Genomic DNA, 57,671 nt, shown 5'->3' with positions numbered 1-57,671 from the left:
TAAACGGATGGTTTAAGACATACTTACCCACGCGCGTTGTCCCGGTGGTGTCGAACTCCATGGCCGCCAGCGAAGTGGGGTAAGTTGGTAGAACAAACACGCCAGTTACTGCTACGTAGGAAGCCAGAATCGCCCATGTGGGTACGCCGAGCGCGACGGCGAGAGGGATAATCAGCGGCGTGGTAGCTCCCTGCGAATAGAGAAGCGCGCAGGTACCAAACAGCACCAGCGCCAGCAGCATTGGATAAGCCCGTAGAATATCGCCCGCGATATCCTTAATTCCCGTTAAGTGGGCATCAATGAAAGTTGTGCCCAGCGTAACAATCCCCAGAATGACCGCCAGCGAACTCATACCCGCACGGAACGTGGATGTCAGGACAATCGCGTCGGTTGATGTTTTGCACAGCACCACCATCAGGCACGCGTCAGCCAGCATGCAGATAATGATAATATCCCGGGTATTCATTGGGTTACCTGCATCGAATCCGGGGCGTAGTTGAGGACATGCGGCAAGAATAACGATGACGACCGTTGCCAGCATAAACAGGGCGACTGATAATCTGGCTCCCGGCGTGGTGCTGTTCTGCCCTTCATATTTACGCACCAAACCTTTTTGCAAGCGCTCCAGATAGACTTCATCATCCTGTAGTTCGCATCCCTGACGTGAGGCGATAAAAGCGGCGACCATCGCGGCGACAAACGAGGCTGGCAGACATACCGCCATGACCTGAATAAAGCTGACGCCGTTGCCTTCCATAATGGTCAGCATCGCCGCCATTGCGGCACTGATCGGTGAACCGGATATCGCCACCTGAGAGGCGACTACGGATCCTGCGAGCGTACGGGAAGGGCGGATACCTGACTCTTTGGCAACTTCGGCAATTACCGGCAGAGTCGAAAAGACGATAAATCCTGTTCCCGCCATAATGGTCATCGACCAGGTGATGATCGGCGCAATAATGTTGATATACTTAGGATTACGACGCATGAAATTACCGGCAACGCGAACCAGATAATCCATACCTCCGGCGGCCTGTAGCGCTGATGCCGCCACTACCACTGTCATAATAATGAGAATAACGTCAACGGGGGGAGAACCAATTTGCAGCCCAAATCCCAACGTTAATATAGCCAGTCCCAGTCCGCCACATAAACCGATACCAATTCCGCCGAGGCGGATGCCAAAAAATATTGCGCCCAACACTACGATAATTTCCAGCCAAATCATAATGGCCTCCGCCAGAGAATAATTCGTTATTAAAATGGATGTTTATTTAATGCAATAATTAACCATGTGTTGGCTTTCATTGTGCCAAAAGATGATTTTTGCCAACGCGTTTCTCGTACCATTTAATACCGGCACGAACTAACGAACCGGTTGAGTCAATATATTTTTCAGGTGACGTTTTGATTGCTTCAGCAAGTATGACGGGAACTTCAGTACATCCCAGTACGATGACTTGTGCACCGCGTGAGAAGAGTGCTTGAGCTTGTTCATTCATCAATACTTGCGCCCGCTTAGCATCACCGGCCTTTAAGCAATAGATGCTTTCCATCACTTTTTCCTGACTGGCAGAGTCAGGACTGATGCAGGTTAGCCCAAGAGATTCAATGCCTTTTTGATAGAGGCCCATGTACAATGTGGCGTTGGTGGCGAGCAGTCCGATACGCGTTTTTCCACAGTTTTTAACCTCGTTGATGGTCGTTTCAACGATACTGAGCAGTTCTGTATGGCAGCACTCTTTTAATTCATTAAACCAAAAGTGGGCGGTATTACAGGGGATCACAATACACTCGGCGCCAGCATCTTCGAGTTTATGCATATAATCGCGCATGGCCGGAAGTGGGGAATGACCATGATGCATTAACGCATCGGTTCGGTCAGGTATGTCCGGGATAGAGGAAATAATTAACGGGATATGTTCCTGGTCGCGCTGTGCTGCAGTAAAAGTAACGAATTTATTAAATAGATCGACCGTTGCAGCAGGCCCCATACCACCTAATACGCCAATTAAACCTTTCACAATATATACCTCAATTTCACCGATCATTAATATTCAGAGCAGGGGTGTGTCTGTAGATAATGTTTAACAGCAGTGAGACGTGAGGAGAAATGCAATAATGTATGGTTTAATGCAAAAACCGCATAGCTGCGATTTGTTTTGCCACCTCTGCAGGCTGGTTTTGAGCCATAGGCCTGACGTATTGCGGTGGAGAAGCGATTGTGGCCGATTGGGAGAGAAACATGTTAATGTTAAAAACGAAGGTATGATGCAAAAAACGAATCACCAGGTGCTGTTGATGAATGTCATCCGCGCAAATATTCAGGCATGATGCTGAAGACTCATTGGCATATTTAAATATCTGTGTGACAGGCATGAAAAACATTGAGACAAAATGGTTATATGACTTTCTGACGCTGGAAGCGTGTCGTCATTTTTCCCAGGCGGCTGAGGAGCGCAACATATCTCAACCGGCATTTAGCCGGAGGATCAAAGCGCTGGAATCTGCCGTGGGTGTACTGCTTTTTGATCGCACGACGAGCCCACTGCAACTCACGGAGGAGGGCAAGCTATTCCATTCGCAAACCCGTAGCTTGCTGCAACAGCTGGAGTGCAATCTGGATGAGCTAAGCGGCCACAATCTGCTTGGGGTACCCAATATCAAAATAGCGGCAGCACATTCTTTGTCACTGACGATGTTGCCCAGATTAGTGCACTCAATGGCGGCCTGGGGGGAGGAGTTTGTCTGGCACGTCGAAGCTATTGATGTGGTTCAGGCGGTGAATACTCTGCGCGAGGGAAAAAGTGATTTTATTTTCTCCTTTCGGGATGAGGACTTAATGCAGTCACCTTTCTGCGGCTTGAAGGTTTTTGAGTCTGAACTGTATCCCGTATGTGCTGCTGATGCGCAGGGTAAGGCGTTGTTTGATATCTATCAGCCGCAGGCGCCGATTCTGAATTATACCAGCACATCATACATGGGAAGATTGGTAAACCGTCATCTGGCGGAAGTGGGCGGTATCTCAGCTCGTACGCTGTTTATGTCCTCAATGAGTGAGTTATTGAAAAATATGGCATTGGATGGGCATGGTATCGCCTGGCTGCCGGCATGGACTATCGTGAACGAACTGCGTGATAAGCGGCTGGTTTGTCTGCAGACGCCGGAGTTGATGGTGCCTATTCAGGCTTACATTTACCGGATGGATACCCGGTTAAATAAAACCGCAGAGCACTTCTGGCGGATTTTGTACAACCATATGCCGGAAGATTTGGTTTCGCTTACCTGATATGCGCCTGTTCACCGGGCACACCTGAAAAATCTCCGGTTATGCCGGAGTGATACTTTTCATCCTGCTTGATTTGTGTACTACCTCTCATTTTCTCTCCTCCTGACAAACTGTATCTATAAAAAATTGTGATTCTGTTCATATCTATTGGTTTTAGGTCTTGCAGATGGATTTACTTTATCAAAAACACGCTTACTATGAACACATGTTTGATAGTGAACATTTGCTCTAATAACCTGGTGTGTGGCGTTGGTTATTTTTAACGAACTCATTTGTGGCAAGTTAATTGCCAGGGGACGTGCTATGCGTGAAAAGGAATACATAGTAACTATTGGCTCGGCCAATATGGATGTTGCCGGGTGTTCGCATGCTTCTCTAAATTATGCGGATTCAAATCCAGGGAAGATAAAATTCACCCCAGGAGGCGTTGGGCGTAACATTGCACATAATCTCGCGCTATTGGGTAAAAATTCCTGGCTGCTAACGGCGGTTGGTAATGATTTTTACGGGCAATCGTTATTGGCGCAAACCAATCAATCCGGAGTTCATGTTGATAAGTGCCTTATCGTTTCCGGAGAGAATACATCCAGTTATTTATCACTGCTTGATAACACCGGCGAAATGTTGGTGGCCATTAATGATATGAGCATTACCGAACATATTTCAGCAGCGTTTTTATCGCAGCATTATGATTTTATTCGGCAGGCGAAAGTGATCGTCGCCGATTGCAATATCAGCGAAGACGCCATGGCATGGGTACTGGAAAATGCCGGGGATGTTCCGGTGTTTGTTGACCCTGTGTCGGCATGGAAGTGCGTCAAAATTCGCGAGCGTCTGGGACAAATCCACACCCTCAAACCAAACCGCCTTGAAGCCGAAACGCTGAGTGGTATTGCGCTTTCCGGGCGTGATGACGTTGGCAGCGTCGCCGCGTGGTTTCACGATCGCGGCTTAAATCGGCTGGTGCTCAGCATGGGGGGGGACGGCGTTTATTACAGCGATATTACGGGGAATAGTGGTTGGTCGCCGCCGATTAAAACTCACGTCATTAATGTTACCGGGGCAGGCGATGCAATGATGGCTGGACTGGCTTCCTGCTGGCTAGACGGTATGCCTTTTATTGATTCGGTTCGATTTGCTCAGGGTTGTTCATCAATGGCGTTAGCCTGTGAATATACCAATAATCCTGATTTGTCTGTTGCGAATGTTAGCTCAATAGTGGAGAACACAGAATGTCTGAATTAACTCTTTCCTCTGAATTATTACAAATATCTCCAGAAGTACAGGAAGCATTAAACAGTAAAAAACCGATTGTTGCACTTGAATCAACCATTATTTCTCATGGTATGCCATTCCCGCAAAATGCCCAGACAGCGATTGAAGTAGAAGAAACTATTCGTAAGCATGGAGCAGTTCCTGCAACCATTGCCATTATTGGCGGGGTAATGAAAGTTGGTTTAAGCAAAGATGAAATTGAATTGCTTGGAAGAGAAGGTCATAGCGTTACTAAAGTCAGTCGTCGTGATTTACCGTTTGTGGTCGCGGCAGGAAAAAATGGTGCAACGACTGTTGCCTCAACCATGATTATTGCCGCACTGGCTGGAATTAAAGTATTTGCAACGGGAGGCATTGGTGGTGTTCATCGTGGTGCTGAACATACCTTTGATATTTCTGCAGATCTGCAAGAACTGGCGCATACCAATGTCACGGTTATTTGTGCAGGAGCGAAATCTATTCTTGATCTCGGTTTAACGACCGAATATTTAGAAACTTTTGGCGTGCCATTAATTGGATATCAGACCAACGCGTTGCCGGCGTTTTTCTGCCGTACCAGTCCGTTTGAGGTCAGTATCCGTCTGGACAGCGCAAAAGAGATTGCCCGAGCGATGGCGGTGAAATGGCAAACGGGTCTTGACGGCGGTCTGGTTGTTGCGAACCCAATCCCAGAACAGTTTGCGATGGCAGAGGAGAAAATAAATGCGGCAATCGATCGGGCGGTGAAAGAAGCGGAAGAGCAGGGGGTTGTGGGCAAAGAGAGTACGCCGTTCCTGCTGGCGCGAGTTGCGGAGCTGACCGGTGGTGACAGCCTGAAATCAAATATTCAACTGGTGTTCAACAACGCGGTACTGGCCTGTGAAATTGCGAAGGAGTATCAACGTCTCGCCTGACAGAATTTTCCGGGCAGCATGCGGTCGCCCGCGAATATCAAACCTACCAAAACCTGGCGATAACGCCGGGTTTCCTGGCATGAAGGGAATTTCATTATGGATATAATGAGAAGTGTAGTGGGTATGGTGGTATTACTGGCCATCGCGTTTCTGCTGTCAGTAAATAAAAAGCGTATTAGTCTGCGTACGGTCGGAGCAGCACTGGTACTGCAAATTGCAATTGGCGGCATCATGCTGTATTTCCCACCGGGAAAATGGCTGGTTGAACAGGCCGCTCTCGGTGTCCACAAGGTAATGTCATATAGTGATGCGGGTAGCGCATTTATCTTTGGCTCCCTGGTCGGGCCAAAAATGGATGTGTTGTTTGACGGAGCCGGGTTTATCTTCGCCTTTCGTGTGCTCCCGGCCATCATTTTTGTGACTGCATTAATCAGTCTGCTCTACTACATTGGCGTGATGGGGCTGTTGATCCGCATCCTCGGCGGTATTTTCCAGAAAGCCTTGAACATCAGTAAAATCGAGTCATTTGTCGCAGTTACCACGATTTTCCTCGGGCAAAACGAGATCCCGGCAATCGTGAAACCGTTTATTGACCGGCTGAATCGCAATGAGCTGTTTACCGCTATCTGCAGTGGGATGGCCTCGATTGCTGGCTCAATGATGATTGGTTACGCTGGAATGGGCGTTCCGATTGACTACCTGCTGGCGGCATCGTTGATGGCAATCCCGGGCGGTATTTTGTTCGCGCGTATGTTGAGTCCGGCAACTGAAGAATCCCAAGTCACCTTTGAGAATCTGTCATTTACTGAAACGCCGCCGAAAAGCATCATCGAGGCAGCGGCGAGCGGGGCGATGACCGGGCTGAAAATTGCCGCTGGCGTGGCGACGGTAGTGATGGCATTTGTCGCCATTATCGCACTGATTAACGGCATTATCGGCGGGATTGGCGGTTGGTTTGGTTTTGGACACGCCACTCTGGAAGGGATCTTTGGTTATGTATTAGCCCCGTTGGCGTGGATTATGGGGGTGGACTGGAGCGATGCGACGCTGGCAGGTAGCCTGATCGGACAGAAACTGGCAATCAACGAGTTTGTCGCGTATCTCAACTTCTCACCGTATCTGCAAACCGGCGGGACACTGGATGTGAAGACCATTGCGATTATCTCGTTTGCACTGTGCGGTTTCGCTAACTTTGGTTCGATTGGCGTTGTTGTCGGCGCGTTTTCGGCGATAGCACCCCAGCGAGCCCCGGAAATCGCGCAGCTTGGAATGCGGGCGCTGGCAGCAGCAACGTTGTCAAACCTGATGAGCGCCACCATAGCCGGTTTCTTTATCGGTATAGCATAGCGAGAATCATGCCGGATAAGCGTAGCGCCATCCGGCATGACATTTAAGCTGTTTGTAGCAAATACAAGGCGTTATCTGCTGAGAGGGTTGGGTTGTTGATACTGACGCTGGCTCGCGATAGCGCCGCGCAGGCCATGGCAAAGTGAGCGCTTTCACGAAACTCGCTCCCTTCCAGAAAGCTGTACAGTAATCCCGCCATAAATGCGTCATCGGCGCCAAAACTGTCAACAACCGTATGCTCAGGAGGGGTCAGTAAAAATTGTTCCCCGTCCTTTTCGCTGCAAAACACGGATTCATCTTCCAGGCAGACAAAGATCCGTTTTACCCCCTGTTGATGGAGACTATTGACGGCCAGTATGCGATCGGCATCTGAATAGATAGGTTGCCCCCACAGAATCGCCAGCTCTTTTTGCGTGGGTTTCAACGTATGAATGCGCGTAAACCAGGTCTTCATTTTTGCCGCTTTGAACTCTGAAACGGTGTCAATGAATACCGGAATATCATCAGCTATAGTGAAGACCCACTCAATGGCTTCGGCGGTGAGATTGCAATCTGCCAGTACAACACCGGAATGACGAATCAAATCTCGCGAACCGTTCAACAACTGCGGCGTCAATTGTTGCAGGATATGGGTATCATTGATTGCCAGTACGGTCTCTTCCTGCTGATTAGCGATCGACAGGTAAGTTGAGGTGTTATGTCCATGCAGACGTATGCAACTGGAAACGTTAACACCAGCCTGACGCGTTTGTTCCAGCAATGTTTCGCCATAGAAGTCACTGCCAACAGCGGAAATTAAGTGGACATCACGACCCAGCAGCGCAAGGTTGTGGGCGATATTACGTCCTACGCCACCTGCCGAGCAGTGAATGCTGCCAGGGTTAGAGGCGGCCTGAGGATAATGGATGTCTGCCACACCACGAATATCCATATTGATCGCCCCAACAACCACGCAATAATCCTGTTCGGTAAGGATATAACCTTTACCTTTGATCATACCTTTACGCATTAAATCCATAATATGCGCAGCGACGCGTGAACGGCTTATCTGCAGAATATCGGCGATTTCATTCTGCTGAATCAACGGATTGCGACGCAGGATCTTAAGGATCTGCTTTTCCCTGTCGTTCATGATTATGCCACCGCTTTTTCTGTTTGCTGGGCTTTCAGCCAGGCAATCTCTTCTGCCCAGATATCCGGATTAATGGTTTCCAGTACCAGCGGAATGCCGTCAAAACGATTGTCCTGCATGATCCAACGGAAGGCATCGTGGCCAATATTGCCTTCACCTAAGCTGTGGTGACGGTCAACGCGACTGCCAAATGCGCTCTTGGCGTCGTTCAGGTGCATACCGCGCAGATACTTAAAGCCGACAATACGTTCAAATTCCGCAAACGTCTTTTCGCATTCCTCGGCGGAACGCAAATCGTATCCGGCGGCGAAGGCATGGCAGGTATCAATACAAACGCCGACACGGGATTTATCTTCGACGCCGTCGATAATGGCGGCAAGGTGCTCAAACTTAAAGCCAAGATTACTGCCCTGTCCGGCGGTATTTTCGATAACTGCCGTCACCCCCTGAGTCTGAGCGAGGGCGATGTTGATGGATTCGGCAATGCGCGCCAGACATTCATCTTCAGGGATCTGCATCAAATGGCTGCCTGGGTGAAAGTTCAGCAGGGATAAGCCAAGCAGTTCACAGCGCTGCATTTCATCGAGAAACGCATCGCGGGATTTTTCCAGCGCTTCGCTGACCGGGTGACCGAGGTTAATCAGGTAACTATCGTGAGGCAGGATCTGGGCGGAAGTATAGTGGTACTTCTCGCAAGCGGATTTGAAATCATCAATGATGTCGGTGGTCAGCGGCGCGGCACGCCACTGGCGCTGATTTTTGGTGAACAGGGCGAATGCGGTCGCTTCGATTTCTGCGGCTCGAATAGCGGCGTTAGCCAGACCGCCAGCGGCGCTTACGTGCGCTCCGATATATTTCATAAATTTAACCCGCCATACTCAAATACAAAAAGGGAGAGTATAGCGGGTTAATGGAGGTGAGTCGTGATCGTTTATGCCATCAGGGCGTGGACAGCGACGTTAATCGCAGCACCACCCACAATCAGCCAGACAAACAGCAGCAGGGCCATCAGTAACGGTTTGGCACCGGCTTTTTTCAGCGCGCTAACGTGAGTGGTCAACCCCAGGGCAGCCATCGCCATTGCCAGCAAAATAGTGTCCAGCGTTACCAGCATGTTCACTACCGACTGCGGCAGCAGGTGGAACGAGTTAAAAATCGCGACCACAATGAACAGGATGGCAAACCATGGAATGGTGATTTTGCTCTTCTCACCGCCTGTGGCCGGAGACAGTTGTTTTACGCGAGCGGCCAGGAGGATGAGGAACGGTGCCAGCATCATGACGCGCAGCATTTTGGCAATAACCGCGGCGTTTTCCGCATCCGGGTTAATGGCGTGCCCTGCAGCCACTACCTGTGCTACTTCATGCATGGTGGAGCCAATGTAAATGCCGTAGGTTTCTGGACTAAACCAGTGCGCCAACAGCGGATACATCGCCGGATACAGGAAGATAGCGATGGTACCGAAGATCACCACGGTAGCGACAGCGACGGTTACCTTACTGGCTTCCGCTTTCACCACCGGTTCGGTTGCCAGCACGGCGGCGGCACCACAAATGCTGCTCCCCGCGCCAATCAGCCAGCTGGTGTGGCGGTCCAGACCAAACACTTTCTGCCCCAGGAAGCAGGCAATCATAAAGGTACTGCTTAGCGTTAACACATCAATCACGATACCGCTGACGCCGACGTCAGCAATTTGCGCGAAGGTGAGGCGGAAACCGTAGAGGATAATCCCCAGACGTAATAAATGTTGTTTAGCAAACAGCACGCCGCCGTCACAGCTTTTCCAGATGTGCGGATAGACGGTGTTGCCGAGAACCATCCCCAACAAAATAGCTAAGGTGAGGGCGCTGAACCCGGCACCTGCGACGGCGGGAATGGATCCACCCCATAAGGCGACCCCAGTGATAACTGCACTCAGGGCGAGCCCCGGAATAAAATGCCACGCTGTACGACGATGAGTCTGCAAGGTGAGTTCTGTCATATCCTTCTCCTTTATCTGGGTAAAAGAGTACGGCGAAGTGGTTTAAAAATAAAATTGATTATATATTTATAATTAATCTATATAAGTGGTATACCCGTCATACTTCAGGTTGCATGTGCGTTGGCTGCGCTCGTTCACCTCAGTCACGTACTTAAGTACGCTCCCGGGGATGCTCTCTCTGGCCGCCTTCCTGCAACTCGAATTATTTAGGGTATAAGTAACGGATATCCGGTGGAAAACGACTATGCATATCACCCTGCGACAACTTGAAGTGTTTGCTGAGGTACTAAAAAGCGGCTCAACGACCCAGGCGTCTGTCATGTTGGCATTGTCGCAGTCGGCGGTGAGTGCGGCGCTAACCGATCTCGAAGGGCAACTTGGCGTGCAGCTGTTTGACCGTGTGGGCAAACGGCTGGTGGTCAACGAGCACGGGCGCTTGCTTTATCCACGCGCGCTGGCGCTGCTTGAGCAAACGATCGAAATCGAACAGCTTTTTCGCGAAGATAATGGTGCTATTCGGGTCTACGCCAGTAGCACTATTGGCAACTACATTTTGCCCGCCATGATCGCCCGTTATCGCCAGGATTTCCCTGATTTGCCGCTGGAGCTTAGCGTGGGCAACAGCCAGGACGTAATCAATGCGGTGCTGGATTTTCGGGTAGACATTGGGCTGATCGAAGGGCCGTGTCACAACACGGAAATCATCTCTGAACCGTGGCTGGAAGACGAGCTGGTGGTGTTTGCCGCACCCTCGTCACCGCTCACAAAGGGGGCCGTTACGCTGGAACAGCTGGCGGCTTCGCCGTGGATCCTGCGCGAGCGAGGATCGGGTACGCGCGAACTGGTGGATTACCTGCTGCTGTCCCATCTGCCGAGATTTCAGATGGCAATGGAGTTGGGTAACTCGGAGGCCATTAAGCATGCGGTGCGCCATGGTCTCGGGATCAGCTGTTTGTCGCGCCGGGTTATAGCGGAGCAGTTACAGGCGGGTACGTTGAGCGAAGTTCCTGTGCCGCTGCCGCGTTTAGTCCGCACTCTCTGGCGCGTTCATCACCGGCAAAAACATATCTCTAATGCCATTACGCGTTTTTTACATTACAGCGACCAGGTAGAACTGGGCGATTAAAGCGCTGATTGTCGAAAGGTCCCTCTAAGCATGCTGGCGGTTACGTTTTATCCGCCTTGCGTCGCCCATTTTCTGCTTTACTTATAATCCGCGGCCAGTCATGAAGGTCTCTTATAACTGCGTATTTGTGCCGGAAGAATGCCATTTCGTCTGCTACAATCGCGCCTCATTTTTTGGATGGATAGCATTTTCACATGGTTTCCGAAACTAAAACCACAGAAGCGCCCACGCTACGTCGTGAACTGAAGGCGCGTCACCTGACGATGATTGCCATTGGAGGCTCCATCGGTACAGGTCTTTTTGTTGCATCTGGTGCAACTATTTCTGCGGCGGGTCCTGGCGGCGCGTTGTTCTCTTATATATTGATCGGTCTGATGGTGTACTTCCTGATGACCAGCCTCGGTGAACTGGCTGCCTATATGCCGGTTTCCGGCTCGTTTTCCACCTACGGTCAGAACTACGTAGAAGAAGGCTTTGGCTTCGCGCTGGGCTGGAACTACTGGTACAACTGGGCGGTAACGATTGCCGTTGACCTGGTGGCCGCACAGCTGGTGATGAGCTGGTGGTTCCCGGACACGCCAGGCTGGATCTGGAGCGCACTGTTCCTCGGCGTTATCTTCCTGCTGAACTACATTTCCGTTCGCGGATTTGGTGAAGCGGAATACTGGTTCTCACTGATCAAAGTTACCACCGTCATTATCTTCATCGTGGTTGGCGTGATGATGATTTTCGGTATCTTCAAAGGCGCTCAGCCGGTGGGCTGGAGTAACTGGACGACCGGTGATGCACCGTTTGCCGGTGGCTTTGCCGCGATGATTGGCGTGGCGATGATCGTCGGCTTCTCCTTCCAGGGTACGGAGCTTATCGGTATCGCGGCAGGCGAATCTGAAGATCCTGAAAAGAATATTCCACGTGCGGTACGTCAGGTGTTCTGGCGAATCCTGCTGTTCTATGTGTTCGCGATTTTGATTATTAGCCTGATCATTCCGTACACCGATCCGAGCCTGCTGCGCAACGACGTGAAAGACATCAGCGTTAGCCCATTCACGCTGGTATTCCAACATGCGGGTCTGCTGTCTGCGGCGGCGGTGATGAACGCGGTTATCCTGACGGCGGTGTTGTCTGCGGGTAACTCCGGGATGTACGCCTCCACGCGTATGCTTTACACCCTGGCATGCGACGGTAAAGCGCCGCGCATTTTCGGTAAACTGTCTCGTGGCGGCGTTCCGCGTAACGCGCTGTATGCGACCACCGTGGTGGCGGGGCTGTGCTTCCTGACCTCGATGTTTGGCAACCAGACCGTGTACCTGTGGCTGCTGAATACCTCCGGGATGACGGGCTTTATCGCCTGGCTGGGGATCGCCATTAGCCACTATCGCTTCCGTCGTGGTTATGTGCTGCAGGGTCACGATGTGAAGGATTTGCCGTACCGTTCTGGCTTCTTCCCGTTGGGTCCGATCTTCGCCTTTGTGCTGTGTCTGATTATCACTCTCGGCCAGAACTACGAAGCGTTCCTGAAAGACAGCATTGACTGGGGCGGCGTGATGGCAACCTATATCGGTATCCCGCTGTTCCTGATTATTTGGTTTGGCTATAAGCTGACGAAAGGAACCCATTTTGTTCGTTATAGCGAAATGAAATTCCCGGGTCGCGTGAAGAAATAATTCTTAACCAGCTACGGCAGAAAAAACAAAACCCCGGCATGATGAGTGCCGGGGTTTTTTTATTGCGCCAGACTTAGAAGCTGTAAGTCATGCCAACCGTGTAACGACGTCCATCAAGAACGGTGTCGTAGGTATCGTAATCGATTTGTTTATCCAGCACGTTATACACGCCAGCGGTCATCAACAGATCCTTGGTTGCATAGTAACGTAAACCAACATCGACCTGAGTATAGGACGGCGTGCCCTGGGCCATGGAGGTACGGCTCAGGTATTCAGACGTTTTCCCGCGCAGATTAAGACGGCTCCAGAAACCGAGATCCTGGGTGGCCTGCCAGTCCAGCGTAGTGTTGAACATATGCTTCGGCATTTTGTTCAACGGCTGGCCGGAGAACTGACCGCTTTTCTGCTCAGATTCCGTATAGGTATAGTTCGCCGTCCAGTTGACGTCGGAGGTGATTTTCCAGCCGAAGGTGGATTCTACGCCGCGCATATTGGCTTTATCGACGTTAACGCGATCGCTGACGAAGTCATAATGGGTATTGCCGATGGTGCAGGCCGGATCGGAACTGCTGTTGCAACGGCGAACTTCGGTGATTTTGTTTTTGAAGTCGGTATTGAACAGGGTCACGCCCGCATTGAGGTCGTTGCCGTTATCCCACAGTAAACCGATCTCTTCGCTGAGGCTTTTCTCCGGTTTCAGGTCCGGGTTGCCGACAATGATCCCGTTCAGACGACCGCCGCCGGTGACCTGTCCCCAACTGGCAGAAGACTGGCGCAGATCCGGGGCGCGATAGCCCGCAGAAACGCCGCCTTTTAAGGTCCATTGATCGCTCAGATGCCATACGCCATAGCCGCGTGGCGTCCAGTTGTCGCCGTAGTTTTCATCTTTATCCATACGCAGACCGCCGGTCAGCGTGAAGGTATCGGTAACGGCCCATTCATCTTCGGCAAACAGCGCCCAGCTCCAGCGAGTCAGTTTGTTCAGTCCATCAGCCGCTTGTAGCTGGTTGCCATTATCGCGCAGTTTTTCATAACGATATTGCCCGCCCAACGTCAGGGTGTGCGCCCCAAGGAAGACCTGGTTCTGGTTATTGAAAATCGTGTTATAAGACTTCATCTGGCGACCGGGGTTGTCGGTCTCTTCCTGCTGGACATAGCTGGTGGAGTTGAAGTCGTCGTAATAACCGCTGTGGGTCAGGGAATACGTCGTGTGCACATACTTGTTTTCGCTTTTACTGTTGGGCTTACAGCTCCCGTTACGGCAGTTTTCCTCGGCCATGGATTTGCCTGGCGTACTGTCGCGATCCTGCAGTTCACGCGCGTAATCGAAGTCGATGTCATTTTTATCATCTGGCGTAAAGTTCAGGGTTAAACCCCCGTTACGCATACGCTGTTCATTGTAGCCATTAAGGATTTTATCTTCGGCCCGGTGGGAGAATAAGCCAGTCACCTTCGCGCCGAGTAATCCGTCAATCAGTGGCCCAGACGCATAGGCGTTAGTCTGGTAAATATCGCCGGAATCTCTGTCTTCCTGGAAGGTGGCATCGCCGTGCAGAGAGCCGGTCCAGGCTTTGGTATTCGACACTTTCTTGGTGATGACGTTAATGACGCCACCCATCGCATCGGAGCCGTAGAGGGATGACATCGGGCCGCGGATTACCTCGATACGCTCGATGGATTCCAGCGGCGGCAGCCAACCTTGCTCAATACCTGAGTTGTCGCTGTTAGGACGTGTGCCGCGCGTGCTAATGCGTTTGCCGTTGACCAGGAAGAGCGTGTATTGCGAAGCCATACCGCGAATACTAATATCGCTGCTGCTCCCCCCGCCGGTGACGACGACGCCAGGGACATCTTTTAGCGCATCGGTAACATCGCGATAGGCTTTGTCCTCAATCTGCTGCTTGGTAATAACAGATATCGACGCGGGTGCATCCTGAATTTTCTGCTCGAAGCCGGTAGCGGTAACGACTACGGTGTCTTGTTCAGCGGCATGGCCGAGTGATGGGAGACTGGCGACGCATACTGCGGCAGCTACAGCCTTAACGTGAGGTATAGTCATTTGTATCATTCCATTTAAATGAATCAAACTGCGTGTCATATGAAAGGCCATGACAATTGTATGTATTTGTCTTTTAAGGACTCTTTTCAGTAAAGAAGCGAATGGATTGTACAAAAGTATGAATATTTGTAAACACAAATGATAATAGAAATCATTTGTGTTTGATATTTTTTCGATATAAAAGCTTTTTTAATCAACAGGATAATGTGGAAAGAAAAAAGGAGAAAAAGTGAAGGAATGATGGAGGAATGAAGAGGAAGGACACCTTTTTGACGCTGAAAGAGCCTAACTGAAGGACAGCGGCGATGGCGCCACCGTCCTGTTATGGCTGGCTTATAGCCGATGGAATTTGGCGAGTAAGGCCAGTGACAAGGTGGTTAACAGGATTGCGATCACGGCATAGAGATAGACTCCAGACCACTCCCAGTTGTTCTTTACTAATATCACCGGTACGCCTGCTAATGCCGCGCCAACATAGCTAAACAATCCGCGGAAACCGGTTATCGATCCCGCCGCATCTTTGTGAGTGACATCCAGACAACCTACGGCAAAAAGCATATGCGGGCCGTACAGGGCAAAACCCATAATAGTGAAGAGAATGGCCGTAATGGTATATGAAGTATCCTGAACTAGTGGGATTAAGGTAATACACACGCAGAGCATTAATGCGAATATTAATCCTGTCATCCAGCGGTTACTTTTAAACATAAAGTCCGATAAGTAACCCGCCAGTAACCCCCCGGCAAGTCCTCCGGCTTCAAACCACGAGATAATGGAGTTGGCTTTAATCAGGCTCCAGCCATGTACCTGAGAATAGTAAATTTGTGGCCAGTCGTTGAGGATGGTGCGGGCAATATAAACCGACATATCGCCAATGATAATAATCCACACCAGCGGGTTAATCAGGATATATTTAACAAAAATCTGCCAAAAGGAGAGGTTAACCGGACTGGCTTTAACCTGGGCTAACTCTGTTGGATCCTTGCGCCATTCGCCAACGTTGGGCAAACCTAAGGTCCCGGGACGGTCTTTAATTGTAAAGAGCGCAATGACCCCCATCAGCAAGGAGATCGCGCCCGGCACATAAAAACCCATTTTCCAGCTACCGCTCCAGACAATCGCGAAACTTGTCAGCAGTGGGGCGAGACTACCGCCAATATTATGCGCCGCTTCAACGACCGCCCACCAACGTCCGCGTTCATTCTTGGAAAACCAGGATGCCATGATCTTTGCCATGGGCGGAAAACTGGTACCCTGGAGGATAGCATTGAGGCTGTACAACACATAAAACGCGGCAACGCTGTCGGAAAAACCAAACAGAATATTAACGATCCCCACGCCAATGAGCACCGGGCCGGTCATGGCTTTCGGGTTGATTTTATCAACCAGCATGCCGCCAACAAACTTCATTGAGCCATACAGAATGTAAAACAGTGAAGACATGATGGCAAAATCTTCAGCGGTCAGAGCGGTATCTGACAGCATGGCCGGCATGGCGGCTGAGAAGTTTTTACGTGTTAAATAAAAGACGGCGTAAGAGATAAAAACTGAGGTAATAATCTCTATTCTGAATTTTTTGTAAGTATGGTCGATCTCTTTTTTTTCTTTTACAACCGGCTTATCAGCCTGGCTGAATATAAATGATTTCAAGCTCATATGATTTTCCCTTCAGACAGTGCTCGTGGGGTTATAATCCATTTTCGATAAAGAACAAAAGCGACTCGAATCCGTGAAAGTTAATCTGATTGGAAATTAAATTCCTGACGGCTGGTTTTGCTTGCCAGGCAATACCGGTGCCAGCATACGTCAGCATGGGGATATCGTTGGCGCCATCACCGCAGGCGATAATATTATGCTGAGGTATCTGTAGAGAGTCGGCAAGTATGGCCAACGTTTTCTGCTTATTTTCTGCATTCATGATTGGCGTGGAAATATTATCCGTTAGCATGCCATCCCTGATTGCAACGGTATTTGAAAATACATAATCCAGCTGATATTTCTGTTGTAAACGGCGGGTGAAAATATCCAGTCCGCCGGAAATGATCGCTGTTTTAAATCCCTTCTGTTTGAGGAGTGGCAAAATGGTGGTGATGCCGGGAGAGGCCGTCATCCGATCGCATACGGCATTGATGACATCGATGTGCGTTCCTTTTAACATTCCGATGCGCTGAGTGAAACTGCTATTGAAATCCAGTTTTCCTTCCATCGCCTGCTGCGTCAATTCCGTTATCCGATCGGTGATGCCTAGCGCGCGGGCGATTTCATCCACACCTTCTTCCTCGATAAACGTCGAGTCCATGTCAAAGGCGATGATCCCGTTCGTCGGGATGATTTGCGGTTTTAGGAAAAAATCAAATTGCTGAGTGAACGATGTCGCCCTTAGTTTTTTGTATATGTCATCGGTGAATACTTCATCGGGTATTGATAATTTTAAATACGGTTTATTGAATGCGGCTATAGATAACTGTTCCAGTGCGCACGGATATTGTTTGGTCTCGGTATTTAGAAACGTATTGTGCAGCCATGCCTGAAGTTTTTCAGGATCTTTTGCACTAATAAAATAAATAATTGCCATTATCTCACTCCTGTAAATTAAGATTATTGTAATAGTAGGGGGTGACGATTGAATCCTGCTTTATCACAGATGTGAATGTTAAAAAAAAGATAAAATAGTATTGTTTTTTATACCAAAAAATAAACAAAGTCTGAAAGGTATCGTTTTTGATATACACGTCACGGTCTGTTGCTACTGGCGGTATATTCTATTTTGACTAACAGGGATGGGTCTGAAATGGAAAGTTGTATTGATATTTTTAAAGTCGTTATTGGGCCTTCCAGTTCAAGAACAGTAGGGCCAATGCGTGCCGCGTTTAACTTCATTTCACAATTAAAGCTACAGGAGATCTTACCGCTAACGCGAGAAATCGAGGTTGAGCTATATGGCGCGCTCTCATTAAGCCGCAAGTGTCATAACGTTGATATCGCTCTTTATCTGGGGCTGTTGGGCAACCAGCCGGATGATGTTGATTTACGCCAGCAGATGGATCTCATTAAACGTGCTGAACAGGACGGCACCCTGACGCTTTCTCCTTCAGTTACCGTGACGGTCGCGATTAAGCCGAATCAACACCCGCATTCTGGTCATCCCTATGCGATGACGTTTCGCGCCAGGGATGATTATTTTACGTTGTATGAAGAAACATGGTTTTCAACCGGCGCCGGCCAGGTTCGCAAACCCGGCGAGTCGGTGCCCGAGAGAGCCGCGCAAAAAAACGCATTTCCGTTTGCGTTTCAAAATGCCGCGCAGCTGCAGGCGCTGTGCCAGCGTAATGGATTATCCGTTGCGGCATTAATGATGAAAAATGAGTTACAGATGCATTCTCAGGCGGCGTTGCATGACTATTTCGCGCATGTTTGGGCGGTAATGCAGCAGGCAGTCCATCGTGGTCTGCATACTGAAGGCCTACTGCCCGGCTCGTATCAGGTGCCACGCAGGGCTTGCTCGCTCTATAAATTACTGGCAATGAAACCCTCTGCTAACGACTTTCTCACCAACCTCAACTGGGTGAATGCGTTTGCGATTGCCGTCAGCGAGGAAAACGCCGCAGGAGGGCGGGTGGTAACCGCGCCGACCAATGGTGCCAGCGGTATCATCCCAGCGGTCCTCAGTTGGTACGATAAGTTTGTCTGTAAGCTGGATAGCGCATCGGTTATCCGCTTTTTCCTCACCGCTGGCGCCATTGCGCTACTGTTCAAACAAAACGCGTCTATTTTGGGTTCTGAGGTCGGGTGTCAGGGAGAGATCGGTGTGGCCAGTTCGATGGCCGCGGCTGGGTTAGCGGAACTGATGGGGGCGTCAGTTGCTCAGGTGCTGAATGCCGCAGAAATCACCATGGAGCATCATCTCGGGCTGACCTGCGATCCGGTTGGCGGGCAGGTACAAATTCCCTGTGTCGAACGAAATGCGATTTCGTCCGTAAAAGCGATTAACGCCGCAACGATGGCGATGAGCCGCGTCAGTGAGCCATGCGTTTCGCTCGATGAGGTGATTGCAGCCATGTATGAAACGGGTAAAGACATGAGCGCGAAGTACCGCGAAACGTATCACGGCTGCCTTGGGAAAATTCAGCCCAAAAATCGGGGGAGGGCGGCATGAAATATCACACCATGAATAATGATGAAATCATCTTGTCATTATGCGCTCGCATTAGAGAAACGCGGATTTCTCTGGCGCTAACACAGCAGCAGCTTGCTGACAGTGCACAGGTCGGCATTGCGACCATTAAACGCATCGAGAAAGGCGGTGGCCTCAATCTGGACACGCTTATCTCCCTGTTGCGGGCGCTGAAAAAGTTGCACCACCTGGATGCAATCTTATTCGAGTCTGAAGTGCGTAATTTTAACGAAGGTCATGAAGGCGGTGAGAGCGTGGGGCGATTACAGGTACGCCAGCAGGCGGCCGATCTAAATCGTAAAGCGTCCGCGCCGCAGTCAGAAGAGATGAGCTACAGCGCGGCAATAGAAAATACGCTTTACTGGTGATCACTTCAGCAGATACTGGGCATGGAAGCGCAGGTGATCCTCAATAAACGACGCAATAAAGTAATAGCTGTGGTCGTAACCTGGCTGGATGCGCAGCGTCATCGGCCATGCGGTTTGACGGGCCGTTTCGGCCAGTACCGCAGGCTGGAGCTGATCGGCAAGAAACTGGTCGCTGTCGCCTTGATCGATTAGCGTCGGAATCGCATCTGCGGGCTTGCTGGCCAACATTAACGCGCAACTGTCCCACTCGGCCCACTGTGATTTATCTTCACCCAGATAAGCGCTAAACGCCTTCTCGCCCCACGGAACGCGGCAAGGATTGACGATCGGCGCAAAGGCGGAAATGCTGGTGTATTTCCCGGGATTTTTCAGCGCCATAATCAACGCGCCGTGACCGCCCATGGAATGTCCACTAATGGCGCAGCGATCGCTGACGTTAAACTGCGATTGAATCAGTGCCGGCAGCTCATCACGCAGATAGTCATACATGCGAAAATGCGTTGCCCACGGCGGCTGGGTGGCATTGAGGTAAAATCCCGCGCCCTGGCCTAAATCGTAGCCGTCATCGTTGGCAACCTGCTCGCCGCGCGGGCTGGTGTCCGGCATCACCAGAACAATGCCCAGCTCAGCCGCGATGCGCTGCGCACCGGCTTTGGTGGTGAAGTTTTCATCATTGCAGGTCAGGCCCGACAGCCAGTACAGCACCGGAGGCGGGGCGTTATCGCGGGGTGGCGGAAGAAAAATACTGAAGGTCATGGCGCAATTTAACGTGGTAGAGTCGTGACGCCAGCGTTGCTGCCAGCCTTCAAAACAGCGGTGCTCTTCAAGCATTTCCATGCGTGGCTCCTTATTGTGTTGAACCTGAATGTGTTTGCGAACTCACCATAATACAGATTATTCATAGCACTGTGAGTAACTTTCACTTCCGCATTGAGCAAACATACTTCATCATCTATATAACTTTACATTAACACTCGATGTCACCGGGTTGAATGACAAGTGAAATCGCTACGCTGAAAGGCTGCGCCAATTTCAATAATTATCGCGGTGAATACTGGATTATGTGCGCCGCCTCACGCACAATGTTCTGGCTGTGACACAGCCTAAAAACTTTGCCCCATGCAGGGCAGAGGCGCCCCACCTGCAGGAGAAGAAGAAATGTCATCACTCAGTAAAGAAGCGGCCCTGGTTCATGAAGCGCTGGTCGCGCGTGGTCTTGAAACGCCACTACGCCCGCCCGTGCAAGAGATGGATAACGAAACGCGCAAACGTCTTATCTCGGGCCATATGACCGAGATTATGCAGTTGCTCAATCTCGACTTGAGCGATGACAGTTTGATGGAAACTCCGCATCGCATTGCGAAAATGTATGTCGATGAGATTTTCTCCGGCCTCGATTACGCCAACTTCCCGAAAATCACCGTCATTGAAAACAAAATGAAGGTGGACGAGATGGTCACGGTCCGCGATATCACGCTGACCAGCACCTGCGAACACCACTTTGTCACTATCGACGGCAAAGCGACGGTGGCGTATATCCCGAAAGATTCGGTCATTGGTCTGTCGAAGATTAATCGAATTGTGCAGTTCTTTGCACAGCGTCCGCAGGTTCAGGAACGTTTGACCCAGCAAATCCTCACCGCGCTGCAAACGCTGCTCGGAACCAATAATGTGGCGGTGTCGATTGATGCGGTACATTACTGTGTGAAAGCGCGCGGCATTCGTGATGCGACCAGTGCGACCACGACCACGTCTCTTGGCGGATTGTTTAAGTCCAGCCAGAACACGCGTCAGGAATTCCTGCGCGCAGTACGTCATCACAACTGATTAGGGCAGGAACCATGGAGCGTAATGTCACGCTGGATTTTATTCGTGGCGTCGCCATTCTTGGTATCCTGCTTCTCAATATTAGCGCCTTTGGCTTGCCAAAGGCGGCATACCTCAATCCCGCGTGGTATGGCAACATCACCTTATCCGATGCCTGGACCTGGGCGCTGCTCGATCTCTTTGCGCAGGTAAAATTCCTCACGCTGTTTGCATTGCTGTTCGGGGCCGGTCTGCAAATGCTGCTCCCGCGCGGCAAACGCTGGATCCAGTCGCGGCTTACGCTGCTGGTGCTGTTGGGTTTTATACACGGTTTACTTTTCTGGGATGGCGATATCCTGCTGGCATATGGCTTAATTGGCCTGATTTGCTGGCGGTTGATCCGGGATGCGCCGTCGATAAAAAGCTTGTTTAACACCGGCTTACTGCTTTATCTGGTGGGGGTTTGCGTACTGCTGCTGCTGGGGGTTATCTCAGGGAGTGAAACCAGTCGCGCCTGGACGCCGGATGCCTCAGCGTTGCTGTATGAAAAATACTGGAAAGTGAACGGCGGAATGGAAGCGGTCAGCAATCGCGTGGATATGATGTCCAATAGCTTGCTGGCGTTAGGCGCGCAATACGGATGGCAACTGGCGGGGATGATGCTGCTCGGCGCGGCATTAATGCGCAGCGGCTGGCTAAAAGGGCAGTACAGCTTACAGCATTACCGACGCACCGGCGTGCTGCTGGTTATTATCGGCATGGCGATTAACCTGCCTGCTATTATCATTCAGTGGCAACTGAACTGGACCTACCGTTGGTGTGCCTTTTTGCTACAAGCCCCGCGAGAGCTGGGCGCGCCGTTGCAGACTATCGGTTACGCCGCGCTGATGTTCGGATACTGGCCGCAGCTTAGCCGCTTTAAATGGGTCATTGCCATCGCCTGTGTGGGCCGCATGGCATTAACCAACTATCTGTTACAAACCTTAATCTGCACCACGCTGTTTTACCAGGTCGGCTTATTTATGAAATATGACCGGCTGGAGCTGCTGTTTTTCGTCATACCGGTCTGGGCCGTGAATCTACTTTTCTCCATCATATGGCTACGTTTTTACCGCCAGGGCCCGATAGAATGGCTGTGGCGTCAATTAACCCTGCGTGCTGCAGGGACATCATTGCCGCGTACATCCAGATAACGATCTGGATCACATTCATTAACAAAATGGATGTAAGCGCTTTCATTCCTGTGACACCACTCACGCAGTCCGTTTCATTGTGCTGACAAAATACCCAACCTGGGGTGTCTGTGGGTAACCACAATCTAAAACAGGGCAGTGAATATGGTAACCATCCGTGATGTGGCACGACAGTCTGGCGTTTCTGTAGCGACCGTTTCTCGCGTATTAAACAACAGTGCGCTGGTAAGTCCCGATACGCGTGAAGCGGTAATGAAAGCCGTCACGCAATTGGGCTATCGACCTAATGCCAACGCGCAAGCGCTGGCGACGCAGGTAAGCGACACCATTGGCGTTGTGGTCATGGATGTATCAGATGCGTTTTTTGGCGCGCTGGTAAAAGCCGTGGATATGGTTGCCCAGCAGCATCAGAAGTACGTCCTGATTGGCAACAGCTATCATGAGGCGGAAAAAGAACGTCATGCCATTGAGGTGTTGATTCGCCAGCGCTGTAACGCACTGATTGTTCACTCTAAAGCATTGAGCGATCGGGAGCTGGCCGAGTTTATGGATCAGATCCCCGGCATGGTGCTGATCAACCGCCTGGTGCCAGGCTACGCTCACCGTTGCGTCTGCCTGGATAACATCAGTGGGGCTAAAATGGCGACCCGAATGCTGCTGAATAATGGTCACCAACGCATCGGTTATCTGGCATCAAGCCATCGCATTGAAGATGATGCCATGCGTAAAGAAGGGTGGTTAACAGCCCTAAAAGAGCAGGAGATTGTTGCGGCAGAAAGCTGGGTCGGCACCGGTTCGCCCGATATGCAGGGCGGAGAGTCCGCGATGGTGGAACTGTTGGGGCGTAACTTACAACTGACGGCGGTCTTCGCCTACAACGATAATATGGCTGCCGGCGCGCTGACTGCGCTAAAAGATAACGGCATCGCTATTCCATTACACCTTTCTATCATTGGCTTCGATGATATTCCCATCGCGCGTTACACCGATCCGCAACTGACCACTGTGCGCTATCCCATTGCCTCAATGGCAAAAATGGCGACGGAGCTCGCGCTGCAGGGCGCGGCAGGCACATTGGATCCGCAGGCGACGCATTGCTTTATGCCGACGCTGGTGCGTCGCCATTCGGTGGCGCTGCGGCAGAATGCGGCACCGATCACTAACTCATAACGTTGCGCGATGTAACCGCTTTCAATATGTGAGTAAATTCACAGTATATTAACAATGCGATAGCTATGATGACACTGTTTGTTGCGCTGTAACTACTATGTAACGGTGAATAATCACTTTCATCGAGGTATAGGTGCCTTAAACAAAAATTAAAGCCTGTTTTTGGAGCGTTGCCAGACACGGAAGAAATATTTTTTAAAAGTGAGCTTCGGCGTTCAGTAACACTTCAGTAACGTTCTGCCTGCCGAGCATTTATCTCAAGTACTACCCTGCATAATAAAACCGGAGATACCATGAATAAGAAGGTGTTGACCCTGTCTGCTGTAATGGCAAGCATGTTATTCGGCGCGGCTGCGCACGCTGCTGATACCCGCATTGGTGTAACTATCTATAAGTATGATGATAACTTTATGTCCGTGGTACGTAAGGCTATCGAAAAAGATGCTAAAGCGGCGCCAGATGTCCAGTTGCTGATGAATGACTCGCAGAACGACCAGTCCAAACAAAACGATCAGATCGACGTGCTGCTGGCAAAAGGCGTGAAAGCACTGGCTATTAACCTGGTTGACCCGGCAGCAGCAGGCACGGTCATTGAAAAAGCACGCGGACAGAACGTACCGATCGTGTTCTTCAACAAAGAACCTTCTCGTAAGGCGCTGGACAGCTATGACAAAGCGTATTACGTCGGTACCGACTCTAAAGAATCCGGTATTATTCAGGGTGATTTGATTGCCAAACACTGGGCTGCAAACCCGAACTGGGACCTGAACAAAGACGGCAAAATTCAGTTTGTTCTGCTGAAAGGCGAACCGGGACACCCGGATGCTGAAGCGCGTACCACTTACGTGATTAAAGAGCTGAACGACAAAGGCATTAAAACTGAGCAGTTGCAGTTAGATACTGCAATGTGGGATACCGCTCAGGCGAAAGATAAGATGGATGCGTGGATGTCCGGTCCAAACGCGAACAAAATTGAAGTGGTTATCGCCAACAACGATGCGATGGCAATGGGCGCAGTTGAAGCGCTGAAAGCACACAATAAAACCAACGTACCGGTATTTGGTGTGGATGCGCTGCCTGAAGCACTGGCGTTGGTGAAGTCTGGCGCAATGGCCGGTACCGTGCTGAACGATGCCAACAATCAGGCGAAAGCCACCTTCGATCTGGCGAGAAATCTGGCTGACGGCAAAGGTGCAGCTGATGGCACCAACTGGAAAATTGAGAACAAGATTGTTCGCGTTCCGTACGTAGGTGTCGATAAAGATAATCTGGCAGAGTTTACCAACAAATAAATACTCCGTATGTGGGCGCAATTTCATTGCGCCCTTAATTATGCACTCTGCAAGGCCAACAAGGTATAATTATGGTCAGCACACATACTCAGTCGTCAGGCGAATACTTGTTGGAAATGACCGGCATCAACAAGTCCTTCCCCGGCGTTAAGGCTCTTGATAATGTCAATTTAAAAGTCCGCCCGCATTCGATTCATGCCTTAATGGGCGAGAATGGCGCGGGGAAATCCACATTATTGAAATGCCTTTTCGGCATCTATCAAAAAGATTCCGGCAGTATTTTATTTCAGGGTAAAGAAATCGATTTTCATTCTGCTAAAGAAGCGCTTGAGAATGGTATTTCGATGGTCCACCAGGAATTAAACCTGGTATTACAACGTTCTGTGATGGATAACATGTGGTTGGGACGCTATCCCACCAAAGGCATGTTTGTCGATCAGGAAAAAATGTACCGCGATACCAAAGCGATATTCGATGAACTGGATATTGATATCGATCCGCGCGCGCGCGTTGGCACATTATCCGTTTCACAAATGCAGATGATTGAAATTGCGAAAGCATTCTCCTATGACGCCAAAATCGTCATCATGGATGAGCCGACTTCATCGCTAACCGAGAAAGAAGTTAACCATCTGTTCACCATCATCCGTAAGCTGAAAGAGCGTGGATGCGGCATTGTTTATATTTCGCACAAGATGGAGGAAATCTTCCAGCTGTGTGATGAAATTACCGTGCTGCGCGACGGCCAGTGGATAGCGACTCAGCCACTGGAAGGGCTGGATATGGATAAGATTATCGCCATGATGGTTGGGCGTTCACTTAACCAACGTTTTCCGGATAAAGAGAACAAACCCGGTGAAGTTATTCTGCAAGTGCGTAACCTGACTTCGCTGCGTCAGCCGTCGATTCGTGATATCTCGTTTGATTTGCACAAAGGGGAAATTCTCGGGATTGCCGGTCTGGTGGGCGCAAAACGTACTGATATCGTTGAAACGCTTTTTGGTATTCGTGAGAAATCATCGGGTACGATTACGCTCCACGGCAAAAAGATTAATAACCACAGCGCAAATGAAGCCATCAACCACGGTTTTGCGCTGGTCACGGAAGAGCGCCGCTCAACCGGTATTTATGCGTATCTGGATATTGGTTTTAACTCGTTAATTTCCAATATCCAAAATTATAAAAATAAAGTTGGTCTGCTGGATAATTCCCGCATGAAGAGCGATACCCAGTGGGTTATTGACTCAATGAGGGTGAAAACGCCGGGCCATCGTACACAAATCGGTTCACTATCCGGCGGTAATCAACAAAAGGTCGTTATTGGCCGCTGGTTATTAACCCAGCCAGAAATTCTGATGCTGGATGAACCCACGCGTGGTATTGATGTTGGCGCGAAATTTGAAATTTATCAGTTGATTGCCGAACTCGCGAAAAAGGATAAGGGGATTATTATTATTTCCTCTGAAATGCCGGAGCTGCTGGGAATTACCGATCGTATTCTGGTGATGAGCAATGGTCTCGTTGCCGGAATTGTTGACACTAAAACTACAACGCAAAACGAAATCCTCCGTCTTGCGTCTTTGCACCTTTAAGATTAGGGGCTCCTTATGAGTGCGTTAAATAAGAAAAGTTTTCTTACTTACCTGAAAGAAGGCGGAATTTACGTTGTTCTTTTAGTTTTGCTGGCAATTATTATTTTCCAGGATCCCACTTTCTTAAGCTTACTGAACCTGAGTAATATTCTGACGCAATCCTCGGTGCGTATTATTATCGCATTGGGTGTGGCCGGGCTGATCGTTACCCAGGGGACCGACCTGTCTGCGGGACGTCAGGTCGGCCTGGCGGCGGTCGTGGCGGCAACCTTGCTGCAATCGATGGAGAACGCCAATAAGGTGTTTCCTGAGATGGCTACGATGCCAATCATCGTAGTGGTGCTGATTGTCTGCGTGATTGGCGCCGTTATCGGTCTGGTGAACGGCATTATCATTGCTTATCTGAACGTGACGCCGTTTATTACCACTCTGGGGACGATGATTATCGTTTACGGGATCAACTCCCTGTACTACGACTTCGTCGGCGCATCGCCAATTTCTGGCTTTGACAGCGGATTCTCAACCTTTGCGCAGGGCTTTATTGCGCTAGGCAGTTTCCGACTCTCCTACATCACCTTCTACGCGCTGATTGCCGTAGCCTTTGTGTGGGTGCTGTGGAACAAGACCCGCTTCGGTAAAAACATTTTCGCCATCGGCGGAAACCCGGAGGCTGCGAAAGTGTCCGGGGTAAACGTTGCGCTGAACCTGCTGATTATCTATGCCTTGTCTGGCGTGTTCTATGCCTTCGGTGGTTTGCTCGAAGCCGGGCGTATCGGCTCGGCGACCAACAACCTCGGCTTTATGTATGAACTGGATGCGATTGCGGCGTGCGTGGTTGGCGGCGTGTCGTTCAGCGGCGGGGTAGGGACCGTGTTTGGCGTGGTGACCGGTGTGATTATCTTCACCGTTATCAACTATGGTCTGACCTACATCGGCGTGAACCCATACTGGCAGTATATTATCAAGGGCGGCATTATTATCTTCGCTGTCGCGCTGGACTCACTGAAGTACGCGCGTAAGAAGTAAACGTACAACGCAAAAAGCCCGGCACAGCGCAATCTGTACCGGGCTTTTCTTATCAGCGTTACAGCGTTAACGCATGTTCTTTCTGTCCGGTTTTAAATTTCACCTCGCCCAGATCAATACAGGCAACCGGGCAAACGTGACCGCACAACAAGCATCCCACACATTTTTCCGTGTCGCAGTGCGGCGTGCGGGTTTCCTCATTCCATTCCATCGCCTGATGCCCACCGTCATAGCAGGAGATGTAGCAGCGCCCACAGCCAACGCATTTATCAAGATGGATGTTCGGATAGACGATGTAGCTACGATCAAGTTCCTCTGCGGGGATGATATTGGCATTGGCCAGACCCACCATCTCCTCCAGTGACTCAAACCCTTGATCGGCGAGGTAATGTGACAATCCGCTGCTCATATCCTCCACAATCCGATATCCATATTGCATGATCGCGGTGGTCACCTGCAGCGTGGCTGCGCCTAACAGTAAAAACTCAGCGGCATCCTCCCAGGTTTCAATTCCCCCGATGCCGCTAATTGGGAAATCGCGCAGTTCAGGGTGCATGCGCAGTTGTTGGATAAAACGCAGGGCGATAGGTTTAACGGCCTTGCCGGAGTAGCCGGAAATACTGGATTTACCATTGACGACCGGCATCCCGATCTTCCGCTTCAGGTCGATATTGGTGATGGATTTAACCGTATTGATGGTCGCGATACCGTCGGCACCTCCGCGTTTTGCCGCCAGCGCCACCTCGCACATATCACCAATATTTGGCGTCATTTTAGCCAGCATTGGCAGGGTAGAGCCGCGTTTAACCGCCCGACAGTATTTTTCAACCAGCTCAGGGCTTTGCCCCACATCGCTGCCCATGGCATGTGAGGTCATTTGCGGGCACGAGAAGTTACACTCGATCATATCTGCACCCGCTTCTTCAACCAGACGGGCCAGTTCCTGCCATTGCTGCTCATTTTCTCCCATGATCGACGCAATCAGGACCTTGTCAGGGTAGTCCTGTTTCAGTCGGCGGATCGCGGCCAGATTCTCTTCCAGCGGATGCTCGGCAATTTGCTCCATGTTTTTGAAGCCAATGAAGCCAGTATCTTCTTTGGTGAGATGATCAAAACGTGGGGAGACTTCATTCGCAATAAAGAAACCGATCGTTTTAAAAACAATACCGCCCCAGCCGCTATCATAGGCTTTGGCGCACATTTCATAACAGTTGCCTACCGGCGAGGAAGAGAGGCAGAATGGGTTGGGGAATTTGACGCCGCAAAAAGTAATAGAAAGATCTTTCGTTAACATGAGCAAGCTCCCTCTAAATAGTGATGAATGGCCTGAGCGGCTTCCTTACCGGTTTTCACGGCGTAAACCACCGTTTTATCGCCTTCAACAATATCGCCCGCAGCAAACAGGACCGGATCGGCGGTTTGGTAGTTTTGCGTATCAATAAGATTACGCTGTGGCTTTAACGCGGCGAAATTAGCAAGCTGAGCATGTTGGCCGACGGCGAGAATAATGTGTTCGGCTTCAAGCGTGAGTTCGCCCGGCAGGCGTACGTGCTTAAAGGTGACGCGATTTCCGCTAACCGCTACCGGCGTGAAACCGTCAATAATCGATACCCCTAATGCCTGAGTGCTGCTGAATTCTTTGTCGCTGGCCGGGAAGTCGGCCTGTTCTTCACGCGCGACGCAGGTGACTGATGGGCAGCCCAGCAGCTTCAATGTACTGGCGACATCCATCGCCACGTCGCCGCCACCGATGATTAATGCACTTTGCGCGACGGTAATATCGCCGCTGGCTTGCCGGGCCCGTTGCAGAAAATCGACGGCAATTTCGACGTTTTCCGCATGGTCAAACATGGGTAATGTGGAACCGTAAGACATGCCTACGGTAACCAGTACGGCGCGATATTCTGCTTTGAGTTGCTCAACGGAAAGGGCATTGCCGACTTCACAATTGCACTTGATAGTCACGCCCATTTCAACGATACGGGCAATTTCATGATCCAAAACCGAGTGCGGCAGACGAAACTCTGGAATGCCATGGCGCAACCAGCCGCCTGGCTGGGCCTGTTTTTCGAAGATGGTGACGTCATAACCCAGATTGCTCAGCGTTACGCTGGCCTGTAACCCTGCCGGCCCCGCACCGATGACGGCGACCTTACCCAACGTTTTTGTTGCGGGCTGATAGATTTTCATTGCAGTCTGCTGTTCAAAATCGGTAATAAAACGCTGCAGACGAGCAATATCAATAGGCTTATCAATTCCTGAGCGCGTGCATCCGCGCTGGCATAATTTTTCTGTCGGGCAAACCCGGGCGCACACCGCACCGAGCGCATTATTTTCGCGGATAGTTTCGGCGGCGCCTTTAAAATTACGAAAATAAATGGAGCGAATAAATTTCCCCGGGTCGGTTTGCGCCGGGCAATCCTGACTACAGGGAGCATCGTGACATAATAAACAGCGGGAAGCCTCTTTTATTGCTAATAATGGAGTAAAACCAGGCGTGAGCTCATCCAGATAATTTTGTAGTGGCATATTTTCTTCCTTAATGCTTGAGTAAATTAAGGCAAACCGTTAATAACAAAATATAAAAAGTGAAAGGCTATTCTTAAGGCTAAGCACTGCAGGAAGAGTATTCTGTGAAAGAATTCACAAATAGAAGATAGTTTGAGGGAAATGCTGGGGGACAGCATTAATCCCTTATATTGAAATGGTAACTATTATCAAAATATTAGCTATTCTCAAATGCTAATATAAAGGCAATATCCTTAACGATAAAAAACTAAGTAAATAACCATACCGAAGGATAAACATCCGCATCCGGCATAAACCAGTACATAAGACCAAAATTGCAGGGGCTCTTCATGGCGATAAGCGTAGACCGGTTCGCGCGCATTCTTCTTAATTTTATCTACGGCCCCGGAGCGCCAGCCTTTCCAGGCTTCGCGAAAACAAAATACGGGAATGAGCAGAAAGGCCAACACGACGAAAAGGGTTTGTACATCCATGCTTATTTTCCTTGTTTCTTTTGTAATTCGAGCAGTTGTTCAGGCGTAACCGCCGGATATCCCTGTGCGTCGTCCGGTACCTGATGCATGGTAGGGATAGGCACCAATGGGCCTAAAAAGCGGGGTTCACGTTTAAAAATGTAGAGATCGGCAAGTGCGCCAAAACGGGCGCCAAATTCACGTACCCGCACGGTGAGCATATCCTTTGGCGAAGGTACGGCGTAGCACTGAGCCTGGATACCCATATGCAGCGCAATAAACAAGGCACGCTCGCAGTGGAAGCGCTGGGTAATAATGATGAAATCGTTGGTATCGAACACTTTGCGGGTACGCACGATGGAGTCAAGCGTCCGGAACCCGGCGTAATCAAGCACGATGTCTGCTGGATCGACGCCTGCGGCAATAAGATCCTTACGCATCGTCATGGGTTCGTTATAGTTTTGCTGCGCGTTGTCGCCGCTTAACAGCAGATAGTTTACCTTCCCGCTGTTATATGCGTTCAATGCGCCCTGAATGCGGTAGCGATAATACTGATTGATGACGCCGGTACGGTAATACTTCGCCGTGCCCAGAACCACACCAACCTGGCGGTAGGGTAAATCCTGCAGTTCGTCGTAGATGTAGGGGGCTGTCTTCCAGCTCATCCAGCGGTCGAGTCCAAGCACAGTCAAAAGCAGCAAGCCTACCAGGACTAACAGGCTGTAAAACACGCGCTTTAACATGCAGAAAACTCGTTATTTGGATGGAATTTCAATCAGGCTACTGTACCGGAAGACGTAGCGCAAGAAACAGCAATCTGATTGAGGGGATTTTCAGCAAAACGGTCATATTGAATGGTCGTCTTGCAGGCCGGACGGCGGTATTGGCCGATCCGCCCTGCAGTACGAATTTTTACGCTAACAAAACGCGCTCAATATTATCGCAGCCTAACGCTTTCAGGGTGGCGGAGGTCGCATCCCACTGAATCAACGGCGCATCGGCTTTTTCAGCCAGCACGGCGCGTTGGATGTCCGGGTAGTCATAACCGTTCAAATTCAACAGGTTTAACGCGCCCTGCAGCGGCGGCAGGGTCGGATTGAAGGCGGCGTTCTCAGCATAGCTGCCGCTAAAAATTCGACCATCTTTGCATTCCAGCGCAACGCCGCTTGGGGATTTGCTGTACGGCATATGGCATCTGTTGGCGGCGGTAATTGCCGCCTGGGTCAACGCATCGCCCTGCAGCGCGAAGCCGTGATCCTGATCGTCCATCAGCAGCGTTTTGATCTCCAGATCTTTCGGTCCGAAGGCATCTGGCAGGTAATCGCGCAGCACGTGCGGCGCACGCCCCGGCAGATGAATGCGTAAGTCCAGTCCGCTGTTCAGTTCGTTCATAAACTGGCGACAGTGTCCGCACGGCGTGTAGTTGACGGTGATGGCGGCGAGCCCTTTTTCACCGCGCAACCAGGCGTGGCTGATGGCGCTTTGCTCGGCATGAACGGTTTGCTGCATGGTCGCGCCCAGGAACTCCATGTTCCCACCGAAGTACCAGTTACCGCTGATGCCGCGAGAAATTGCCCCAACGTTGAAATTGGACAGCGGGGTACGCGCGCAGGCCGCAGCCAGCGGCAGCAGAGCGAATGCCAGCGCGTCTTCGTCCAGTCCCGATTCGCGTTTCAGCAAAGAGACCTGCTCAGCAGTCAGCATGGCGGGGAAATGCACATCCGCCAGAACAGGCGCCAGGGCTGATTGCAAGTTATCCGCGAGTTGGGCAAAAGCAGTTTGAAAACGTGGATGCATGGCGATGCCTCATAACAATGTAATGGAATCGTAGTTTACGGGCCTGTTACGGCTTTATATGTGATCCAAATCTCATTGTGTGTGCAACTTATGAAACTTAAATGAAAAATGTGCAACGCATCGCAAATAAATTACCAAAAAATGAAGGTTAACCGACCACCGCCAGAATAATCGGGAACAGGAATGGGGCGACCAACGAGGTGATAATCCCGCAAATAACCAGCGCCAGAGAGCCAAACGCGCCTTCCTGGTAGTCCAGCTCCGCACAGCGAGCGGTGCCGAGGGCATGCGAAGCAGTGCCCATTGCCAGCCCACGTGCGGCTTTGGTGCGAATACGCATCGCATTAAGCAACGTATGTCCAAACACAGCTCCGAGGATACCGACAAAAATGACGCAAACGGCGCTGATAGCCGGAATACCGCCAATACTGCCTCCCACCGCCATAGCGATAGGCGTAGTGACCGATTTCGGCATGATAGACGCGGCAATTTGCGGCGATGCGCCCATTAACAGGGCGACTGTTGTACCCGTAACCATCGCCACGATGCTTCCCACAAAACAGATAGCGATGATTGATTTCCAGCGGGCGCGGATCTGGTGCAACTGTTCATATAACGGATAGGCCAGCGCGACCACGGCAGGTTGCAACAAATCGTTCAGCACCTCACTGCCTTTGAAATAGTGATCGTAGGGAATACCGGTCAGCAGCAGAATGGGAATAATCACCACCATGGCGACCAGCAGCGGGTTCAATAGCGGCATTTTAAATCGTGCAGCCAGCTTACGTGCGCCGAAAAATACCGCCAGCGTCAGAGGTAACGACCACCATATATACGACATCATTCTTTAGACCCTTTTTGCCCAACGATTTTGCGCTCACCGTGCACAATGTGCGAACTCCAGCTCACCACCAGGAAAACGACCAGCGTACTGATGGTGCAGGACACCACCACCGGACCAAATTGTGCGCGGAGCAGATCAAAGTACTGCATGATCCCAACGCCAATTGGGACAAACAGCAGGGCCATATAACGAATCAGCACGTAGCAGCCAGGGTTAACCCATTTTGCTGGTAACACCTGCAAAGCCAGTAAAACAAACAGAATCAGCATGCCGATAATGCTGCCCGGAATGGTGATAGGAAGTAGTGACGCAAGAAAAATACCTGCATAGAGGCAGGCATAAATCAGGACGAATGCGCGCAAATATTGCCAGATAGTGTTCAGTGCTTTGCTCATAGTTGAAACCCTTGACGAGACTGATTCATCATACAATTAAACTTCAAAACGTGCTACCGATCACATCATGAATTCTAAGCATAGAGGAAATAGATATCTGGAACATCGGGCGATGGCCCTAACTATCTACGCTAAACCTGTGCCAGGTAATACAGAAAACGATTCAAAGCGGTAGTGGGCGTTTCATTGTTGCGCCAGAATACGCCTACGCTGCCTTTTTGTTCAATTTTCGGCAGATTCAGAATAGCCAACTGTCCCTGGGCGGCATAACGCTGCGCCAGGCGTAGAGAAAGAATAGAGATCATGTCGCTACTTTGCAGCAGGTTGGTGCTGACGTTGATCGACGCCGATTCAATGATGTTTTCCGGCAGCATGACGCCGTTATCTACTAGCGCGTTATCAATGCTTATCCGGATGGGCGTTCCCGTCGGCCAGACAATCCAGCGCCAGTTAGCCAGATCGTGCCAGGTGAGTAGGGGATATTTTGCCAGCGGATGGTCGGGACGTGCGACGAAGCAGACCGGCTCGGTATACAGCACCTGATAATTGAGCGGCAACTGAAGCGCCCGGCCGCCGACGCGACCGACGACGACATCCACCGAACCCGCAAGCAGATCGTGCAGCAGCGGGGTCATCACCTTTTCTTCAATATTAAGATGCAGGGTGGGCAGTTCTGTGAGTAAACCCAGTATCGCCTGTGAAACGCAGTCGGTCGCCACCGGCGAGCAACCAATCTTCAGGCTCCCTACCAGGCCGCCTTGCTTAAAACGGGCGATTTCATACTGCGAACGTTCCATATCATTGATCAGGCGTTGGGCATGCTGAAGTAGCAGTTTACCGCCTTCGGAAGGACGCAAGCCTTTGCTGTGACGTTCAAAGAGCGTGATGCCAATCTCATCTTCGAGCTGTGATAACCATTTTGACAACGCTGGCTGGGTGATATTCATCATCCGGGCAACGTGAGTCAAATTCCCCTGTTCGCCCAGCGCGATAAGCGTTTGCAGGTGGTGCAACTTCAGTTTCTGCGCCCAGTTAGCCATTTGCTATAACCTCCAGGTTATGCCTCTGCATGAAAAGCCATTGTACATTTCATCTCCAAACATACAAAGTCGCAACATACCTAAAACAAAACAGACATCTACTCTACCTGCACTGAGGCATTCACTATGACTCACCAACGTGATCTACAAGCACTGATCGATTCCGCCCCCGTCGGCAAGACCCAGTGGCGCGTTATCATCTGTTGTTTTCTGGTCGTCATGCTCGATGGTTTTGATACCGCGGCGATTGGTTTTATCGCACCCGACATTCGCACTCATTGGCAACTGACTGCCGGCGATTTGGCGCCGCTGTTTGGCGCGGGCCTGCTGGGTCTGACCGCTGGCGCACTGCTCTGCGGTCCGCTGTCCGATCGTTTTGGTCGCAAACGCGTGATAGAACTCTGCGTGGCGCTGTTCGGCGCATTGAGCCTTTTATCGGCTTTTTCTCCCGACCTACAAACGCTGGTCATTTTGCGCTTCCTTACCGGATTAGGTCTGGGCGGCGCGATGCCAAATACCATCACCATGACGTCAGAATACCTGCCAGCGCGTCGGCGCGGCGCGCTGGTTACCATGATGTTCTGTGGATTTACCCTGGGGTCGGCGATGGGCGGGATTGTCAGCGCGCAGCTGGTGCCGGTCATTGGCTGGCACGGCATCCTGGTGCTGGGAGGCGTTCTACCGCTGATGCTGTTTGTGGCCCTGTTGTTTGCCTTACCGGAATCCCCACGCTGGCAGGTTCGTCGTCAGTTGCCGCAAAACGTGATTGCCAGAACCGTTAGCGCCATCACCCGGGAACGTTATGACAATACCCAATTTTATCTCAACGAGGGCACCGCGATTGCTAAAGGCAGCATTCGCCAGCTGTTCGTCGGGCGACAGCTACCCATTACCCTGATGTTATGGGTGGTGTTCTTTATGAGCTTGCTGATTATTTATCTGCTCTCCAGTTGGATGCCGACGCTGTTAAACCATCGCGGAATAGACCTGCAGCATGCCTCATGGGTGACCGCCGCCTTCCAGATTGGCGGTACGCTCGGCGCGCTGGCGCTGGGAGTGCTGATGGATAAATACAACCCTTTCCGCGTGCTGGCTGTGAGCTATGCGCTGGGTGCGGTGTGTATTGTCATGATTGGCCTGAGCGAAAACGGCTTGTGGCTGATGGCGCTGGCCATTTTTGGCACCGGCATTGGTATCAGTGGTTCTCAGGTGGGCCTCAATGCGTTAACCGCCACGCTTTATCCGACGCAGAGTCGGGCGACGGGCGTCAGCTGGTCTAATGCGATTGGCCGCTGCGGCGCGATTGTCGGCTCGCTATCCGGCGGCGTGATGATGGCGATGAATTTCTCATTCGATAACCTGTTTTTCATTATCGCCGTTCCGGCGGCCATCAGCGCGATGATGCTAGCCCTGCTGACGGTTGTTATCCGCCAGTCGGCCTCTGCCTCAAATACTCTGCCACGTGCAAGTGTTGTGAATGAATAAGGAGAATCCCTATGTCTGAACTGAATCAGGATGTTAAGAACAGCCGTCAGCAGTTTTACCAGCATATTTCCGGGCAGAATCTGACCCCGTTGTGGGAGTCGCTGCATCGTCTGGTGCCGTCAACGCCGAACGCGAATTGCGCGCCTGCGTACTGGAACTATCAGGAGATCCGTCCGCTACTGCTGGAAAGCGGCGATCTGATTGGCGCGAAAGAGGCGATTCGCCGCGTGCTGGTGCTGGAAAACCCAATGCTGCGCGGACAGTCTTCAATCACCCCGACGCTGTACGCGGGATTGCAGTTAATCATGCCGGGCGAGGTTGCGCCGAGTCACCGCCATAATCAGTCTGCGCTGCGCTTTATTGTCGAAGGGAAAGGGGCATTTACCGCCGTGGATGGTGAGCGTACCCAGATGCATGAAGGCGATTTTATTCTGACGCCGCAGTGGCGCTGGCACGATCACGGCAACCCAGGCAGCGAACCGGTGGTGTGGCTGGACGGTCTGGATCTGCCGCTGGTGAATCTGCTGGGCTGCGGTTTTGCAGAAGACTACCCGGAAGATCAACAGCCGGTCACGCGCAAGGAAGGGGATTATTTACCGCGCTATGCGGCCAATATGCTGCCGCTGCGTCATCAGAAGGGTAACTCATCGCCCATTTTTAACTATCGCTACGATCGCAGCCGTGAAGCGCTACATGACCTGTCCCGCATGGGCGACGCCGATGAGTGGGACGGTTACAAGATGCGTTACGTGAACCCGGTAACCGGTGGTTATCCCATGCCTTCAATGGGGACCTTCCTGCAACTGTTGCCGAAGGGCTTTGCTTCGCGGATGGCGCGTACCACCGACAGCACTATCTACCACGTGGTGGAAGGAAGCGGGCAGGTCACCATCGGCAACGAAACCTTCAATTTTTCACCAAAAGATATCTTCGTGGTGCCAACCTGGCACGGCGTGTCGTTCAGGACCCACGAAGATACCGTTTTATTTAGTTTTTCGGACAGACCGGTTCAGGAAGCGCTGGGGTTGTTCCGTGAAGCACGTTATTAATTTGGGAGAGAGAAAATGACGCAATACGTATTCGAACCACAAGCGCCTGTTACCGTTCCGGTGGTTGGCAGTGATGAACAATTTCCCGTACGCCGCGTGTACTGCGTGGGCCGCAACTATGCCGCTCATGCGCGTGAAATGGGCTTTGATCCGGATCGCGAACCGCCGTTCTTCTTCTGTAAACCTGCCGATGCGGTGGTTCCGGTGGCGGCCGGTCAAACCCTCGAACTGCCATACCCTTCGCAGACCGATAACTATCACTATGAGATAGAGCTGGTGGTGGCGATTGGTAAAAAGGGCAGCGATATACTACTGGAAAAAGCGCACGAATATATCTGGGGCTATGCCACCGGTCTGGATATGACCCGCCGCGACAGGCAGATGGAGATGCGCCAGATGGGGCGTCCGTGGGAAATCGGCAAAGCGTTCGATCTCTCTGCCCCCATCGCGCCGCTGCATAAAGCCTGCGAAAGCGCGGATGTTAACCATGCGCCTATCTGGCTGCAGGTCAACGGCGTCGATCATCAGCGGAGCGATATTCGCCACCTCATCTGGTCCGTTAATGAAACCATTAGCTATCTGTCCGGCTTTTTCGAACTGCAGCCGGGCGATTTGATCTACACCGGTACTCCAGAAGGCGTAGGGGCGGTGGTGAAAGGGGATGTGATCACCGGAAACGTAGACGGTTTAACCCCCATCGCCGTGAAGATTGTCTGAGGTGGATGATGAAGCTGTACAGTTTCTTTAATAGCTCCGCGTCATATCGTGTACGCATTGCGCTGGCGCTGAAGGGGCTCGATTACCAGACGGTGGGCGTCAACATTCGCATCGGTCAGCAGAACGAGTTGGCCTACCGGCGGATGAATCCTGTGGGGCTGGTGCCTACGCTGGTTACCGACGACGGAGAATCACTCGGGCAGTCGCTGGCGATAACCGACTGGCTGGACGGCCACTTTCCGCAGTCGCCGCTGCTGCCTGCCGATTTCCCGGCGCGTAGTAAGGTGCTGGAAATCGTCTATGCCATCGCCTGTGATATCCATCCCGTGAATAACATGCGGGTATTGCGCTACCTGAGCGAAGAATTAAAGGTCAGTGAAGAAGATAAAAAACGCTGGTATGCGCACTGGATCCAGCAAGGGTTAAGCGCGGTGGAACAGATGCTGCGCCAGAGTCATTCGGGGACGTTCTGCGTGGGTGATGCGCCGACGCTGGCGGATTGCTGTCTGATCCCACAGTGGGCGAACGCGTTACGTATGGGCTGCGATCTGAGCGGATATCCGCGTTGTAAGGCGGTATATGATGCCTGTATCCAGCTTCCGGCGTTTATCGCCGCCGCGCCCGAGAATCAACAAGACAAAATTCCAGCCTGATAAGGAGAACGACAATGGCTAAAGTGACACGCGCAATTATCGTGGGTGGTGGGATTGGCGGCGCGGCGACTGCGCTATCGCTGGCCCGTCAGGGCATTAAAGTGATGTTGCTGGAGAAAGCGCACGAGATTGGTGAAATTGGCGCAGGTATTCAGCTTGGACCGAACGCGTTCTCTGCTCTGGACAGTCTTGGCGTGGGTGACGTCGCCCGTCAGCGCGCCGTTTTTACCGATCACATCACCATGATGGATGCGGTAAACGCGAAAGAGGTGGTACATATTGAAACCGGGCAGGCGTTTCGCGATCACTTCGGCGGCCCTTATGCGGTTATCCATCGGGTTGATATTCATGCTTCTGTCTGGGAAGCGGCGCTGGTTCACCCCAACGTTGAGTATCGCACTTCAACGAACGTGGTTGATATTCGCCAGACCGAGAATGACGTGACGGTATTTGATGAGCACGGCAACAGCTGGACGGCGGATATTTTGGTGGGCTGTGACGGTGTGAAATCGGTCGTTCGCCAGTCTCTGATTGGCGATGCGCCACGCGTGACCGGGCATGTGGTCTACCGGGCGGTGATTGATTGCGATGATATGCCGGAAGATTTGCGCATTAACGCGCCAGTGTTGTGGGCCGGACCGCACTGCCACCTGGTTCACTATCCGCTGCGCGGCGGCAAACAGTACAATCTGGTGGTGACCTTCCACAGTCGTCAGCAGGAAGAGTGGGGAGTGAAGGATGGCAGTAAAGAGGAGGTTCTCTCCTATTTCGCCGGAATTCACGCGCGACCGCGCCAGATGCTGGATAAACCCACGTCCTGGCGGCGTTGGTCCACTGCCGACCGCGAACCGGTAGAAAAATGGGGCACCGATCGTATTACGCTGGTGGGTGATGCCGCACATCCGGTGGCGCAATATATGGCGCAGGGAGCCTGTATGGCGCTGGAAGATGCCGTCAAGCTTGGTAGGGCGTTACAGCAGTGTGACGGCGATGCGGCTGATGCCTTTGCCCTGTATGAGTCGGTGCGTATTCCGCGTACTGCCAGGATTGTCTGGTCGACGCGCGAAATGGGCCGTGTTTATCACGCTGCGGGAGTCGAACGTCAGGTGCGTAATCTGCTGTGGAAAGGGAAATCACAGGCTGAATTTTATCGTGGTATGGAATGGCTGTATGGCTGGAAAGAAGATAACTGCCTGTTGCCGCGCTGAGCCTCTTTAATCTCCCTAACGGAGGCGCTACCATAGCGCCTCTTTTTTTGCGGGTGACGATATGCGTGTTTTACTGGCGCCGATGGAAGGCGTGCTCGACTCACTGGTGCGCGAGCTGCTGACAGAAGTGAATGATTACGACCTGTGCATCACCGAGTTTGTGCGCGTGGTGGATCAGCTCTTGCCGGCAAAAGTATTTCATCGGCTCTGCCCGGAACTGCATAACGACAGTCGGACGCCATCCGGCACGCGGGTGCGCATACAGCTACTGGGGCAGTATCCGCAGTGGCTGGCGGAGAACGCCGCGCGCGCGGTTGAACTGGGATCGTACGGCGTCGATCTGAACTGCGGCTGTCCGTCGAAGCTGGTCAACGGCAGCGGCGGCGGTGCTACGTTATTGAAAGATCCTGAGCTTATCTACCGGGGCGCAAAAGCCATGCGCGAAGCGGTTCCGGCTCATCTCCCGGTGACGGTGAAAGTGCGTCTGGGCTGGGATAACAGCGACCGGCAGTTTGAAATTGCCGATGCCGTCCAGCAGGCTGGCGCCAGCGAACTGGCCGTGCATGGCCGAACCAAGGAGCAGGGCTATAAGGCCGAACATATCAACTGGCAGGCGATCGGTGAGATCCGCCAGCGGCTTTCCATTCCGGTTATCGCGAATGGCGAAATCTGGGACTGGCAAAGCGCCCAGGATTGCATGGCCATCAGCGGATGCGATGCGGTGATGATTGGACGTGGCGCATTAAATATTCCGAACCTGAGTCGCGTGGTGAAGTACAACGAGCCGCGTATGCCGTGGCCTGATGTGGTGAGGTTGTTGCAAAAATATACCCGTCTTGAAAAGCAGGGGGACACCGGGCTGTACCACGTGGCGCGGATTAAACAATGGCTGGGGTATTTGCGAAAAGAATATTCAGAGGCAACTGCACTGTTTCAGGAGATTCGTGCGTTAAACAATTCGCCGGATATCGCTCGGGCGATTCAGGCCATCGAGATTACCGCCTGACGTCAGTTCCGGTAGGCCGGATAAGGCGTTTACGCCGCCATCCGGCATCAGAGAGAATAATCGCCTGACATTTCTGCTATCAGGCCTGGGCGAAATGACAACATCAGAAAATCATCTTAAACACGCCCGTTACCACCAACAGTCCAATCAGAAAAATAATCAGAATTACCCACAGCAGAATTTTCATTAATTTTCCCTTTTTTTGGTAAGTTCAGATTGAGTATAGGAAAGTATCAATCATTCTGCCTGGGGGGACTGTTATGCTGGTTTACGTGCGCTGAGCAAAAACACCATTGGCCGCTCTTTTTCTTCATCCAGCGCCGGGTTTTCAGCAATCTGTTGCGCAGACGGTCCCCATTCATCGACACAGACGATGTCGAATCCGGCCCCAACCAACGCATTAATCCAGGTCGCCAGTTTACGGTGCTGTTTTTTGACGCCTTCAGCAAACCAGTTACTGATGCGTTCGCCTTCCTGCTGATAATGATTGACCGGCCAGGACTGTTGCCCGGTTTTATCTTTTATCCAGCCCTGGTTAAGCGGTGCGGTATAAATTGGATGCTCGGCAGAAAAAACTAACATGCCGCCTGGTGTTAATGACTGGTAAATCGTTACCAATAATCGTTCTATATCGCGCAAATAGTGCAGGGCAAGCGAGCTATAAACCAGATCAAAGGAATTTGGCGACAGGGTAAGCATTTCGAGATCTTCACGCTGATAAACGATGCCACTACCCTGAGTCATACTGTGCGCCTGGGTTAACATCTTTTGTGAAATATCCAGTCCCAATACGCTGGCAGCCTGATTATCGCGCGCGTAGCGACAAAACCAGCCATATCCACAGCCCAAATCGAGAATGTTTTTTCCCTGCAGAGAGGGGAGCATAGCTTGTATTGTCGGCCATTCTGGCGCGCCATCGAGTCCTTTCACCGAACGATCCAGCGTGGCGTATCCTGCAAAGAACTCAGGGTCGTCATAGATATTCTGTGACATAACGTCTCCATCTATTAATTATTAAAATTATTTAATCTATATTATTTGTCTGGTGTATATTTTTCCGATTATATAATTTTATTGCCAAAGATGTATTGCCACGCGTAACTAAAAAAGCAGGAACGACAAGTCGTAATCTCTGCACATCTTTTCTTACCTGTATATCTCCATGAATCGTAATTCCGTTTTAGTCCCGGCGGCATTGTTGCCGCTTTTTATTCTGATGTCAGGCTGCGCGCCAATGCATGATGACCGCCAGTCTCTGTCGCAGCAGGCTCCTGCTGCGAATGTCGATACCACATTGCCCGCAGCGTTAAAAAATGGCTGGCCGGACAGCCAGTGGTGGAAGGCATACCATGACCCCCAGCTTAATGCGTTGATTGACAGCACGTTGCGAAATTCTCCTGATATGCAGGTAGCGGAACAGCGCATTCAACTGGCGGAGGCACAGGCTAAGGCGGTGGAGGCGCAGGATGGCCCGGAGATCGACTTCTCCGCGGACGTTGAGCGTCAGAGAATGTCAGCCGAAGGGCTGATGGGACCGTTTGCCATTACCGATCCGGCCGCCGGGACGACAGGGCCGTGGTACACCAACGGCACCTTTGGTTTAACCGCAGGCTGGAATCTGGATCTGTGGGGTAAGAATCGGGCTGAAGTGACGGCGCGTATAGGGGCCGTTAAGGCGCGTGAAGCCGAGCGTGAGCAAACCCGACAGCTGCTGGCGAGCGGCGTGTCTCGACTGTACTGGGAATGGCAAACGCAGGCCGCGCTGAAAACCGTGCTGACGCAAATCGAAACTGAGCAGCAAAACGTGATTACCGTCGATCGTCAGCTGTATCAAAACGGTCTTACTTCTTCAGTGGAAGGCGTTGAAACTGACATCGATTCCAGCAAGACAGAGCAGCAGTTAAACGACGTCAGCGGTAAAATGAAGGTCATCGAGGCGCGACTGAGCGCGCTGACTAATGCCCAGTCCACTGCCCTGAAGCTCCATACGACCAAACTGCCTGCGGTCGAAAGTCAGCTCCCGTCCCAGTTAGGTTACTCGCTACTGGCCCGCCGACCGGATTTACAGGCGGCGCACTGGTACATCGAATCATCGCTGAGCAGCATTGATGCGGCGAAAGCGGCGTTTTATCCCGATGTGAATCTGATAGCGTTTTTACAACAGGATGCGTTACATCTGAGCGACCTGTTCCGCCATTCCGCACAGCAAATGGGTGTCACAGCCGGACTCACGCTGCCTGTCTTCGACAGCGGCAGACTAAATGCGAATCTCGACATAACCAAAGCCCAAAGCAACCTGACGGTGGCGAATTACAATAAAGCCGTGGTAGATGCAGTGAATGACGTGGCGCGAGCAGCTTCGCAGGTGGAAACACTGGCGCAGAAAAATCAGCATCAGCAGCAGATTGAGCATGATGCCCAGCGCGTCGTGGGTCTGGCGCAGGCGCGCTTTAATGCCGGTATTATTGCTGGCTCCCGGGTCAGCGAGGCAAAGATCCCGGCTTTACGCGAGCAGTGCAACGGTCTGCTTTTACAAGGCCAGTGGCTGGATGCCTCAATCCAGTTGACCAGCGCGCTGGGTGGTGGTTATCACGCGTCCTGACTGTTCGGCCCGCGGTGTTAAGCTGTCGGGCCATTTTCATTGCGCTTACGTGCGCTTCGCCGTTTCATCCACCAGCGGACGCCCGCGACTATCCCGATAACCAGCACCAGCCAGATGCCATGCTTGATATGCTGGTCAAGGCTGTGCAGCCACGGCGCAATCACTTCGCCACCGACATAGCCGAGAGTGGTAAATAGCGATGCCCAGACAAATGCGCCAAGAATATTCAACGGTAAAAAAATCTTCGGCGGCAGGTGACTGGCGCCAATCAGCAAAGGACCAATAACGCGAAAGCCATACATAAAGCGCGTACCGACCACAAACAGGTAAGGACGTCGCTGGATCATCTTTTGTGCATAATCAATTTTTGCCTGATGGCGCGAGAAACGCTGCAAAATTTTGCCGCCAAAACGGCGTCCGAGTAAATAGAGCAACTGATCGCCAATCATCCCACCCAGTGCGACCGAGAGTACCACCAGCGGAAATTTCAGAACGCCCTGATGTGCCGCCACGCCGCCTAACAGGGTAATGGTTTCGCCTTCCGCCAGGCTGCCGATGATTAACGCAGCATAGCCGTATTGCGCAACATAATGATTTATATCCATACGTTTGTATGACCTCCACTACTAATAGCATACACCCTATGAATATTTGATGCCGGAAAAGCACAACCTGGCGCTTCGGTATTTTTCCTGTGTACATAAAATAATCAAAAGCTGAATTATAATTGAAGTGTTGAGGTCCGGAGCTGACAAGAAGGGGGCGGTATGAACCATGTCTGGGGGCTGTTTTCCCATCCCGATCGTGAAATGCACGTAATCAACAGCGAAAACGAAAGTGTTTCGCATCACTACACCCACCATGTACTGCTGATGGCGGCAATCCCGGTTATTTGCGCGTTTATCGGCACCACGCAAATCGGCTGGAATTTTGGCGATGGCAATATCCTGAAATTATCCCTGTTAACCGGATTGGCGATGGCGATTCTGTTTTACGGGGTGATGCTGGCAGGCGTCGCCGTCATGGGCCGGGTTATCTGGTGGATGGCGCGAAATTACCCGCAGCGTCCGTCGCTGGCGCATTGTATGGTGTTTGCCGGATATGTCGCGACGCCGCTGTTTTTAAGCGGGCTCGTCGCACTTTATCCGCTGGTCTGGCTGTGCGCATTGGTGGGGACCATCGCGCTGTTTTACACCGGCTATTTACTTTACCTCGGTATACCGACGTTCCTGAATATCACTCGTGAGGAAGGGTTAAGTTTTTCCAGTTCGACGCTGGCGATCGGTGTGCTGGTACTGGAAGTTTTGCTGGCTATTACGGTAATCCTGTGGGGTTACGGCTATCGGTTATTCTGACGGATAAACCTGTCTGCGCTGCGTTGTTGACGTAAAAGTCAGCAACGCAGCATTTCGAGACGATTCTCCTGTGGCGGCAAACCTGCCGGATCGCTATGATGCCTGAGCTAGCTTGAGATAATACTTAGTCTCAGGCGGTGTGCGTTGTGACGTGCGTGAACCATTATCAGAAATCTCATCATGCTGAAATTCCGAGTTTCATTATTAAGCCTTGCCCTGGTGCTGGCCGTTCCTTTTGCACCCCAAGCCGTGGCTAAAACGGCAACTACCGCAGCGGCTTCTCAACCTGAGATAGCATCCGGTAGCGCGATGATTGTTGATCTGAATACCAACAAAGTTATCTATTCGAACCATCCGGATCTTGTGCGTCCGATTGCGTCGATTACCAAATTAATGACGGCGATGGTGGTGCTTGATGCGCGACTGCCGCTGAATGAAAAGTTGAAAGTTGATATTAGCCAGACGCCGGAAATGAAAGGCATTTACTCTCGCGTTCGACTTAACAGCGAAATTAGCCGTAAAGACATGCTGTTGCTGGCGCTGATGTCATCAGAAAACCGCGCGGCGGCGAGCCTGGCGCATCATTACCCGGGCGGATATAACGCGTTTATCAAAGCCATGAATGCCAAAGCGAAATCGCTCGGTATGACTCAGACACGCTTTGTGGAACCCACCGGCTTATCGATTCATAACGTTTCGACGGCCCGGGACTTAACCAAACTGCTGATTGCCAGCAAACAGTATCCGCTGATTGGCCAGCTAAGTACGACGCGCGAAGATATGGCGACGTTTGCCAATCCGGCGTATACGCTGCCGTTTCGTAACACCAACCATTTGGTATACCGCGATAACTGGAATATTCAGTTAACGAAAACCGGGTTTACCAATGCGGCGGGTCACTGTCTGGTGATGCGCACGGTGATTAATAACAAACCGGTGGCGCTGGTGGTGATGGATGCATTTGGTAAATATACCCACTTTGCCGATGCCAGCCGTTTACGTACCTGGATTGAAACGGGCAAGGTGATGCCGGTTCCGGCGGCGGCGCTGAGCTATAAAAAGCAAAAAGCCGCGCAGATGGCGGCGGCAGGTTCGGCGACGGGCGAGCAAACCGCACAGAACGATTAAACAAGACGTCTTATCCGGCCTGCACAAAACTAATGTGGCTGTAGGCCGGGCAAGCGAAGCGCCCCCGGCAACATGCCCGGTGGCGCTTATCTTTTTTTTGCTTTACGACTCTTTCCAGAACTTCTGCTTACTCGTTTTCCCAATACCCGGATTCATACTGTTGGTGGGATCGTTCTCACGGTAAAAACGGGTCAAGGTTTCCGGCGCCTGATACAGATGCCCGACGTTGTGCTCTGCCGGATACTGCGCCCCACGCTCGCGCAGGAGTTCCAGCATTTGCTCTTTCAGCGCATGCGCGTCCACGCCTTTTTTCACAATGTAATCCTGATGGAAGACGTAGCACATAAAGTGACCGTAATAGAGTTTGTGCACCAGTTGGCTGTCGATCTCTGGAGGCAGATGCTCGTACCATTCGGTATCGTTACGGCGTAGCGCGATATCCAGCGCCAGAATATCTTCCACTTCATCGGCATGAACGGCCTGATAACGTATAGCCGCGCCAGCCGCCGCAAAGCGGTGTAAAAACGCCTTGCTGCCTTCTTCCGCGGTACAGGCAAAGAAATCGCCTTCAGCGGTTTTGAAATATTCGCTAAGCCAGTTTTGCGCTTCAGCCACGCCGCCGCCGGCCATTTTTAACAGCAGGTGATGTTCGTACTTATCGCGCCAGCTTTTCATGCGTGCCGGTAAGTGGCTGGGGAACAAATGACCAAATTTCTGCATTGCGCGATCGGTGAAGTGCGGACGGAAAATTTTCACTTTTTCCAGCATCGCATCGGTGCGACCTTTCAGGGTGAAGAAGAACGGCATTTTGTCGGTGCCGAGCTTGTCGATCATCAGAAACGTATCTTTGCCGTATTGCTCAGCAATGTCGTAAATATCGCGGTGCATGTATTCACCGGCGACCGGCAGATGCTCAAATTTTGCCAGAATATGCCGGCGGATCTCTGTCAATACCTCTGGCTGGTTGGTGCCGATATAAAAGACCTGCTGGTTTTTTTCGGCTTCGAAGGTGTCCAGGCGCACGGCGAAAACCGCGAGCTTGCCGGCACAACCGGATGATTCAAACAATCTATCCGGGTCGGCGTTATAGCGTGCAGGCGTGTCCGCCTCGATATCTCTGACGCGGGTAACGTAGTCGTGATCGTGCGCATGACGCCCGTCATGGCGGACATCGTCATCTTTAATCCGCTCGTCATCAAGTTTGCTCAGGATCTGCTCCGGGGTCTGGCCCAGCTCGATACCCAGATGGTTAACCAGCTGTAATTTGCCCTGTTCGTCAATACGCGCAAACAGCGACATCTCCGTGTATGCCGGACCGCGCTGTACCAGCGAGCCGCCGGAGTTGTTGCAAATGCCGCCGATAACCGAAGCGCCGATGCAAGACGAACCGATCACTGAATGCGGCTCACGGCCAAACGGTTTGAGCGCTTTTTCCAGCGAATAAAGCGTGGTTCCAGGGTAAGCCAAAACCTGTTCGCCTTTGCCAATGACGTGCAGCTTATCAAGACGCAGAGTGCTGATAATGACAATCTCGCGGTCATAATCATTACCGCTCGGCGTAGAGCCTTCGGTCAGACCGGTGTTTGCGGCCTGCATCAGGATGATTTTATCTGCGGCGACGCAGGCGCTCAAAACGCGCCACAGTTCTAAAAGCGAGCCCGGGAACACGACGGCAAGCGCATCGCCCTGGCCGGAGCGGAAGCCCTTGCGATAGCGGGCGGTTTTAGCAGGGTCTGTGAGCAGGTGTGAATGACCCACCAGACGGGTCAGTTCATTCAGAAAAGCTTTATTATCTGTTGTAATGGAAGACATTCTCCACTCCTTGTGGTGGGACTCAATATCAGGAACAAGCATAGCGCTTTGTATGACAATACGCTTTCTCATTCATAATGTCTCTGGTTCGTCTTCTACTGATTCGCGCTGGTTTTGAAAATTAGGAGAATAACCTTAGCTTTCTTTATCGCTCCCGTTTAGTCTTACGGCAAACTGCGGTTTTTGTTATATTTTCGCTGCCTCGTCGGGAAAAAATAAAGAGAGAATCAACATGAAATGGCTATGTTCTGTAGGTGTCGCGGTGAGTCTGGCGTTGCAACCCGCGTTGGCGGACACTCTGTTTGGTAACCATCCGCTGACGCCAGAAGCGCGGGATGCCTTCGTTACCGATTTACTCAAGCAGATGACCGTGGATGAGAAAATTGGGCAACTCCGTTTGATAAGCGTCGGGCCTGATAATCCGAAGGAAGCCATCCGCGAGATGATCAAAGACGGGCAGGTTGGGGCAATTTTTAACACCGTCACACGCCAGGATATCCGCAAAATGCAGGATCAGGTGATGGAACTCAGCCGCCTGAAAATTCCTCTCTTTTTTGCCTACGACGTATTACACGGTCAGCGTACCGTGTTCCCAATTAGCCTCGGTCTGGCGTCCTCCTTTAATCTCGATGCGGTCAGAACCGTTGGTCGGGTTTCTGCGTATGAAGCCGCCGATGATGGTCTGAATATGACCTGGGCGCCGATGGTCGACGTCTCGCGCGATCCGCGCTGGGGGCGTGCCTCAGAAGGATTTGGTGAAGATACGTATTTGACCGCCACAATGGGCAAAACCATGGTGGAAGCGATGCAGGGGAAAAGCCCGGCCGACAGGTATTCAGTGATGACCAGCGTTAAGCACTTCGCCGCCTATGGCGCGGTTGAGGGCGGCAAGGAATATAACACCGTCGATATGAGCCCGCAGCGTCTGTTCAACGACTACATGCCGCCGTACAAAGCCGGACTGGATGCTGGTAGCGGTGCGGTGATGGTAGGGCTTAATTCGCTGAACGGCACGCCAGCAACCTCGGATGCCTGGCTGTTAAAAGACGTGCTGCGCGATGAGTGGGGCTTTAAGGGCATCACCGTTTCCGATCACGGCGCGATTAAGGAACTGATTAAGCACGGCACCGCCTCCGATCCTGAAGATGCAGTGCGCGTGGCGATCAAGTCCGGCATCAACATGAGCATGAGCGATGAGTATTACAGCAAATACCTGCCGGGGTTGATTAAGTCAGGCAAAGTCACGATGGCGGAACTGGATGACGCCGCGCGCCACGTGCTGAACGTGAAATATGATATGGGGCTGTTTAACGATCCGTACAGCCATCTGGGGGCCAAAGAATCTGACCCGCAGGACACCAATGCGGAAAGCCGATTGCATCGCAAAGAAGCGCGTGAAGTGGCGCGTGAAAGTCTGGTACTGCTGAAGAACCGTCTGGAAACATTGCCGCTGAAAAAATCCGCCACCGTGGCGGTTGTCGGTCCGCTGGCTGACAGCAAGCGTGATGTCATGGGCAGTTGGTCTGCTGCCGGTGTGGCCGATCAGTCGGTAACGGTGCTTACGGGGATTAAAAACGCCATCGGTGAGCAGGGTAAAGTGGTGTACGCGAAAGGGGCGAACATCACCAACGACAAAGGCATTGTTGATTTCCTCAATCTGTATGAAGAGGCGGTGAAGGTTGACCCGCGTTCGCCGCAGGCGATGATCGATGAGGCCGTTAACGCCGCGAAGCAGTCTGACGTCGTGGTCGCGGTCGTCGGTGAGGCGCAGGGAATGGCGCATGAAGCTTCCAGCCGCACCGATATCACTATTCCACAGAGTCAGCGTGACCTGATTACTGCGCTGAAAGCCACGGGTAAACCGTTGGTTCTGGTGCTGATGAATGGACGTCCGCTGGCGCTGGTTAAGGAAGACCAACAGGCCGATGCGATCCTTGAAACCTGGTTTGCCGGGACGGAAGGCGGTAACGCCATCGCCGATGTGCTGTTTGGCGATTACAACCCGTCAGGTAAGCTGCCGATGTCTTTCCCGCGCTCTGTTGGACAGATCCCGGTCTATTACAGCCATCTCAATACCGGCCGCCCATATAATGCCGATAAGCCGAATAAGTACACGTCGCGCTACTTTGATGAAGCGAATGGTCCGTTGTATCCCTTTGGCTATGGCCTGAGCTATACCACGTTCACGGTTTCTGATGTGAAACTCTCCTCCCCAACGATGAAGCGTGACGGGACAGTGACGGCCAGCGTGCAGGTGACCAACACCGGCAAGCGCGAAGGTGCGACGGTTATTCAGATGTATTTGCAGGATGTGACCGCGTCAATGAGTCGTCCGGTAAAACAGCTGAAAGGTTTTGAGAAAGTAAATCTTAAGCCGGGCGAAACCCAGACCGTAAGCTTCCCGATTGACGTTGAAGCGCTGAAGTTTTGGAACCAGCGCATGCAATACGATGCGGAACCGGGCAAGTTCAACGTCTTTATCGGCGTTGATTCCGCCAGAGTGAAGCAGGGCGAATTTGAGCTGCTGTAATTGATGAATAAAGCCACGCATCATGCCTGATGGCGTTACGCTTACCAGGCTGACTAAATAGAATCATCCGGCAAATTCACTTTGGGTTTGCCGGATTTTTTTATTTTATTATCGCCTTACCGCTAATAACTCTCAGTGTTACTACCCAATTGCCAGGTTAAGGCTTGATTTTTCGACTATGCTTTTTCCTCAAGTCTCTGAAAAGGGCCGCAAAAGGATGAGGAGTACAGCATGATAATCTCAAAAGTATGGGGGGGCTCACTGGCGCTTTTAGCCGCGATAAGCTTACCCTTACAGGCCGCGTCACCCGTCACGGTCGGTTCAAAAATAGATACCGAAGGGGCGCTGCTCGGCAACATTATTTTGCAGGTGCTCGAAAGTCACGGCGTGAAAACCGTCAATAAAGTACAACTGGGTACCACTCCGGTAGTGCGTGGCGCCATCACCTCCGGTGAGCTGGATATTTATCCGGAATATACCGGCAATGGGGCATTCTTTTTTAAAGATGAGAATGATCCTGCGTGGAAGAATGCGCAGGCCGGTTTCGACAAAGTGAAAAAGCTGGACGCAGAGCAAAATAAGCTGGTCTGGCTAACGCCTGCGCCCGCCAACAATACCTGGACCATTGCTATACGCCAGGATATCGCACAAAAGAACAAGCTAGAGTCGCTTGCTGATTTAGGTCGTTACCTGAAAGACGGGGGAACGTTCAAGCTTGCCGCCTCTGCGGAATTCATCGAACGCGCTGACGCGTTGCCTGCGTTTGAAAAAGCCTATGATTTCAAGCTGAAGCAAAATCAGTTGTTGTCGCTGGCGGGTGGTGATACCGCGGTGACAATTAAAGCGGCGGCGCAGCAGACTTCTGGAGTCAATGCGGCGATGGCCTACGGCACCGACGGTCCGGTTGCGGCGCTCGGTCTGCAAACATTAAGCGATCCAAAAGGCGTCCAGCCCATTTATGCCCCTGCGCCCGTTGTGCGTGAATCGGTACTGAAGGACTACCCGCAAATGGGAGAATGGCTACAACCGGTATTTGCCAGCCTGGATGAAAAAACGCTGCAACAACTGAATGCCAGTATTGCCGTGGAGGGGCTGGATGCGAAAAAAGTCGCAGCAGACTACCTGAAGCAAAAAGGATGGGTGAAGTAACGGAGTTTGCAGCGGGTGGGTGTTTTGTCGAAAATTTCAGTAAATCGGGTGTTGCTGCTGCTGGTGCTTCTTACCTTCGCGGCGGCAGCGCTTCCTTTCATTAGCTATGCTCCCAATCGCCTGGTTTCCGGCGAAGGTCGTCAACTCTGGGATATCCGGCCCGACATGGCGTGGGGATTGGCGGTGGCTTGCTTGCTGCTGTTTCTTCTGTGCTTTGTACCGGGAAAGTCAGGCAATATATTGACGCTTGTTATTAGCCAGCTGTTGGTGATTGCGGCGCTGGTAACCGCAGGAGCAACGGCAACGTATCTGGCCCAGACCGGTAGCCCGCTGGCCAGAACCAGTCTGGGCAGCGGGTTCTGGTTGGGACTGGGGCTGATGCTGCTGGCCGCCAGTGACGCCATTCGTCGCATCACCGAACAGGCGTCATGGCGATGGCTGTTGCATGCGCAAATGTTTATTTTGCCGCTGGTACTTTTGTTCTCCGGCACGTTTAACGATCTTTCTCTGCTTAAAGAATATGCCAACCGTCAGGATGTCTTTAATGACGCACTGGCGCAACATCTGACAATTCTGTTCGCTACCGTGGTGCCCGCGATGCTTATTGGCGTGCCGCTGGGCGTCTGGTGTGCTTTTTCTGTCGCTCGCCAGGGGCCGGTATTTGCTGCACTGAATATCATCCAGACCATTCCCTCCGTCGCGCTGTTTGGCCTGTTAATTGCGCCCCTCGCCGGGCTGGTGAAGCACTTTCCGGTGTTGGGTTCGCTTGGCGTCGCCGGAACCGGTCTGACGCCTGCGCTTATTGCGTTGGTACTGTATGCGCTCTTACCGCTGGTTCGCGGCGTAGTGGCTGGATTGAATCAGGTTCCACGCGATGTGCTGGAAAGCGCCCGGGCGATGGGGATGAGCGCGCGGCAGCGGTTTATCTCGGTACAATTTCCACTGGCGTTGCCGGTCTTCTTGCGCAGCTTGCGGGTGGTCATGATCCAGACAGTGGGGATGGCGGTGATTGCCGCGCTGATTGGCGCAGGGGGATTTGGCGCGCTGGTCTTTCAGGGATTGCTCAGTAGCGCCGTTGATTTAGTTCTGCTGGGTGTGATCCCGGTAGTTGTGCTGGCAGTGTTGATTGATGCGCTGTTTGATTTAGGTCTCGCGCTGCTAAAGGTATCGAATAATGATTGAATTTCGCCATGTCAGTAAAACCTATGGTCAGCACAGGGCCGTCGATGACCTTAATCTGCAGTTAGGGGAGGGCAGCTTTTCGGTATTAATTGGTACGTCGGGTTCGGGGAAGTCCACCACGCTGAAGATGATCAACCGTCTGGTTGAGCATGACAGCGGGCAGATCCGATTTGCCGGGGAGGAGATCCGCAGCCTACCGGTGCTGGAGTTACGACGACGTATGGGGTACGCGATTCAGTCGATTGGTTTGTTTCCACACTGGACCGTTGCGCAGAACATCGCCACCGTACCACAGCTGCAAAAGTGGTCGCGCTCACGTATTGATGACCGAACAGATGAACTGATGGCACTGCTGGGTCTTGAGGCGAGTTTGCGTCACCGTTATCCGCATCAGCTTTCCGGCGGACAGCAGCAGCGGGTCGGGGTTGCGCGTGCGTTGGCGGCAGACCCGCAGGTGCTATTGATGGATGAGCCTTTTGGCGCGTTGGATCCGGTCACCCGCGGTGCGCTGCAACTGGAGATGACGCGCATTCACCGTCTGCTGGGGCGTACCATTGTGCTGGTGACACATGATATCGATGAGGCGCTGAGGCTGGCGGAGCATCTGGTTCTGATGGATGCAGGAAAGGTTGTGCAGCAAGGTGCGCCGATGTCGATGCTGACTGCGCCAGCGAATGATTTCGTGCAAACCTTTTTTGGCCGTAGTGAACTGGGCGTAAGGCTGTTGTCACTGCGCACGGTAGGTGATTTTATCCGTCGCGGCGAACGCTCAGATGGTGAACCGCTGGTGGATGAGATGACGCTTCGTGATGCGTTGTCGGTGTTTGTGGCGCGCGGTTGCGAGGTTTTACCGGTTGTGACGCCGCAGGGGTTGCCTTGCGGGACGCTTCATTTTCGCGATCTGCTTTCGGAGATGCCGACCCGTGAAACGTCTTGCTGATCCGCTGCTTTGGCTGGTTGTCCTGTTCCTGATCCTGTTGGTCGGGTTACCGCACAGTCAGGCCCTGTTTAGTTCGCTGTTCCCCGAGTTGCCGCGACCGGTGTATCAGCAGGAAAGTTTTACGACGCTGGCGTTAAGCCACTTTGCGCTGGTGGGGATTTCAAGTCTTATCGCCGTCATCATCGGCACGGGGGCGGGAGTTGTGGTAACCCGGTCCTGGGGCGTGGAATTCAGGCCGATGGTGGAAACGATTGCCGCCGTGGGGCAGACTTTTCCTCCGGTCGCCGTGCTGGCAATCGCCGTACCGGTGATGGGGTTTGGGCTTGAACCCGCGATTATCGCGCTGATCCTGTATGGCGTGTTACCGATCCTGCAGGCAACGCTGGCGGGACTTGGCGGCATTTCTCCCAGCGTGATGGAGGTAGCCAGCGGAATGGGAATGAGTCAGAGCCAGCGGCTGCGCAAAGTGGAGTTGCCGCTGGCGGCACCGGTCATCCTGGCGGGGATTCGCACGTCGGTGATTATTAATATCGGCACCGCAACAATCGCCTCAACCGTCGGGGCGAACACGCTGGGCACGCCGATTATTATCGGGCTTAGCGGGTTCAATACCGCTTATGTGATTCAGGGCGCGCTGCTGGTCGCGCTGGCGGCAGTGATAGTTGATCGCGGGTTTGAGCGATTAGCGAGCCGCCTTACCCGGCACGTAAAATGAATGTGTAGCCTGCCAGCATGACGCCGCCGATACCGCCGATAGCCATTAGCAGAAAGAGGGTGATAACACCGATTTTAGCTGCGCTCATTATGCACTCCTTATGTGAATTCAAGGATTGTACACGTTTGTTAATAGAATATTAAATACCGAGTGGATAAATATCGTGACCTAACGCGCGCCATTCGTTCAACTGTTGCTGCTGTGCGGGCGTTTGGCTCTCGCCGCACCAGACGAGTAAGGTTCGACCTTCAAACAACTCCGGTCGCAATTGGTTCAGCGAGTGGGCGAGGACGTCAACGCGCCATCCCTGCTGGCTGGCTACCCAACCCTCCAGCCATAAACGGGTGGTATCGTGAATGTTCCAGCCGACAACCAGGGCGTCTTTACCCTGTTTCTTGCGCGCCGAAGCCAGACAAATTGCGATGTAGTTGATGAGGACGCCGTCGAGGATCCCCAGTAACGCCTGCAGGATCGGCTGTTGGCATTGCAGACGTCGGCGTAACGGAATGAACAAATGGGTGTTGAGCGTTTGTGCGGGATAATCCTGACCGCGCTCCTTGATCCACAGTCTGAGGCTATGCAAATTATTACTTTGCAAATAGCTCAACAGCGTCTCTTGTTGTTCGCGCCAGCCGTTATGGACATCAATGTTCTCATTGCTGAGCAGCATTTTTACCTTACTGACCTGAACGCCGTTGTTTATCCAGCGTTTTATCTCACGGATCCTGTCGATATCCGCGTCGTTAAACAGGCGATGCCCGCCGTCTGTCCGCTGCGGTTTGAGTAATCCGTAACGCCTCTGCCACGCGCGTAAAGTGACAGGGTTGATATCACAAAGCAAAGCCACTTCACCTATTGTGTAAAGCGCCATCGTCGTCTCACTTATGCTCGCGAGGTCCCAGTTTTACTTTAGACGCTCTTTTGCGAACCAGGTAGTTTTGTCTGTTTTTTGTTCAACGAATGGGTGAATTTGTAGTCATGCTCGCGCTTTCGAGTGATCGTTCTCACAAATTCCTTTTTTTTTGCAACACTTCAAAGAAAGTTACGCGCAGCCCATGTATGTTACGCGCTTTTAAGTGATGTGTGGTTGGCGGGTATGTACGAGTTTAATCTGGTGTTGCTGCTGCTTCAGCAGATGTGTGTGTTTCTCGTTATCGCGTGGCTCATGAGCAAAACGCGTTTGTTTATCCCGCTGATGCAGGTCACGATCCGGCTCCCGCATAAGCTGCTTTGCTACGTCACCTTTTCCATTTTCTGCATTTTGGGCACCTATTTCGGGCTGCACATTGATGATTCTATTGCCAACACCCGTGCTATCGGCGCGGTGATGGGCGGGCTGCTTGGCGGCCCGGTGGTTGGCGGTTTAGTCGGCCTGACCGGCGGCTTACATCGTTATTCCATGGGTGGAATGACGGCGCTCAGTTGCATGATTTCAACCATTGTGGAAGGTTTACTCGGCGGGCTGGTGCACAGTGTACTCACCCGTCGCGGTCGCACCGATAAAGTCTTTAGCCCACTGACCGCGGGGGCTATTACCTTTGTTGCCGAACTGGTGCAGATGCTGATCATCTTATTAATTGCTCGTCCGTTCGATGACGCGTTTCGACTGGTCAGCAATATCGCCGCGCCGATGATGGTGACTAATACCGTGGGCGCGGCCCTGTTTATGCGTATTTTGCTCGATAAACGGGCGATGTTTGAAAAATATACCTCCGCTTTTTCCGCCACAGCGCTCAAAGTTGCTGCTTCCACGGAAGGTATATTGCGCCAGGGATTCAACGAGGTTAACAGCATGAAGGTTGCCCAGGTGCTGTATGAGGAGCTGGATATCGGTGCCGTGGCGATTACCGATCGTGAGAAGCTGCTGGCATTTACCGGTATTGGCGACGACCATCATCTGCCCGGTAAACCGATTTCCTCCTCGTACACCCAACGGGCGATAGAAACCGGCGAGGTGGTGTATGCCGATGGGAATGAAGTCCCTTACCGCTGCTCTTTGCATCCGCAATGTAAATTAGGCTCAACGTTGGTCATCCCTTTGCGGGGCGAAAACCAGCGGGTGATGGGGACTATCAAGCTGTATGAAGCCAAAAACCGTCTCTTTAGCTCGATCAACCGCACGCTGGGGGAAGGGATCGCCCAACTGCTTTCGGCGCAGATTCTGGCCGGGCAGTATGAGCGGCAAAAAGCGATGCTGACGCAGTCGGAAATCAAACTCCTGCATGCACAGGTGAATCCCCATTTTCTGTTTAATGCGCTCAACACCATTAAAGCCGTAATCCGACGCGATAGCGAGCAGGCCAGTCAACTGGTGCAGTATTTGTCGACGTTCTTTCGCAAAAACTTAAAGCGCCCGTCGGAGATTGTGACGCTGGCCGATGAAATTGAGCATGTTAACGCCTATCTGCAAATTGAAAAGGCGCGCTTTCAGTCGCGCCTGCAGGTGACCTTAACGGTGCCAGATGCGCTTGCTCATCAGCAATTACCCGCTTTCACCTTACAACCGATCGTGGAGAATGCCATCAAGCATGGTACCTCTCAGCTACTGGATACCGGGGAAGTGTCGATTACCGCCCGCCGCGAAGGGCTGTATCTGATGCTGGATATTGAAGACAACGCCGGGTTGTATCAGCCAACGTCTGAGGCCAGCGGATTGGGTATGAATCTGGTCGATAAACGACTGCGCGAGCGGTTTGGCGACGATTTTGGCATCAGCGTAGCGTGTGAACCTGACCGTTTTACCCGAATCACTTTACGACTTCCTCTGGAGGAACTGGCATGATCAAAGTGCTGATTGTCGATGACGAACCGTTAGCGCGGGAGAATCTGCGGATCCTGTTGCAGGAGCAAAGCGACATCGAGATTGTCGGGGAATGCTCGAATGCGGTGGAAGCCATCGGCGCGGTGCATAAGCTGCGTCCGGATGTCCTGTTTCTTGATATTCAGATGCCGCGTATCAGCGGCCTGGAAATGGTCGGCATGCTTGATCCCGAGCATCGCCCGTACATTGTTTTCCTTACCGCCTTTGATGAGTATGCGGTGAAGGCCTTTGAAGAACACGCGTTTGATTATCTGCTCAAACCGATTGAAGAAGCGCGGCTGGAAAAAACGCTGATCCGTTTACGCCAGGAGCGCACCAAGCAGGATGTATCACTACTGCCCGAGAATCAGCAGGCGCTGAAGTTTATTCCGTGCAGCGGTCATAGCCGAATTTATCTGCTGCAAATGGATGATGTGGCGTTTATCAGCAGCCGTATGAGCGGCGTGTATGTGACCAGTAGTGATGGTAAAGAGGGGTTCACCGAACTGACGCTCAGAACGCTGGAAAGTCGTACTCCTCTGCTGCGCTGTCACCGGCAATATCTGGTGAATATGGCGCAATTGCAGGAGATCCGTCTGGAAGATAACGGTCAGGCGGAGCTGATTTTGCGAAACGGCCTGACCGTTCCGGTAAGCCGCCGTTATCTTAAAAGTCTAAAAGAGGCGATTGGACTGTAAAACTGATACACTGCGCGCCATTGCATCACCGACAGTTGAAGGCTCTATGCTAAGTAACGATATTCTTCGTAGCCTGCGCTACACCCTGAAAGCGGACAATAACGACATGGTGCGTATTCTTGCGCTTGCTGACATGGAATCCACCTCCGCAGGTTTCGATACCTGGATGACAAAAGAAGATGAAGACGGGTTTGTGCG

General features: G+C 51.9%; 54 protein-coding genes (2 of these 54 cut by a window edge). 31 read left to right on the top strand and 23 right to left on the bottom strand.

Annotation, left to right across the window (positions count from 1 at the left end):
- Together LA337_15320 and LA337_15315 are read right to left on the bottom strand one after the other, a co-directional pair.
- A protein-coding gene (locus LA337_15320) for an anaerobic C4-dicarboxylate transporter (protein UBI14550.1) crosses the window boundary here: on the bottom strand, positions 1-1,228 show its 5' portion. 71 nt of this gene lie to the left of the window's left edge; only the first 1,228 of its 1,299 coding nucleotides appear in the window; the start codon lies at positions 1,226-1,228; its stop codon lies off the left edge, out of view.
- Positions 1,229-1,304: 76 nt separating this feature from the next.
- Positions 1,305-2,024, bottom strand: a complete 720-nt coding sequence (locus tag LA337_15315) for an amino acid racemase (protein UBI18485.1) — start codon at positions 2,022-2,024, stop codon at positions 1,305-1,307.
- Positions 2,025-2,377: 353 nt separating this feature from the next.
- Here LA337_15315 and hypT point away from each other — a divergent pair, with 353 nt between their 5' ends.
- The 4 genes from hypT (at position 2,378) to LA337_15295 (ending at position 6,804) form a co-directional block, all read left to right on the top strand.
- Complete coding sequence (gene hypT / locus LA337_15310) at positions 2,378-3,289, top strand: hypochlorite stress DNA-binding transcriptional regulator HypT (GenBank protein ID UBI14549.1); 912 nt, start codon at positions 2,378-2,380, stop codon at positions 3,287-3,289.
- A gap of 303 nt (positions 3,290-3,592) precedes the next feature.
- Positions 3,593-4,534, top strand: a complete 942-nt coding sequence (locus tag LA337_15305) for a pseudouridine kinase (protein ID UBI18484.1) — start codon at positions 3,593-3,595, stop codon at positions 4,532-4,534.
- Positions 4,522-5,457: a pseudouridine-5'-phosphate glycosidase gene (locus tag LA337_15300; GenBank protein UBI14548.1), complete on the top strand. Its 936-nt coding sequence runs from the start codon at positions 4,522-4,524 to the stop codon at positions 5,455-5,457. Before LA337_15305 ends, LA337_15300 begins: the two co-directional genes overlap by 13 nt.
- A 96-nt stretch (positions 5,458-5,553) precedes the next feature.
- A complete protein-coding gene (locus LA337_15295; protein UBI14547.1) occupies positions 5,554-6,804 on the top strand; it encodes a NupC/NupG family nucleoside CNT transporter in 1,251 nt (416 codons plus the stop codon).
- A gap of 43 nt (positions 6,805-6,847) precedes the next feature.
- Here LA337_15295 and LA337_15290 read toward each other — a convergent pair whose 3' ends face one another.
- The 3 genes from LA337_15290 to LA337_15280 all read right to left on the bottom strand — a co-directional run bounded on the left by LA337_15290 (position 6,848) and on the right by LA337_15280 (position 9,917).
- Entirely contained in the window at positions 6,848-7,936 is a 1,089-nt protein-coding gene (locus tag LA337_15290) for a sugar kinase (GenBank protein UBI14546.1), read from the bottom strand.
- Positions 7,937-7,938: 2 nt separating this feature from the next.
- On the bottom strand, positions 7,939-8,796 hold the full coding sequence (gene nfo, locus LA337_15285; GenBank protein UBI14545.1) for a deoxyribonuclease IV: 858 nt from the start codon (positions 8,794-8,796) through the stop codon (positions 7,939-7,941).
- 71 nt (positions 8,797-8,867) lie between these two features.
- Positions 8,868-9,917 carry a YeiH family protein gene (locus LA337_15280; GenBank protein ID UBI14544.1) on the bottom strand — a complete coding sequence of 350 codons (1,050 nt, stop codon included), beginning with the start codon at positions 9,915-9,917 and terminating at the stop codon, positions 8,868-8,870.
- Between the two features lie 244 nt (positions 9,918-10,161).
- Between LA337_15280 and LA337_15275 the strand changes: the two genes are divergently transcribed.
- Both LA337_15275 and lysP read left to right on the top strand, forming a co-directional pair.
- Complete coding sequence (locus tag LA337_15275) at positions 10,162-11,043, top strand: LysR family transcriptional regulator (GenBank protein UBI14543.1); 882 nt, start codon at positions 10,162-10,164, stop codon at positions 11,041-11,043.
- Positions 11,044-11,237: 194 nt separating this feature from the next.
- Positions 11,238-12,707 (top strand): lysine-specific permease, encoded by a 1,470-nt coding sequence (lysP, locus tag LA337_15270; GenBank protein ID UBI14542.1) that lies wholly within the window; start codon positions 11,238-11,240, stop codon positions 12,705-12,707.
- A 73-nt stretch (positions 12,708-12,780) separates the two neighbouring features.
- Here lysP and LA337_15265 read toward each other — a convergent pair whose 3' ends face one another.
- From LA337_15265 to serB, 3 genes are all read right to left on the bottom strand, one after another.
- Positions 12,781-14,766 carry a ligand-gated channel protein gene (locus LA337_15265; GenBank protein ID UBI14541.1) on the bottom strand — a complete coding sequence of 662 codons (1,986 nt, stop codon included), beginning with the start codon at positions 14,764-14,766 and terminating at the stop codon, positions 12,781-12,783.
- Between the two features lie 333 nt (positions 14,767-15,099).
- Positions 15,100-16,422 (bottom strand): MFS transporter, encoded by a 1,323-nt coding sequence (locus tag LA337_15260; GenBank protein UBI14540.1) that lies wholly within the window; start codon positions 16,420-16,422, stop codon positions 15,100-15,102.
- A 31-nt stretch (positions 16,423-16,453) separates the two neighbouring features.
- Positions 16,454-17,341, bottom strand: coding sequence for a phosphoserine phosphatase SerB (gene serB, locus LA337_15255; GenBank protein UBI14539.1), 888 nt, complete (start codon positions 17,339-17,341; stop codon positions 16,454-16,456).
- A 216-nt stretch (positions 17,342-17,557) separates the two neighbouring features.
- On the opposite strand from serB, the gene LA337_15250 reads away from it, so the two are divergent.
- Both LA337_15250 and LA337_15245 read left to right on the top strand, forming a co-directional pair.
- Positions 17,558-18,922, top strand: a complete 1,365-nt coding sequence (locus LA337_15250) for an L-serine ammonia-lyase (GenBank protein UBI14538.1) — start codon at positions 17,558-17,560, stop codon at positions 18,920-18,922.
- Positions 18,919-19,308 carry a helix-turn-helix domain-containing protein gene (locus LA337_15245; GenBank protein UBI14537.1) on the top strand — a complete coding sequence of 130 codons (390 nt, stop codon included), beginning with the start codon at positions 18,919-18,921 and terminating at the stop codon, positions 19,306-19,308. Before LA337_15250 ends, LA337_15245 begins: the two co-directional genes overlap by 4 nt.
- Here LA337_15245 and fghA read toward each other — a convergent pair whose 3' ends face one another.
- On the bottom strand, positions 19,309-20,145 hold the full coding sequence (gene fghA, locus LA337_15240; protein ID UBI14536.1) for an S-formylglutathione hydrolase: 837 nt from the start codon (positions 20,143-20,145) through the stop codon (positions 19,309-19,311).
- Between the two features lie 321 nt (positions 20,146-20,466).
- Between fghA and folE the strand changes: the two genes are divergently transcribed.
- The 6 genes from folE to mglC all read left to right on the top strand — a co-directional run bounded on the left by folE (position 20,467) and on the right by mglC (position 27,387).
- A complete protein-coding gene (folE, locus tag LA337_15235; GenBank protein ID UBI14535.1) occupies positions 20,467-21,135 on the top strand; it encodes a GTP cyclohydrolase I FolE in 669 nt (222 codons plus the stop codon).
- Between the two features lie 14 nt (positions 21,136-21,149).
- The gene (locus LA337_15230) at positions 21,150-22,307 is read left to right on the top strand and encodes a DUF418 family protein (protein ID UBI14534.1); all 1,158 of its coding nucleotides are present in this window, start codon (positions 21,150-21,152) and stop codon (positions 22,305-22,307) included.
- Positions 22,308-22,451: 144 nt separating this feature from the next.
- Positions 22,452-23,477: an HTH-type transcriptional regulator GalS gene (gene galS / locus LA337_15225; GenBank protein ID UBI14533.1), complete on the top strand. Its 1,026-nt coding sequence runs from the start codon at positions 22,452-22,454 to the stop codon at positions 23,475-23,477.
- 293 nt (positions 23,478-23,770) lie between these two features.
- The gene (gene mglB / locus LA337_15220) at positions 23,771-24,769 is read left to right on the top strand and encodes a galactose/glucose ABC transporter substrate-binding protein MglB (protein ID UBI14532.1); all 999 of its coding nucleotides are present in this window, start codon (positions 23,771-23,773) and stop codon (positions 24,767-24,769) included.
- Between the two features lie 71 nt (positions 24,770-24,840).
- A complete protein-coding gene (mglA, locus tag LA337_15215; protein ID UBI14531.1) occupies positions 24,841-26,361 on the top strand; it encodes a galactose/methyl galactoside ABC transporter ATP-binding protein MglA in 1,521 nt (506 codons plus the stop codon).
- 15 nt (positions 26,362-26,376) lie between these two features.
- Positions 26,377-27,387, top strand: coding sequence for a galactose/methyl galactoside ABC transporter permease MglC (mglC, locus tag LA337_15210; GenBank protein UBI14530.1), 1,011 nt, complete (start codon positions 26,377-26,379; stop codon positions 27,385-27,387).
- Between the two features lie 58 nt (positions 27,388-27,445).
- On the opposite strand, the gene preA is transcribed toward mglC, so the two are convergent.
- From preA to LA337_15170, 8 genes are all read right to left on the bottom strand, one after another.
- On the bottom strand, positions 27,446-28,681 hold the full coding sequence (preA, locus tag LA337_15205) for an NAD-dependent dihydropyrimidine dehydrogenase subunit PreA (protein UBI14529.1): 1,236 nt from the start codon (positions 28,679-28,681) through the stop codon (positions 27,446-27,448).
- A complete protein-coding gene (locus tag LA337_15200) occupies positions 28,675-29,916 on the bottom strand; it encodes an NAD(P)-dependent oxidoreductase (GenBank protein ID UBI14528.1) in 1,242 nt (413 codons plus the stop codon). The genes preA and LA337_15200 overlap by 7 nt, the downstream gene beginning before the upstream one ends.
- A gap of 233 nt (positions 29,917-30,149) precedes the next feature.
- The gene (locus LA337_15195) at positions 30,150-30,389 is read right to left on the bottom strand and encodes a DUF2542 family protein (GenBank protein ID UBI14527.1); all 240 of its coding nucleotides are present in this window, start codon (positions 30,387-30,389) and stop codon (positions 30,150-30,152) included.
- Between the two features lie 2 nt (positions 30,390-30,391).
- Positions 30,392-31,111, bottom strand: a complete 720-nt coding sequence (sanA, locus tag LA337_15190) for an outer membrane permeability protein SanA (protein UBI14526.1) — start codon at positions 31,109-31,111, stop codon at positions 30,392-30,394.
- Positions 31,112-31,280: 169 nt separating this feature from the next.
- A complete protein-coding gene (gene cdd / locus LA337_15185; GenBank protein UBI14525.1) occupies positions 31,281-32,165 on the bottom strand; it encodes a cytidine deaminase in 885 nt (294 codons plus the stop codon).
- 148 nt (positions 32,166-32,313) lie between these two features.
- Positions 32,314-33,009, bottom strand: a complete 696-nt coding sequence (locus tag LA337_15180; GenBank protein ID UBI14524.1) for a CidB/LrgB family autolysis modulator — start codon at positions 33,007-33,009, stop codon at positions 32,314-32,316.
- Positions 33,006-33,404, bottom strand: coding sequence for a CidA/LrgA family protein (locus LA337_15175; GenBank protein UBI14523.1), 399 nt, complete (start codon positions 33,402-33,404; stop codon positions 33,006-33,008). Before LA337_15175 ends, LA337_15180 begins: the two co-directional genes overlap by 4 nt.
- Positions 33,405-33,535: 131 nt before the next feature.
- Complete coding sequence (locus tag LA337_15170; protein UBI14522.1) at positions 33,536-34,444, bottom strand: LysR family transcriptional regulator; 909 nt, start codon at positions 34,442-34,444, stop codon at positions 33,536-33,538.
- A gap of 126 nt (positions 34,445-34,570) precedes the next feature.
- On the opposite strand from LA337_15170, the gene LA337_15165 reads away from it, so the two are divergent.
- The 6 genes from LA337_15165 (at position 34,571) to dusC (ending at position 40,562) form a co-directional block, all read left to right on the top strand.
- Positions 34,571-35,929: an aromatic acid/H+ symport family MFS transporter gene (locus LA337_15165; GenBank protein ID UBI14521.1), complete on the top strand. Its 1,359-nt coding sequence runs from the start codon at positions 34,571-34,573 to the stop codon at positions 35,927-35,929.
- Between the two features lie 11 nt (positions 35,930-35,940).
- The gene (gene gtdA, locus LA337_15160) at positions 35,941-36,978 is read left to right on the top strand and encodes a gentisate 1,2-dioxygenase (protein ID UBI14520.1); all 1,038 of its coding nucleotides are present in this window, start codon (positions 35,941-35,943) and stop codon (positions 36,976-36,978) included.
- Between the two features lie 15 nt (positions 36,979-36,993).
- On the top strand, positions 36,994-37,695 hold the full coding sequence (locus LA337_15155; GenBank protein UBI14519.1) for a fumarylacetoacetate hydrolase family protein: 702 nt from the start codon (positions 36,994-36,996) through the stop codon (positions 37,693-37,695).
- An 8-nt stretch (positions 37,696-37,703) separates the two neighbouring features.
- Positions 37,704-38,348, top strand: a complete 645-nt coding sequence (maiA, locus tag LA337_15150) for a maleylacetoacetate isomerase (GenBank protein ID UBI18483.1) — start codon at positions 37,704-37,706, stop codon at positions 38,346-38,348.
- Positions 38,349-38,362: 14 nt separating this feature from the next.
- Positions 38,363-39,556: a 3-hydroxybenzoate 6-monooxygenase gene (locus LA337_15145; protein UBI14518.1), complete on the top strand. Its 1,194-nt coding sequence runs from the start codon at positions 38,363-38,365 to the stop codon at positions 39,554-39,556.
- A gap of 61 nt (positions 39,557-39,617) precedes the next feature.
- Positions 39,618-40,562, top strand: a complete 945-nt coding sequence (dusC, locus tag LA337_15140; GenBank protein ID UBI14517.1) for a tRNA dihydrouridine(16) synthase DusC — start codon at positions 39,618-39,620, stop codon at positions 40,560-40,562.
- A gap of 103 nt (positions 40,563-40,665) precedes the next feature.
- On the opposite strand, the gene yohP is transcribed toward dusC, so the two are convergent.
- Both yohP and LA337_15130 read right to left on the bottom strand, forming a co-directional pair.
- The gene (gene yohP, locus LA337_15135) at positions 40,666-40,749 is read right to left on the bottom strand and encodes a protein YohP (GenBank protein ID UBI18482.1); all 84 of its coding nucleotides are present in this window, start codon (positions 40,747-40,749) and stop codon (positions 40,666-40,668) included.
- A gap of 71 nt (positions 40,750-40,820) precedes the next feature.
- Positions 40,821-41,555: a class I SAM-dependent methyltransferase gene (locus LA337_15130; protein UBI14516.1), complete on the bottom strand. Its 735-nt coding sequence runs from the start codon at positions 41,553-41,555 to the stop codon at positions 40,821-40,823.
- 169 nt (positions 41,556-41,724) lie between these two features.
- Here LA337_15130 and mdtQ point away from each other — a divergent pair, with 169 nt between their 5' ends.
- The gene (mdtQ, locus tag LA337_15125; protein ID UBI14515.1) at positions 41,725-43,164 is read left to right on the top strand and encodes a multidrug resistance outer membrane protein MdtQ; all 1,440 of its coding nucleotides are present in this window, start codon (positions 41,725-41,727) and stop codon (positions 43,162-43,164) included.
- Positions 43,165-43,181: 17 nt separating this feature from the next.
- On the opposite strand, the gene LA337_15120 is transcribed toward mdtQ, so the two are convergent.
- Complete coding sequence (locus tag LA337_15120; protein UBI14514.1) at positions 43,182-43,769, bottom strand: DedA family protein; 588 nt, start codon at positions 43,767-43,769, stop codon at positions 43,182-43,184.
- Positions 43,770-43,931: 162 nt separating this feature from the next.
- Between LA337_15120 and LA337_15115 the strand changes: the two genes are divergently transcribed.
- Together LA337_15115 and pbpG are read left to right on the top strand one after the other, a co-directional pair.
- The gene (locus LA337_15115) at positions 43,932-44,519 is read left to right on the top strand and encodes a YIP1 family protein (protein UBI14513.1); all 588 of its coding nucleotides are present in this window, start codon (positions 43,932-43,934) and stop codon (positions 44,517-44,519) included.
- Positions 44,520-44,699: 180 nt separating this feature from the next.
- On the top strand, positions 44,700-45,647 hold the full coding sequence (gene pbpG, locus LA337_15110) for a D-alanyl-D-alanine endopeptidase (GenBank protein UBI14512.1): 948 nt from the start codon (positions 44,700-44,702) through the stop codon (positions 45,645-45,647).
- A 102-nt stretch (positions 45,648-45,749) separates the two neighbouring features.
- Here the strand turns inward: pbpG and dld are convergent, their stop codons facing one another.
- On the bottom strand, positions 45,750-47,459 hold the full coding sequence (gene dld, locus LA337_15105) for a D-lactate dehydrogenase (protein ID UBI14511.1): 1,710 nt from the start codon (positions 47,457-47,459) through the stop codon (positions 45,750-45,752).
- Between the two features lie 232 nt (positions 47,460-47,691).
- Here dld and bglX point away from each other — a divergent pair, with 232 nt between their 5' ends.
- The 5 genes from bglX to LA337_15080 all read left to right on the top strand — a co-directional run bounded on the left by bglX (position 47,692) and on the right by LA337_15080 (position 53,975).
- Positions 47,692-49,989, top strand: coding sequence for a beta-glucosidase BglX (bglX, locus tag LA337_15100; protein ID UBI14510.1), 2,298 nt, complete (start codon positions 47,692-47,694; stop codon positions 49,987-49,989).
- Positions 49,990-50,220: 231 nt separating this feature from the next.
- Positions 50,221-51,138 carry an ABC transporter substrate-binding protein gene (locus tag LA337_15095; GenBank protein ID UBI14509.1) on the top strand — a complete coding sequence of 306 codons (918 nt, stop codon included), beginning with the start codon at positions 50,221-50,223 and terminating at the stop codon, positions 51,136-51,138.
- Between the two features lie 24 nt (positions 51,139-51,162).
- On the top strand, positions 51,163-52,320 hold the full coding sequence (locus LA337_15090; GenBank protein ID UBI14508.1) for an ABC transporter permease: 1,158 nt from the start codon (positions 51,163-51,165) through the stop codon (positions 52,318-52,320).
- Positions 52,313-53,260 (top strand): ABC transporter ATP-binding protein, encoded by a 948-nt coding sequence (locus LA337_15085; GenBank protein UBI14507.1) that lies wholly within the window; start codon positions 52,313-52,315, stop codon positions 53,258-53,260. The genes LA337_15090 and LA337_15085 overlap by 8 nt, the downstream gene beginning before the upstream one ends.
- Positions 53,244-53,975, top strand: a complete 732-nt coding sequence (locus LA337_15080; protein UBI14506.1) for an ABC transporter permease — start codon at positions 53,244-53,246, stop codon at positions 53,973-53,975. Before LA337_15085 ends, LA337_15080 begins: the two co-directional genes overlap by 17 nt.
- On the opposite strand, the gene LA337_15075 is transcribed toward LA337_15080, so the two are convergent.
- Complete coding sequence (locus LA337_15075; protein UBI14505.1) at positions 53,956-54,063, bottom strand: protein YohO; 108 nt, start codon at positions 54,061-54,063, stop codon at positions 53,956-53,958. The two genes, LA337_15080 and LA337_15075, sit on opposite strands and share 20 nt — an antisense overlap.
- A 51-nt stretch (positions 54,064-54,114) precedes the next feature.
- Positions 54,115-54,846, bottom strand: a complete 732-nt coding sequence (gene mlrA, locus LA337_15070) for an HTH-type transcriptional regulator MlrA (GenBank protein UBI14504.1) — start codon at positions 54,844-54,846, stop codon at positions 54,115-54,117.
- A gap of 225 nt (positions 54,847-55,071) precedes the next feature.
- Here mlrA and LA337_15065 point away from each other — a divergent pair, with 225 nt between their 5' ends.
- The 3 genes in view from LA337_15065 to LA337_15055 are tightly spaced (at most 46 nt apart) and all read left to right on the top strand, a layout consistent with a single transcriptional unit that may run on beyond the window.
- Entirely contained in the window at positions 55,072-56,757 is a 1,686-nt protein-coding gene (locus LA337_15065) for a sensor histidine kinase (GenBank protein UBI14503.1), read from the top strand.
- Positions 56,754-57,473, top strand: a complete 720-nt coding sequence (gene btsR / locus LA337_15060; GenBank protein ID UBI14502.1) for a two-component system response regulator BtsR — start codon at positions 56,754-56,756, stop codon at positions 57,471-57,473. The genes LA337_15065 and btsR overlap by 4 nt, the downstream gene beginning before the upstream one ends.
- A gap of 46 nt (positions 57,474-57,519) precedes the next feature.
- On the top strand, positions 57,520-57,671 hold the 5' end (the start) of the coding sequence (locus LA337_15055; protein UBI14501.1) for a DUF1456 family protein. Its footprint extends 319 nt past the window's final position; only the first 152 of its 471 coding nucleotides appear in the window; it begins with the start codon at positions 57,520-57,522; its stop codon lies beyond the right edge, outside the window.

Source organism: Citrobacter europaeus, assembly GCA_020099315.1.
Classification (GTDB): Bacteria; Pseudomonadota; Gammaproteobacteria; order Enterobacterales; family Enterobacteriaceae; genus Citrobacter; species Citrobacter europaeus.
Note: the sequence above shows the minus strand (reverse complement) of the source record. Positions and strands in the feature narration are given on the sequence as shown.

Bases quoted from the DNA above. Each gene is read 5' to 3' on its own strand.
- hypT (UBI14549.1), top strand. From the start codon at position 2,378: ATGAAAAACATTGAGACAAAATGGTTATATGACTTTCTGACGCTGGAA.
- LA337_15305 (UBI18484.1), top strand. From the start codon at position 3,593: ATGCGTGAAAAGGAATACATAGTAACTATTGGCTCGGCCAATATGGAT.
- LA337_15300 (UBI14548.1), top strand. From the start codon at position 4,522: ATGTCTGAATTAACTCTTTCCTCTGAATTATTACAAATATCTCCAGAA.
- LA337_15295 (UBI14547.1), top strand. From the start codon at position 5,554: ATGGATATAATGAGAAGTGTAGTGGGTATGGTGGTATTACTGGCCATC.
- LA337_15290 (UBI14546.1), bottom strand. From the start codon at position 7,936: ATGAACGACAGGGAAAAGCAGATCCTTAAGATCCTGCGTCGCAATCCG.
- nfo (UBI14545.1), bottom strand. From the start codon at position 8,796: ATGAAATATATCGGAGCGCACGTAAGCGCCGCTGGCGGTCTGGCTAAC.
- LA337_15280 (UBI14544.1), bottom strand. From the start codon at position 9,917: ATGACAGAACTCACCTTGCAGACTCATCGTCGTACAGCGTGGCATTTT.
- LA337_15275 (UBI14543.1), top strand. From the start codon at position 10,162: ATGCATATCACCCTGCGACAACTTGAAGTGTTTGCTGAGGTACTAAAA.
- lysP (UBI14542.1), top strand. From the start codon at position 11,238: ATGGTTTCCGAAACTAAAACCACAGAAGCGCCCACGCTACGTCGTGAA.
- LA337_15265 (UBI14541.1), bottom strand. From the start codon at position 14,766: ATGACTATACCTCACGTTAAGGCTGTAGCTGCCGCAGTATGCGTCGCC.
- LA337_15260 (UBI14540.1), bottom strand. From the start codon at position 16,422: ATGAGCTTGAAATCATTTATATTCAGCCAGGCTGATAAGCCGGTTGTA.
- serB (UBI14539.1), bottom strand. From the start codon at position 17,341: ATGGCAATTATTTATTTTATTAGTGCAAAAGATCCTGAAAAACTTCAG.
- LA337_15250 (UBI14538.1), top strand. From the start codon at position 17,558: ATGGAAAGTTGTATTGATATTTTTAAAGTCGTTATTGGGCCTTCCAGT.
- LA337_15245 (UBI14537.1), top strand. From the start codon at position 18,919: ATGAAATATCACACCATGAATAATGATGAAATCATCTTGTCATTATGC.
- fghA (UBI14536.1), bottom strand. From the start codon at position 20,145: ATGGAAATGCTTGAAGAGCACCGCTGTTTTGAAGGCTGGCAGCAACGC.
- folE (UBI14535.1), top strand. From the start codon at position 20,467: ATGTCATCACTCAGTAAAGAAGCGGCCCTGGTTCATGAAGCGCTGGTC.
- LA337_15230 (UBI14534.1), top strand. From the start codon at position 21,150: ATGGAGCGTAATGTCACGCTGGATTTTATTCGTGGCGTCGCCATTCTT.
- galS (UBI14533.1), top strand. From the start codon at position 22,452: ATGGTAACCATCCGTGATGTGGCACGACAGTCTGGCGTTTCTGTAGCG.
- mglB (UBI14532.1), top strand. From the start codon at position 23,771: ATGAATAAGAAGGTGTTGACCCTGTCTGCTGTAATGGCAAGCATGTTA.
- mglA (UBI14531.1), top strand. From the start codon at position 24,841: ATGGTCAGCACACATACTCAGTCGTCAGGCGAATACTTGTTGGAAATG.
- mglC (UBI14530.1), top strand. From the start codon at position 26,377: ATGAGTGCGTTAAATAAGAAAAGTTTTCTTACTTACCTGAAAGAAGGC.
- preA (UBI14529.1), bottom strand. From the start codon at position 28,681: ATGTTAACGAAAGATCTTTCTATTACTTTTTGCGGCGTCAAATTCCCC.
- LA337_15200 (UBI14528.1), bottom strand. From the start codon at position 29,916: ATGCCACTACAAAATTATCTGGATGAGCTCACGCCTGGTTTTACTCCA.
- LA337_15195 (UBI14527.1), bottom strand. From the start codon at position 30,389: ATGGATGTACAAACCCTTTTCGTCGTGTTGGCCTTTCTGCTCATTCCC.
- sanA (UBI14526.1), bottom strand. From the start codon at position 31,111: ATGTTAAAGCGCGTGTTTTACAGCCTGTTAGTCCTGGTAGGCTTGCTG.
- cdd (UBI14525.1), bottom strand. From the start codon at position 32,165: ATGCATCCACGTTTTCAAACTGCTTTTGCCCAACTCGCGGATAACTTG.
- LA337_15180 (UBI14524.1), bottom strand. From the start codon at position 33,009: ATGATGTCGTATATATGGTGGTCGTTACCTCTGACGCTGGCGGTATTT.
- LA337_15175 (UBI14523.1), bottom strand. From the start codon at position 33,404: ATGAGCAAAGCACTGAACACTATCTGGCAATATTTGCGCGCATTCGTC.
- LA337_15170 (UBI14522.1), bottom strand. From the start codon at position 34,444: ATGGCTAACTGGGCGCAGAAACTGAAGTTGCACCACCTGCAAACGCTT.
- LA337_15165 (UBI14521.1), top strand. From the start codon at position 34,571: ATGACTCACCAACGTGATCTACAAGCACTGATCGATTCCGCCCCCGTC.
- gtdA (UBI14520.1), top strand. From the start codon at position 35,941: ATGTCTGAACTGAATCAGGATGTTAAGAACAGCCGTCAGCAGTTTTAC.
- LA337_15155 (UBI14519.1), top strand. From the start codon at position 36,994: ATGACGCAATACGTATTCGAACCACAAGCGCCTGTTACCGTTCCGGTG.
- maiA (UBI18483.1), top strand. From the start codon at position 37,704: ATGAAGCTGTACAGTTTCTTTAATAGCTCCGCGTCATATCGTGTACGC.
- LA337_15145 (UBI14518.1), top strand. From the start codon at position 38,363: ATGGCTAAAGTGACACGCGCAATTATCGTGGGTGGTGGGATTGGCGGC.
- dusC (UBI14517.1), top strand. From the start codon at position 39,618: ATGCGTGTTTTACTGGCGCCGATGGAAGGCGTGCTCGACTCACTGGTG.
- yohP (UBI18482.1), bottom strand. From the start codon at position 40,749: ATGAAAATTCTGCTGTGGGTAATTCTGATTATTTTTCTGATTGGACTG.
- LA337_15130 (UBI14516.1), bottom strand. From the start codon at position 41,555: ATGTCACAGAATATCTATGACGACCCTGAGTTCTTTGCAGGATACGCC.
- mdtQ (UBI14515.1), top strand. From the start codon at position 41,725: ATGAATCGTAATTCCGTTTTAGTCCCGGCGGCATTGTTGCCGCTTTTT.
- LA337_15120 (UBI14514.1), bottom strand. From the start codon at position 43,769: ATGGATATAAATCATTATGTTGCGCAATACGGCTATGCTGCGTTAATC.
- LA337_15115 (UBI14513.1), top strand. From the start codon at position 43,932: ATGAACCATGTCTGGGGGCTGTTTTCCCATCCCGATCGTGAAATGCAC.
- pbpG (UBI14512.1), top strand. From the start codon at position 44,700: ATGCTGAAATTCCGAGTTTCATTATTAAGCCTTGCCCTGGTGCTGGCC.
- dld (UBI14511.1), bottom strand. From the start codon at position 47,459: ATGTCTTCCATTACAACAGATAATAAAGCTTTTCTGAATGAACTGACC.
- bglX (UBI14510.1), top strand. From the start codon at position 47,692: ATGAAATGGCTATGTTCTGTAGGTGTCGCGGTGAGTCTGGCGTTGCAA.
- LA337_15095 (UBI14509.1), top strand. From the start codon at position 50,221: ATGATAATCTCAAAAGTATGGGGGGGCTCACTGGCGCTTTTAGCCGCG.
- LA337_15085 (UBI14507.1), top strand. From the start codon at position 52,313: ATGATTGAATTTCGCCATGTCAGTAAAACCTATGGTCAGCACAGGGCC.
- LA337_15075 (UBI14505.1), bottom strand. From the start codon at position 54,063: ATGAGCGCAGCTAAAATCGGTGTTATCACCCTCTTTCTGCTAATGGCT.
- mlrA (UBI14504.1), bottom strand. From the start codon at position 54,846: ATGGCGCTTTACACAATAGGTGAAGTGGCTTTGCTTTGTGATATCAAC.
- LA337_15065 (UBI14503.1), top strand. From the start codon at position 55,072: ATGTACGAGTTTAATCTGGTGTTGCTGCTGCTTCAGCAGATGTGTGTG.
- btsR (UBI14502.1), top strand. From the start codon at position 56,754: ATGATCAAAGTGCTGATTGTCGATGACGAACCGTTAGCGCGGGAGAAT.